General features: G+C 63.5%; 51 protein-coding genes and 3 pseudogenes (1 of these 54 cut by a window edge). 27 read left to right on the top strand and 27 right to left on the bottom strand.

Features of this window, described 5'->3' with window-relative positions; translation table 11 throughout:
- From MKK51_RS01935 to MKK51_RS01910, 6 genes are all read left to right on the top strand, one after another.
- On the top strand, positions 1 to 1,109 hold the 3' portion of the coding sequence (locus tag MKK51_RS01935) for an MFS transporter (protein WP_243974647.1). The gene continues 187 nt to the left of window position 1, outside the view; the window shows 1,109 of its 1,296 coding nt (coding positions 188-1,296); the start codon falls outside the window, past its left edge; the stop codon is at positions 1,107 to 1,109.
- A gap of 104 nt (positions 1,110 to 1,213) precedes the next feature.
- Positions 1,214 to 2,437, top strand: coding sequence for a CaiB/BaiF CoA transferase family protein (locus MKK51_RS01930; RefSeq protein ID WP_243974646.1), 1,224 nt, complete (start codon positions 1,214 to 1,216; stop codon positions 2,435 to 2,437).
- Between the two features lie 139 nt (positions 2,438 to 2,576).
- Positions 2,577 to 3,329: a type I methionyl aminopeptidase gene (gene map / locus MKK51_RS01925; RefSeq protein WP_243974645.1), complete on the top strand. Its 753-nt coding sequence runs from the start codon at positions 2,577 to 2,579 to the stop codon at positions 3,327 to 3,329.
- A gap of 331 nt (positions 3,330 to 3,660) precedes the next feature.
- Positions 3,661 to 4,899 carry an MFS transporter gene (locus MKK51_RS01920; protein WP_243974644.1) on the top strand — a complete coding sequence of 413 codons (1,239 nt, stop codon included), beginning with the start codon at positions 3,661 to 3,663 and terminating at the stop codon, positions 4,897 to 4,899.
- The gene (fhuF, locus tag MKK51_RS01915; protein ID WP_243974642.1) at positions 4,896 to 5,621 is read left to right on the top strand and encodes a siderophore-iron reductase FhuF; all 726 of its coding nucleotides are present in this window, start codon (positions 4,896 to 4,898) and stop codon (positions 5,619 to 5,621) included. The genes MKK51_RS01920 and fhuF overlap by 4 nt, the downstream gene beginning before the upstream one ends.
- Complete coding sequence (locus MKK51_RS01910; RefSeq protein WP_243974641.1) at positions 5,615 to 7,396, top strand: ABC transporter ATP-binding protein; 1,782 nt, start codon at positions 5,615 to 5,617, stop codon at positions 7,394 to 7,396. The genes fhuF and MKK51_RS01910 overlap by 7 nt, the downstream gene beginning before the upstream one ends.
- Before the next feature lie 206 nt (positions 7,397 to 7,602).
- Here MKK51_RS01910 and mscL read toward each other — a convergent pair whose 3' ends face one another.
- The 3 genes from mscL to MKK51_RS01895 all read right to left on the bottom strand — a co-directional run bounded on the left by mscL (position 7,603) and on the right by MKK51_RS01895 (position 9,727).
- On the bottom strand, positions 7,603 to 8,025 hold the full coding sequence (mscL, locus tag MKK51_RS01905; protein WP_243974640.1) for a large conductance mechanosensitive channel protein MscL: 423 nt from the start codon (positions 8,023 to 8,025) through the stop codon (positions 7,603 to 7,605).
- 57 nt (positions 8,026 to 8,082) lie between these two features.
- Complete coding sequence (locus tag MKK51_RS01900; protein ID WP_243974639.1) at positions 8,083 to 8,928, bottom strand: CDP-alcohol phosphatidyltransferase family protein; 846 nt, start codon at positions 8,926 to 8,928, stop codon at positions 8,083 to 8,085.
- A gap of 88 nt (positions 8,929 to 9,016) precedes the next feature.
- Positions 9,017 to 9,727 carry a phosphatidylserine decarboxylase gene (locus tag MKK51_RS01895; protein WP_243974638.1) on the bottom strand — a complete coding sequence of 237 codons (711 nt, stop codon included), beginning with the start codon at positions 9,725 to 9,727 and terminating at the stop codon, positions 9,017 to 9,019.
- A gap of 213 nt (positions 9,728 to 9,940) precedes the next feature.
- Between MKK51_RS01895 and MKK51_RS01890 the strand changes: the two genes are divergently transcribed.
- On the top strand, positions 9,941 to 10,105 hold the full coding sequence (locus tag MKK51_RS01890; RefSeq protein ID WP_243974637.1) for a hypothetical protein: 165 nt from the start codon (positions 9,941 to 9,943) through the stop codon (positions 10,103 to 10,105).
- A 32-nt stretch (positions 10,106 to 10,137) separates the two neighbouring features.
- Here MKK51_RS01890 and MKK51_RS01885 read toward each other — a convergent pair whose 3' ends face one another.
- Positions 10,138 to 11,040 carry a pyridoxamine 5'-phosphate oxidase family protein gene (locus tag MKK51_RS01885; RefSeq protein WP_243974636.1) on the bottom strand — a complete coding sequence of 301 codons (903 nt, stop codon included), beginning with the start codon at positions 11,038 to 11,040 and terminating at the stop codon, positions 10,138 to 10,140.
- A gap of 110 nt (positions 11,041 to 11,150) precedes the next feature.
- Complete coding sequence (locus MKK51_RS01880) at positions 11,151 to 11,765, bottom strand: glutathione S-transferase family protein (RefSeq protein ID WP_243974635.1); 615 nt, start codon at positions 11,763 to 11,765, stop codon at positions 11,151 to 11,153.
- A 140-nt stretch (positions 11,766 to 11,905) separates the two neighbouring features.
- On the opposite strand from MKK51_RS01880, the gene MKK51_RS01875 reads away from it, so the two are divergent.
- On the top strand, positions 11,906 to 12,814 hold the full coding sequence (locus tag MKK51_RS01875) for a LysR family transcriptional regulator (RefSeq protein WP_243974634.1): 909 nt from the start codon (positions 11,906 to 11,908) through the stop codon (positions 12,812 to 12,814).
- A gap of 54 nt (positions 12,815 to 12,868) precedes the next feature.
- Here the strand turns inward: MKK51_RS01875 and MKK51_RS01870 are convergent, their stop codons facing one another.
- A complete protein-coding gene (locus tag MKK51_RS01870; RefSeq protein WP_243974633.1) occupies positions 12,869 to 13,690 on the bottom strand; it encodes an oxidoreductase in 822 nt (273 codons plus the stop codon).
- Between the two features lie 406 nt (positions 13,691 to 14,096).
- Positions 14,097 to 15,007, bottom strand: a pseudogene (locus MKK51_RS01865) (LysR family transcriptional regulator).
- A 125-nt stretch (positions 15,008 to 15,132) separates the two neighbouring features.
- On the opposite strand from MKK51_RS01865, the gene MKK51_RS01860 reads away from it, so the two are divergent.
- Positions 15,133 to 15,996 (top strand): NAD(P)H-binding protein, encoded by an 864-nt coding sequence (locus MKK51_RS01860; protein ID WP_243974631.1) that lies wholly within the window; start codon positions 15,133 to 15,135, stop codon positions 15,994 to 15,996.
- Between the two features lie 161 nt (positions 15,997 to 16,157).
- Positions 16,158 to 16,931, top strand: a complete 774-nt coding sequence (locus tag MKK51_RS01855; protein WP_243974629.1) for an SDR family NAD(P)-dependent oxidoreductase — start codon at positions 16,158 to 16,160, stop codon at positions 16,929 to 16,931.
- Positions 16,932 to 17,233: 302 nt separating this feature from the next.
- Here the strand turns inward: MKK51_RS01855 and MKK51_RS01850 are convergent, their stop codons facing one another.
- Both MKK51_RS01850 and MKK51_RS01845 read right to left on the bottom strand, forming a co-directional pair.
- Positions 17,234 to 17,500, bottom strand: coding sequence for a DUF6894 family protein (locus tag MKK51_RS01850; RefSeq protein ID WP_243974627.1), 267 nt, complete (start codon positions 17,498 to 17,500; stop codon positions 17,234 to 17,236).
- The gene (locus tag MKK51_RS01845) at positions 17,500 to 18,213 is read right to left on the bottom strand and encodes a Crp/Fnr family transcriptional regulator (protein WP_243974625.1); all 714 of its coding nucleotides are present in this window, start codon (positions 18,211 to 18,213) and stop codon (positions 17,500 to 17,502) included. The genes MKK51_RS01850 and MKK51_RS01845 overlap by 1 nt, the downstream gene beginning before the upstream one ends.
- 309 nt (positions 18,214 to 18,522) lie before the next feature.
- Between MKK51_RS01845 and MKK51_RS01840 the strand changes: the two genes are divergently transcribed.
- Entirely contained in the window at positions 18,523 to 19,656 is a 1,134-nt protein-coding gene (locus tag MKK51_RS01840; protein WP_243974623.1) for a helix-turn-helix domain-containing protein, read from the top strand.
- Entirely contained in the window at positions 19,653 to 19,898 is a 246-nt protein-coding gene (locus MKK51_RS01835; RefSeq protein WP_243974622.1) for a hypothetical protein, read from the top strand. The genes MKK51_RS01840 and MKK51_RS01835 overlap by 4 nt, the downstream gene beginning before the upstream one ends.
- Before the next feature lie 101 nt (positions 19,899 to 19,999).
- On the opposite strand, the gene MKK51_RS01830 is transcribed toward MKK51_RS01835, so the two are convergent.
- The 4 genes from MKK51_RS01830 to MKK51_RS01815 all read right to left on the bottom strand — a co-directional run bounded on the left by MKK51_RS01830 (position 20,000) and on the right by MKK51_RS01815 (position 28,101).
- Positions 20,000 to 21,811 carry a reverse transcriptase family protein gene (locus MKK51_RS01830; protein ID WP_243974621.1) on the bottom strand — a complete coding sequence of 604 codons (1,812 nt, stop codon included), beginning with the start codon at positions 21,809 to 21,811 and terminating at the stop codon, positions 20,000 to 20,002.
- Between the two features lie 316 nt (positions 21,812 to 22,127).
- Positions 22,128 to 23,792: an SWIM zinc finger family protein gene (locus MKK51_RS01825; RefSeq protein ID WP_243974620.1), complete on the bottom strand. Its 1,665-nt coding sequence runs from the start codon at positions 23,790 to 23,792 to the stop codon at positions 22,128 to 22,130.
- Positions 23,789 to 26,932: a hypothetical protein gene (locus MKK51_RS01820; protein WP_243974619.1), complete on the bottom strand. Its 3,144-nt coding sequence runs from the start codon at positions 26,930 to 26,932 to the stop codon at positions 23,789 to 23,791. Before MKK51_RS01820 ends, MKK51_RS01825 begins: the two co-directional genes overlap by 4 nt.
- 203 nt (positions 26,933 to 27,135) lie before the next feature.
- A complete protein-coding gene (locus MKK51_RS01815; protein WP_243974618.1) occupies positions 27,136 to 28,101 on the bottom strand; it encodes a hypothetical protein in 966 nt (321 codons plus the stop codon).
- A gap of 552 nt (positions 28,102 to 28,653) precedes the next feature.
- Between MKK51_RS01815 and MKK51_RS27485 the strand changes: the two genes are divergently transcribed.
- Both MKK51_RS27485 and MKK51_RS01810 read left to right on the top strand, forming a co-directional pair.
- A complete protein-coding gene (locus MKK51_RS27485; RefSeq protein WP_409565593.1) occupies positions 28,654 to 29,949 on the top strand; it encodes a tyrosine-type recombinase/integrase in 1,296 nt (431 codons plus the stop codon).
- A gap of 114 nt (positions 29,950 to 30,063) precedes the next feature.
- Entirely contained in the window at positions 30,064 to 30,444 is a 381-nt protein-coding gene (locus MKK51_RS01810; RefSeq protein ID WP_243974617.1) for a hypothetical protein, read from the top strand.
- Positions 30,445 to 30,448: 4 nt separating this feature from the next.
- Here the strand turns inward: MKK51_RS01810 and MKK51_RS27480 are convergent, their stop codons facing one another.
- Entirely contained in the window at positions 30,449 to 30,997 is a 549-nt protein-coding gene (locus tag MKK51_RS27480; RefSeq protein ID WP_409565592.1) for a DUF4145 domain-containing protein, read from the bottom strand.
- Positions 30,998 to 31,314: 317 nt separating this feature from the next.
- Between MKK51_RS27480 and MKK51_RS01805 the strand changes: the two genes are divergently transcribed.
- From MKK51_RS01805 to MKK51_RS01795, 3 genes are all read left to right on the top strand, one after another.
- Positions 31,315 to 31,893 (top strand): HNH endonuclease, encoded by a 579-nt coding sequence (locus MKK51_RS01805; protein WP_243974616.1) that lies wholly within the window; start codon positions 31,315 to 31,317, stop codon positions 31,891 to 31,893.
- A gap of 128 nt (positions 31,894 to 32,021) precedes the next feature.
- Complete coding sequence (locus MKK51_RS01800; protein ID WP_243974615.1) at positions 32,022 to 32,651, top strand: recombinase family protein; 630 nt, start codon at positions 32,022 to 32,024, stop codon at positions 32,649 to 32,651.
- A gap of 14 nt (positions 32,652 to 32,665) precedes the next feature.
- On the top strand, positions 32,666 to 33,082 hold the full coding sequence (locus MKK51_RS01795; RefSeq protein WP_243974613.1) for a hypothetical protein: 417 nt from the start codon (positions 32,666 to 32,668) through the stop codon (positions 33,080 to 33,082).
- A gap of 11 nt (positions 33,083 to 33,093) precedes the next feature.
- Here MKK51_RS01795 and MKK51_RS01790 read toward each other — a convergent pair whose 3' ends face one another.
- The gene (locus tag MKK51_RS01790) at positions 33,094 to 33,273 is read right to left on the bottom strand and encodes a ribosome modulation factor (protein ID WP_243974612.1); all 180 of its coding nucleotides are present in this window, start codon (positions 33,271 to 33,273) and stop codon (positions 33,094 to 33,096) included.
- A 171-nt stretch (positions 33,274 to 33,444) separates the two neighbouring features.
- On the opposite strand from MKK51_RS01790, the gene MKK51_RS01785 reads away from it, so the two are divergent.
- Positions 33,445 to 33,687, top strand: a complete 243-nt coding sequence (locus MKK51_RS01785; protein ID WP_243974611.1) for a DUF6894 family protein — start codon at positions 33,445 to 33,447, stop codon at positions 33,685 to 33,687.
- A gap of 13 nt (positions 33,688 to 33,700) precedes the next feature.
- Positions 33,701 to 34,015, top strand: a pseudogene (locus MKK51_RS01780) (metallophosphoesterase); the annotation flags it as partial.
- Here MKK51_RS01780 and MKK51_RS01775 read toward each other — a convergent pair.
- On the bottom strand, positions 33,920 to 34,147 hold the full coding sequence (locus tag MKK51_RS01775; protein ID WP_243974728.1) for a hypothetical protein: 228 nt from the start codon (positions 34,145 to 34,147) through the stop codon (positions 33,920 to 33,922). The pseudogene MKK51_RS01780 and the gene MKK51_RS01775 sit on opposite strands and share 96 nt — an antisense overlap.
- A gap of 186 nt (positions 34,148 to 34,333) precedes the next feature.
- Here MKK51_RS01775 and MKK51_RS01770 point away from each other — a divergent pair, with 186 nt between their 5' ends.
- From MKK51_RS01770 to MKK51_RS01745, 6 genes are all read left to right on the top strand, one after another.
- Positions 34,334 to 35,200 carry an SMODS domain-containing nucleotidyltransferase gene (locus MKK51_RS01770; protein ID WP_243974610.1) on the top strand — a complete coding sequence of 289 codons (867 nt, stop codon included), beginning with the start codon at positions 34,334 to 34,336 and terminating at the stop codon, positions 35,198 to 35,200.
- 10 nt (positions 35,201 to 35,210) lie between these two features.
- Positions 35,211 to 36,077 (top strand): hypothetical protein, encoded by an 867-nt coding sequence (locus MKK51_RS01765; RefSeq protein WP_243974609.1) that lies wholly within the window; start codon positions 35,211 to 35,213, stop codon positions 36,075 to 36,077.
- A 45-nt stretch (positions 36,078 to 36,122) separates the two neighbouring features.
- Positions 36,123 to 36,479, top strand: a complete 357-nt coding sequence (locus tag MKK51_RS01760) for a hypothetical protein (RefSeq protein ID WP_243974608.1) — start codon at positions 36,123 to 36,125, stop codon at positions 36,477 to 36,479.
- A 960-nt stretch (positions 36,480 to 37,439) separates the two neighbouring features.
- The gene (locus MKK51_RS01755; protein ID WP_243974607.1) at positions 37,440 to 37,985 is read left to right on the top strand and encodes a recombinase family protein; all 546 of its coding nucleotides are present in this window, start codon (positions 37,440 to 37,442) and stop codon (positions 37,983 to 37,985) included.
- Between the two features lie 382 nt (positions 37,986 to 38,367).
- Positions 38,368 to 40,059 carry a methyl-accepting chemotaxis protein gene (locus MKK51_RS01750; protein ID WP_243974606.1) on the top strand — a complete coding sequence of 564 codons (1,692 nt, stop codon included), beginning with the start codon at positions 38,368 to 38,370 and terminating at the stop codon, positions 40,057 to 40,059.
- A gap of 384 nt (positions 40,060 to 40,443) precedes the next feature.
- Positions 40,444 to 43,308 (top strand): hybrid sensor histidine kinase/response regulator, encoded by a 2,865-nt coding sequence (locus MKK51_RS01745; protein ID WP_243974604.1) that lies wholly within the window; start codon positions 40,444 to 40,446, stop codon positions 43,306 to 43,308.
- A gap of 189 nt (positions 43,309 to 43,497) precedes the next feature.
- Here MKK51_RS01745 and MKK51_RS01740 read toward each other — a convergent pair whose 3' ends face one another.
- The 3 genes from MKK51_RS01740 to MKK51_RS01730 form a co-directional block, all read right to left on the bottom strand.
- A complete protein-coding gene (locus MKK51_RS01740) occupies positions 43,498 to 43,929 on the bottom strand; it encodes a superinfection immunity protein (protein ID WP_243974602.1) in 432 nt (143 codons plus the stop codon).
- Positions 43,926 to 44,450, bottom strand: coding sequence for a DUF805 domain-containing protein (locus tag MKK51_RS01735; RefSeq protein WP_243974600.1), 525 nt, complete (start codon positions 44,448 to 44,450; stop codon positions 43,926 to 43,928). The genes MKK51_RS01740 and MKK51_RS01735 overlap by 4 nt, the downstream gene beginning before the upstream one ends.
- A gap of 210 nt (positions 44,451 to 44,660) precedes the next feature.
- Positions 44,661 to 45,020, bottom strand: a complete 360-nt coding sequence (locus tag MKK51_RS01730) for a hypothetical protein (protein WP_243974598.1) — start codon at positions 45,018 to 45,020, stop codon at positions 44,661 to 44,663.
- Positions 45,021 to 45,126: 106 nt separating this feature from the next.
- Here MKK51_RS01730 and MKK51_RS01725 point away from each other — a divergent pair, with 106 nt between their 5' ends.
- On the top strand, positions 45,127 to 45,420 hold the full coding sequence (locus MKK51_RS01725; protein WP_279600921.1) for a helix-turn-helix transcriptional regulator: 294 nt from the start codon (positions 45,127 to 45,129) through the stop codon (positions 45,418 to 45,420).
- An 11-nt stretch (positions 45,421 to 45,431) separates the two neighbouring features.
- Here the strand turns inward: MKK51_RS01725 and MKK51_RS01720 are convergent, their stop codons facing one another.
- The 8 genes from MKK51_RS01720 to MKK51_RS01685 form a co-directional block, all read right to left on the bottom strand.
- On the bottom strand, positions 45,432 to 45,815 hold the full coding sequence (locus MKK51_RS01720) for a DUF3768 domain-containing protein (protein ID WP_243974595.1): 384 nt from the start codon (positions 45,813 to 45,815) through the stop codon (positions 45,432 to 45,434).
- Positions 45,816 to 45,825: 10 nt separating this feature from the next.
- A complete protein-coding gene (locus tag MKK51_RS01715; RefSeq protein ID WP_243974594.1) occupies positions 45,826 to 46,452 on the bottom strand; it encodes a hypothetical protein in 627 nt (208 codons plus the stop codon).
- A 490-nt stretch (positions 46,453 to 46,942) separates the two neighbouring features.
- On the bottom strand, positions 46,943 to 49,990 hold the full coding sequence (locus MKK51_RS01710; RefSeq protein WP_243974593.1) for an autotransporter domain-containing protein: 3,048 nt from the start codon (positions 49,988 to 49,990) through the stop codon (positions 46,943 to 46,945).
- Positions 49,991 to 50,574: 584 nt separating this feature from the next.
- On the bottom strand, positions 50,575 to 51,465 hold the full coding sequence (locus MKK51_RS01705; RefSeq protein WP_243974592.1) for a hypothetical protein: 891 nt from the start codon (positions 51,463 to 51,465) through the stop codon (positions 50,575 to 50,577).
- A gap of 292 nt (positions 51,466 to 51,757) precedes the next feature.
- Positions 51,758 to 53,380 carry a DUF927 domain-containing protein gene (locus tag MKK51_RS01700; RefSeq protein ID WP_243974591.1) on the bottom strand — a complete coding sequence of 541 codons (1,623 nt, stop codon included), beginning with the start codon at positions 53,378 to 53,380 and terminating at the stop codon, positions 51,758 to 51,760.
- A gap of 241 nt (positions 53,381 to 53,621) precedes the next feature.
- Entirely contained in the window at positions 53,622 to 54,440 is an 819-nt protein-coding gene (locus MKK51_RS01695) for a hypothetical protein (RefSeq protein WP_243974590.1), read from the bottom strand.
- Between the two features lie 3 nt (positions 54,441 to 54,443).
- Positions 54,444 to 54,767 (bottom strand): helix-turn-helix transcriptional regulator, encoded by a 324-nt coding sequence (locus MKK51_RS01690; RefSeq protein WP_243974588.1) that lies wholly within the window; start codon positions 54,765 to 54,767, stop codon positions 54,444 to 54,446.
- A 104-nt stretch (positions 54,768 to 54,871) separates the two neighbouring features.
- Complete coding sequence (locus MKK51_RS01685) at positions 54,872 to 55,915, bottom strand: hypothetical protein (protein ID WP_243974587.1); 1,044 nt, start codon at positions 55,913 to 55,915, stop codon at positions 54,872 to 54,874.
- Positions 55,916 to 56,261: 346 nt separating this feature from the next.
- Between MKK51_RS01685 and MKK51_RS01680 the strand changes: the two are divergent.
- Positions 56,262 to 56,791: pseudogene (locus tag MKK51_RS01680) on the top strand (hypothetical protein); the annotation flags it as partial.

Below are 56,791 nucleotides of genomic sequence, written 5' to 3'. Positions count from 1 at the left end.
TCTTCCAGGTCATCGGCGGCTCGGTGGGCGACAAGTTTGGCGCAAGGCGGACCCTCCTCGTCTGCGGCCTGATCTGGGCCTCGGCGACGATCCTCACCGGGTTCGTGGGCGGGCTCATCAGCCTGTTCCTCGCCCGCGTCCTCCTCGGCTTCGGCGAGGGCGCCACCTTCCCCACCGCCACCCGCGCCATGCAGAACTGGACCGCGCCGGGCAAGCGCGGCTTCGCGCAGGGCATCACGCACGCTTTCGCCCGTCTCGGCAACGCGGTGGCGCCCCCCATCGTCGCCTTCCTGATCTACCAGTTCGGCTGGCGCATCGGCTTCGTGATCCTGGGTGTGGCGAGCTTCGTCTGGGTCGTGATCTGGTACCTCTACTTCCGGGACGACCCGAAGGATCACCCGGCGATCACGCCGGAGGAACTCGCGGTGCTGCCACCCCCGAGCCAAGTGGGCGCCAAGCAGAACGTGCCGTGGGGCCGCCTCACCCGGCGCATGCTGCCGGTAACGTTGACCTATTTCTGCTACGGCTGGACCCTGTGGCTGTTCCTTGGCTGGCTACCGAGCTTCTTCAAGCTCAATTACGGACTGGACCTGAAGAACTCGGCGCTGTTCGCCTCGGGCGTGTTCTTCGCAGGCGTCGTCGGCGACACCCTCGGCGGGGTCTTCAGCGACCGCATCCTGAAGCGTACCGGCGATCTCAAGCTCGCCCGGCTCAGCGTCATCGTGGTCGGCTTCCTCGGCGCGGCGGCGAGCCTCACCGGCGTGTTCTTCACCCGTGACCTGACCCTGGTGGCGCTGCTGCTCAGCTCGGGCTTCTTCTTCGCCGAATTGGTGATCGGTCCGATCTGGTCGGTGCCGATGGATATCGCACCGAAATATTCGGGCACGGCGGCGGGCCTGATGAACACCGGCTCGGCGGTGGCGGCGATCATCTCGCCGATCGTGTTCGGGATGATCGTGGACATGACGGGGAGCTGGACCCTGCCCTTCATCGGATCCATCGGCCTCTGCCTCCTGGGCGCGGGCCTCGCCTTCACCATGCACCCGGAGCGGCCGTTCGTGGCGGAGCCGGAGGCACCGCCCCTGGGACGTGCGGTTCCGGCGGAATGATCCATGCCTGACGGTGCCGGTTTCGAGCCGAGGACAGAGCGCATTCCCCTTTCCCCACTCGAGGGGAGAGGGGCACGCACGGCGCAGCAGAGGACGTTAGCACGATGAAAGACTCCGTGCACGAAGCCCCCCGCCCCCTTCCCCTCGCGGGCATCCGCGTCCTCGACGTGACGCAGGTGATGGCGGGGCCGTTCTGCAGCATGCTGCTGGCCGATCTCGGAGCGGACGTCATCAAGGTCGAGCCGCCGGGCACGGGCGACCAGACCCGCAGCGCCATGGGATTCAAGATGAAGGGGCCCGACAGCATGGGCTTCCTCAACATGAACCGGAACAAGCGTAGCGTCGCCCTCAACCTCAAATCGGATGCTGGGCGGGATCTCCTTCTCGATATGGCGGCCACCGCGGACGTGGTGGTGGAGAATTACCGGCCCGGCGTGATGGCTCGCCTGGGCCTTGGCTACGAGGCGATGCGGGTCCGCAATCCGGGGCTCATCTATGCCAGCATCTCGGGCTTCGGTCAGTCGGGCCCTTGGTCGAAGCGCCCCGGCTACGATCTGATGGCCCAGGCCATGTCGGGGGTGATGAGCGTCACCGGCCATCCGGGAGGTCCGCCGGTGAAGGCCGGCGTGCCCGTCGCCGATATCGGCTGCGCCCTGTTCACCGTCTACGCGATCCTGTCGGCCTATATCGGCCGGCAGGCGAGCGGCGAGGGCCAGTATATCGATGCCTCGCTCTTCGACGCGGCCCTGGCCTTCTCGATCTGGGACGTCTCGGAATACTGGGGCACGGGCCGGATCCCGCAGCCGCTCGGCACCTCCAACCGCATGAGCGCCCCCTATCAGGCGGTGCGCGCCTCGGACGGATATTTCGTCATGGGGGCCACGAACCAGAAGCTCTGGCGCCTGCTCTGCGACGTGCTCGATCGTGGCGAGTTGTTCGAGGATGCCCGCTTTGTCGACATCCCTTCACGGCTCGCCCACCGCGAGGAGCTGATCGAGGAGCTGGAGCGGAGCTTTGCCGCCAGGACCGCCGAGGAATGGGTGTCGCTGCTCCTCGATGCCGGGATTCCCGCCGGCCGCATGAACACCTATCCGGAAGCGTTCGAGAGCGAGCATGGCCGGCACCGGCAGATGCGCATCGAGGTTCCCCACCCGATCGAGGGCACGGTGCCGAATATCGGCTTTCCCGTGAAGCTCATGGGCACGCCGCAACGCGCCCGCAGGCATGCGCCGCTTCTCGGCGAGCATACCGAGGACGTGCTGGCCGAGTTCGGCCTCTCGGCGGACGAGATCGAGATCCTGCGCTCGCGTGGCGCCTTCGCCGCCTGAGGGGGTGCGGGCCCTCCGATATCCGTCGGACCCGGATGAGGGGATTTGCGCGCGGGGCGGCCCTGGCTTTGCCGGGCTCGCGGAGGATGGCAGAACCGCGTGAGCGAAGCCTCCTCCGGCTCCATGAAGGGATGACGACATGACGGTGTCGAACGACGACGAGCTTGCTGGATTGAAGCAGATCGGTCGCATCGTCGCCGACACCCTCGAGGCGATGGGCAAGGCCATCGAGCCCGGCATGACCACCCTCGAACTGGACGGGATCGGACGGCGGATCATGGAGACGGCCGGGGCTCGGCCGGCGCCGGAACTGGTCTACGCCTTTCCCGGAGCGACCTGCATCAGCGTCAACGAGGAGATCGCACACGGTATTCCCGGTGACCGCAGGATCAATCCGGGTGATCTCGTCAACATCGACGTGTCCGCCGAGAAGGACGGCTATTTCGCCGATACCGGCGCGTCCTTCGCCGTGCCGCCAGTGACGCGGGCGGTGGAGCGGCTGTGCAGGGACGGGCGCCGGGCGATGTGGACGGGCCTGCGCCAAGTCGGCACCGGCAAGCCCCTGGCCGATATCGGACGGGCCGTTGGGGCCTTCGCGCGGAAGAACGGCTACACCCTGGTCCGCAACCTCGCCAGCCACGGCGTGGGCCTATCGCTGCACGAGGAGCCGACCGAGATCGCCACCTGGCCCGACGCCTCGGAGCGACGGATCATCCAGGAGGGACTGGTCTTCACCGTGGAGCCGTTCCTGTCCCTCGGCGCCGAATTCGCCGAGGATGGCGACGACCCCTGGACCCTCTACAGCCGGCCGAAGGCCCTCACGGTGCAATACGAGCATACCGTCATCGCCTCGCGTAACGGTCCGCTGATCCTCACCATGCCGGGGCAATAGAGGTCACGCACGCAGCAAGTGGAGAAGGCTGACGGCACTGCGGCCAAACGGCCCTTGCTTGAAAGGCGTGCACGGCATATCGCCAAGAAAAGCCAATGAGTGCAATAGATTAGACCGTTTACAAACTACTTCTGCGGCGAGGATCACAAGAGCTCTAGATGTCCGAAGGGAGGCCCTGTCATGTCGCGCGCTCAATCGCGGATCGATTGCCGCGTCATCCGGACCCTTCGAATCGCCCGCCCGCAAGTGCGGACATGACCAGCGCGAGCGGATGCTCTCCAGGGACGACACCCGTTCGTGGCAGGCTGCTGGACCGGGCGGCCCAAACCGCATGAGCGGCATCCGGTTCGAGGGGCCATCCCGACTGTTGCACCGGGCGAAGCCCCTGCTGCCGTTCTTCAGCCTCTACATCACCTTCGGGACCACGCTCGGCTTCCTGTCCAGCGGCGCCCCGCTGATCCTGCGGGCACGCGGCGTCGAACTCGCCGAGATCGGCCTGCTGCAGCTTATCAACCTGCCGGTCGGTCTGACCTTTCTCTGGGCCGTCGCCATCGACAGGCTGCGCCTGCCCGGCCTCCCGCATCGCATCGGCTGGATCGCGCTGATGCAGGGCGCGACCATCGCCCTGCTTCTGCTCCTGAGCCGGGGGGAGACGTGGCCCCTCGGCCTGCTCCTCGGTCTCGCGGTGGCGACTTGTTTCTGCGTCGCCACCATGGACATCGCCCTCGAAGCCCTGGTGGTCGAGACGGTGCCCGCCGACCGGCGGCCCTTCGTGGCCTCAGCCAAACTTTCCGGCGCGTCGCTGGGCGGCATCGCCGGCGCGGGCCTGCTGATCGGATACTACGACACGATCGGCTGGCAGGCCGCCGTGCTGGGCATCGCTGGCCTCAACCTCCTCTGCCTGCTGCCGATGCTGCGCTACCCGGAGGTCCGGCTTCGCCGCGGCGCCGCTCCGGCGGAACGCGTGACGGCCCCCTTCGAACGCTTGCGCCGCCTGGCGCCGCGCATCCTGGTCCTAGGCCTTTATTTCGCGGCCATGTTCGCTCTCTCGGGCCTGAACAATCTTGCCCTGCTGGATCTTGGGATGCCGTTGCGGGAGGTCGGATTCGTCACTGGTTCTCTCTCGCCGGTCATCAACCTCGTCATGGCCCTGGTCTCGGGCATCCTCGAGCGACGGGTCGGGACCCTGCGACTCATCACGGTCTCTGCGCTGGGCGTGGTCGCCGGCGGCGGGTTGATGATCGCCGGCGCCGCCACCGGTTCGGCCCCTCTCGCGATCGCGGCGACGATCCTCGGCATCGTCAGCGGCGGAGGCCTCGGAGTGCCGGTGTTCAACATGATCTATCGCTGGGCGCAGGGGCCTCGTCCCGCCACCGATTACGCGCTCCTGTTCGGGGCGGCGTTCTTTGCCGCGATGCCGCTGCGGGTCGCCGCGCCGGCGCTCGCGGCGCATATCGGCTGGCCGGCCTACTTCACCGCCGCGATCCTGTTCTACGCCGTCGCCTTCGCTGCCCTGCGGTCGACGATCCGCCGGACCGTTGATGCCGATCGGGTCGCGGGGCGCGCATGATCGATCAACTCGCCGGGCTGGTTCCGCCGTCGCTGTCGGCCTTCGGCAGCCGGATCGCCACGGCTCCGTCCCGATCCGAGGCAAGGCCGCTCTCGATCCTCACCAGCAAGGCGAGGTTCGACGAGGTGGTGGACGGGTTCGGCAGGAGCCTCCACACGGCATCAGACAACGGCTTCGAGACCGCCGACCGTCGCGCCCTGGTCTCGCTCTGGACCCAGTACTACCTCCCCGCCCTGATCATCCCCTACTTCACCGCGCTCAGCCGCCTCGGCCGTGCCCTGCCGATCGGTTTCGACCGGATCGGCTTCGAACTCGACGAGAGCGGCATCGTCTCCCGCTTCATCGTGGCGGAGGAGGACGACCGGCACGGGGGCGCGGAGCCCGGCCTCGATCCCCTGATCGAGGGCCACCTGCGGCCGTTCTTCGACCTGTGCCAGACCCATTACGGTCTGTCCCGGCATGTTCTCTGGTGCAATGCCGGTGTCACCGCCGATTTCGCCTTGCGCGAGTTGAGCCGCGACGCGGTGCCTGCCTTCACGCGGGCCGAAGCGTGCCTCGGCCGTTGCGGAAGCGATGCGTTCGGCCGCTGCCCGCTGGCGCAGGCCTTCCGAGGCGGCGAGGAGCGGCGGCGACGGGTTTGCTGTATGCGCTACCGCATACCGGGCGTCCCCTCCTGCGGCGCCCTCTGCCCCGTCGATCACCTCGCGAAAGCACCATGCTGAAGGACTTCCTCGCCTATTATCGCCCGCACCGGACCCTGTTCCTCGTCGATTTCGGCTGCGCCGTCCTGTCGGGCCTGCTCGAACTCGGCTTCCCCATGGCCGTGAAGGCCTTCGTCGATGTGCTGCTGCCACGCCAGGACTGGCAGTTGATCGTGCTCGCCGCCCTCGGCCTCGGCATCGTCTATCTCGCCAATGCCGGTCTCATGGTGGTGGTGACCTATTGGGGGCACGTTCTCGGCATCAATATCGAGACCGAGATGCGCCGGCGTGCCTTCGACCATCTGCAGAAGCTGTCGTTCCGCTACTTCGACAACCAGAAGACCGGCCACCTCGTCGCCCGCGTCACCAAGGACCTGGAGGAGATCGGCGAAGTCGCCCATCACGGACCGGAGGACCTCTTCATCGCGGTGATGACGCTCATCGGCGCCTTCGCGCTGATGGTCTACGTCCACCCGCCCCTGGCCTTCCTGACCGCCGCCATTCTGCCGGTGATCGCCTTCGTCACCCTCCGCTACGGCGGCCGGATGACACGCAACTGGCAGACGCAATATGGCCGGGTCGCGGCCTTCAACGCGCGCATCGAGGAGAATGTCGGCGGCATCCGCGTGGTGCAGGCCTTCGCCAACGAGCCGCACGAGCGACGCCTGTTCGCCTCCGACAACCGGAAATACCGCGAGACCAAGCTCGAAGCCTACCGGATCATGGCAGCCAGCCTGTCGATCAACTATCTCGGCATGCGGCTCGTGCAGATCGTCGTGCTGCTGGGCGGCGCGGCCTTCGTCGTGCGCGGCGAGCTCTCGCCCGGCGGGTTCATCGGGTTCCTGCTGCTGGTGGGCGTCTTCTACAGGCCCCTCGAGAAGATCGGCGCCGTGGTCGAGACCTACCCGAAGGGAGTCGCGGGCTTCCGGCGCTACGCCGAGTTGCTCGCCACCGAACCCGACATCGTCGACCGCCCCGGTGCCGTCTCGGTGCCGGCGCTGAAGGGGGACATCCGCTTCGAAGACGTGAGCTTCGGCTACACCGCCGGCCGGCCCGTCCTGTCCGGGCTCGATCTCGCCATCGCCGCCGGGGAGACCGTCGCCTTCGTGGGCCCGTCCGGGGCCGGCAAGACGACGTTGTGCTCGCTCATTCCGCGCTTCTACGAGGTGGAGAGCGGGCGCATCACCATCGACGGCATCGACATTCGGGACCTGACCCTCGCCTCGCTGCGCCGGCAGATCGGGATCGTCCAGCAGGACGTCTTCCTGTTCGCGGGCACGATCCGCGAGAACATCGCCTATGGCCGCCTCGATGCCACCGAGGCGGAGATCGCGCAGGCCGCGGAGCGGGCCAAGCTCTCCGCGCTGATCGAGGGACTGCCGAACGGCCTCGACACCGTCGTCGGCGAACGCGGCGTCAAACTCTCGGGCGGCCAGAAGCAGCGCCTCGCCATCGCCCGTGTGTTTCTCAAGAACCCGCCGATCCTGATCCTCGACGAGGCCACCTCGGCCCTCGACAGCGAGACCGAACAAGCGATCCAGGGCTCCCTTGTGGAGCTTTCCGAGGGCCGCACCACCCTGGTCATCGCCCATCGCCTCGCCACCATCCGCCAGGCGGACCGCATCGTCGTTGTCGGCGCCGACGGCATCGTCGAGCAGGGACGCCACGAAGTGCTTCTCTCGGCGGACGGGGCTTACCGGCGCCTATACACCGCGCAGTTCGCCCAGACCGACAATGCGGAGGATCGCGTGCGGGTGGCCGCCCGGAACAGCGTCCTGGAGGGCGCTACGCCGTGATCCCAAAGGGCAGGCACGTCCTTCCGGATCGGCCTTGCCGTTCGCATGGCACCGCTCTCCCCGGTCATGGGCCTGAGAGGCCGGGATCGCTCACTCGCGATCCCGGCCGACCGTGGCGTCATCGAGTGGTACACAGACGTGTCTGAGCCATCACCCAGACGCGCACGCATCACGCCCCGCGTGAATCCTCAGTCCGCGTCGGTGCACTAAACCCTGGGTTTGGCCGCCAGGATATCGCGGATCTCCCCCAGCAGCTTCACGTCCGGCGGGGTTTCGGGAAGGGGCTTCGCCTCCTCCTGGGTCTGAAGCTTGTTCATGGCCCGGATGACGAGGAACAGCACGAAGGCGACGATCATGAAATTGAGCGCCACGGTGATGAACTGCCCGTAGCCGATCACCGCGCCCTGCTTCTTGGCATCGGCATAGGCCGCCCCCTTCTGCACGCTCGACGAGAGCGCGATGTAATAGTTCGAGAAGTCGAGGCCGCCCGTGATCGCGCCGATGATCGGCATGAACACGTCCTGGACGGCCGAGGTGACGATGGAGCCGAAGGCGGCGCCGATGATCACGCCCACCGCCAGATCGACGACGTTGCCGCGCAGCGCGAATTTCTTGAATTCTTCCAGCACCGTCGCCTCCCAAGCATGCGCCCATCGGGCCGCACGCAGTGAGGTTAGGCGAGGTGATCAGCTTTCGACAGGCGCCGGTTCGATCTGTCCACGGCCGGTTGCATCGAGACGCTCCTCGAGCTTCGCCCGGCGCCGGTACTGCGCCGCCCCGATGGGCAGGGTGACGAGGTAGCCGCCCGCCATCACCACCATGGCCTCGAACGGGTAGCTGATGAACAGGCCGAAGGCCGCGACCACCACGAGGAAGATCGGCAGGACCCATTCGCGGGGCACGCGCTTGCCCATGGTCTTACCGGAGAAGGTCGGCACGGTGGAGACCACGAGGAGGGCGATGCAGAGCGTATAGCCGAGCACCACCGGGGCGGCCCAGCGCTCGATCGGCAGGCCGAGGAAGTGGAGATAAAGCGGCAGCATCGCGGTCAAGGCGCCGGCCGGCGCCGGCATGCCGACGAAGAAGTCCTTCTTCCAGGCGGGCCGGTTGGGATCGTCGAGCATCGCGTTGAAGCGGGCGAGACGCAGGGCCATGGCGATGGCGAAGATGAGGGCGACGATCCAGCCCAGCGAGCGCAGCTCCTTCAGGGCGAAGCCGTAGAGGATGAGCGCCGGGGCGCAGCCGAAATTGACGAAATCGGCGAGGGAATCGAGCTCGGCCCCGAAACGCGACGTCCCCTTGAGCATCCGGGCGACACGCCCGTCGATCCCGTCGAGGAAGGCGGCCGCGACGATGGCGATCACGGCGGGCTCGAACTTGCCCTCGAATGCGAGACGGATCGCGGTCAGCCCGAGGCAGACCGCCATCAGGGTGATCATATTGGGCGCGATCATCCGGAACGGCACCGCCTTGAAGCGGCGCGGCTTCGGCTCGTTGGCATCCGGCTCGAAGGGCGGAAAGAGATCGTCCATGACGCGCCTTTTCAGAAAGACGGGCGAACGGGCCTGAGGGGCACCGACCGCGAAGGATCGCGGCCCCGCCGGGCGGGGCCGAGCGAGGTCAGATGCGGCGGAAGCTGCGCTCGGGCCCGCCGCCGAGATCGGCGAGCACGGTCTCGCCCGCCACCGCCTTCTGGCCGAGGCCGACCAGCACGCGGGTGCCCACCGGCAGGTAGACGTCGACGCGCGAGCCGAAGCGGATCAGGCCGAAGCGCTCGCCCACATTCAGGGTATCGTTCGCCCGGACCCAGCCGACGATGCGGCGGGCCACCAATCCGGCGATCTGCACGACGCCGACGCGCAGGGGGGTGCCGCGATGGGTGGTCTCGATGACGAGGCCGTTGCGCTCGTTGTCGTCGCTGGCCTTGTCGAGTTCCGCATTGAGGAACAGGCCGGGCGTGTAGACGATCTGGCCGATCTTGCCGGTCACGGGGACGCGGTTCACGTGGCAGTCGAACACGTTCATGAAGACCGAGATCCGCGTCATCGGCTCCTGCGGCAGGTCGAGCTCGGGCGGCGGCAGCACGGTGGAGATCAGGTTCACCCGGCCGTCGGCCGGCGAGACCACGAGACCATCCGCCACCGGGGTGACCCGCTCGGGATCGCGGAAGAAGTAGCAGACCCACAGGGTGAGGATCAGGAAGATCCAGCCGGCGAACTGCGCGAAATAGCCGAACAGCACGGTCAGCACGATGCCGATCAGGATGAAGGGGTAGCCCTCCTTGTGGATCGGCACGAGGGTTCTGCGGATCGTCTCAAGCAGATCGGACATGAAGATTCGGTACTCCTGCGGACCGAGGGATCGGCCGCGCCCGCAATGCGGCCGGGTTGGCAGTCCCGACGGCCGGCGTCAACTCTCGCAGCGGATCGGCGGCCCCCGCCCGGCCTCCCCGGCGCCGGGCGGGCCTTTACGCATCCGGCTTGAAGATGCCTTAAGCACCGCGTCGCTAGACTGGGAGAAGAAAGAGCGGAAAGCGGGGATCGGATGCTGGATCGGGCGCTGATGCATGTGCGAGCGGCGATCGCCCTGCGGGACTGTGCCGCGAGCGCGCCTTCGGATGTCGTACGCCACCTCCTGATGAAGGTGGCGGCGATCCACGAGGCCCGGGCCCGCAAGGTGCTCCGCGCGAGCCAGGCCCGTCGTCGCTGAAGCGAGCCCGGCGCCGGCGCCGGGGCTCCTCGTCACCGGGGCGGCACGGCGCCTGCGCGTCGGACGAAGGTCCGGGGTGCGAAACGCCAGAGCCGCTCGGCGCCCGGGACGTGCGCGATTTCGGGGGAATCGAGGAGCAGTTCCGCCCGGCCGGTCATCTGCAGCAGATCACCGGTAGTAAAATCGATGACGAGGAGCCCGGCGCGGGGATTTACGCGGATGTTCCCCAGTGTATTGAAGAAGCGATTTCCGGAATAATCCGGGATCGTGAGCACGTCGTCCTCGCCGATCCGCACGAAGCCTTGCGCGCCGCCGCGATGCGAGACGTCGACCTGCCGGTCCCCCTCCTCCCCGTCGGCGTAGGTGGCGACGAAGACCGTATCGGCGTCCGTGATGAGCGCGCGGGCGCGCTCGTCGAGGCGATGGCCGGTCTCGCGGGCCGCCGCGACGGGACCCAGTAAACGCTCCGCCCCCTGCCGGACGCGGATGTATTGCGGGCAATTGCCGAAGCTTTGCTGGACCCGGACAGAGAAACCGTCGCCCCCCTCACGCCGGATGGTGCCGTTCAGGCGATTGCGCCGCCGGGTCGCCGGATCGATCCCGAGCAGGCCCACAGCCGATCCCTCCGTGAGGCCCGCCTCGGCGGGATCGCCGGGGTCGGCGGCCGCCCGAACGCGCAGGCGGAAGGGGTCCGGCGCCTCAAGGAATCCCGGCTCGCCGACACGGAGCGTCGCCCAGACGTCGCCCTCCGGGTCCACCGCCCCGAGCACCACGAAGGGCAGATGCCGGAAGAAGTCGCGATGCTGCTCGATCATCCGATCGCGGATGATCCGGGGGCCGATCTCGGCCATGCGCGCGGCGACGCCGGCATGCTCCTGGATCGCGATCTCGCCCCGGTGCCAGGGCGAGGCGGGGTGCGGGTCGGATGACGACATGGGGGATCTCCGGTGACAGGTTTTCGTCTCAGGGTGCCTCCCGAGACTCCCGGTCCCGGTCGTTTCTCACTCGGAGCACGACAGGGCGGCGGGAATTTTGTGAGAGACACTCAGGCCGCGCGCAGGCCGGCCGCCGTCGTGGGTAGGGCCACGAAGCCGGGCAGCGCCTCGATCCGGCCGAGCCAAGCCCGGATCGCGGCATAGGGGGCGAGGTCGACATTCCCCTCCGGTGCCGCTGCGACGTAGCTGTAGAGGGCCACGTCCGCGATGGTCGGGTGGTCGGCGGCGATCCAGGCGCGGCCGCCGAGTTCCGCCTCGATGCGGCCGAGGATCTGATGCGCCCGGGCGATCACCTCGCCGGCGTCGAAGGGAGCGCCGAAGACGGTGACCAGACGGGCGGCAGCGGGGCCGAAGGCGATCGGCCCGGCCGCCACCGAGAGCCAGCGCTGCACCCGCGCCGCGCCGCAAGCCTCCTCGGGCAGCCAATCCGTGCGTCCGAGCGTCTTGGCCACATAGACCAGGATGGCGTTCGAATCCGGAACCACCACGTCGCCGTCCACGAGCACCGGCACCTGTCCGAAGGGGTTCAGGGCGAGGAAGTCCGGCGTCCTGTGCGCGCCGGCGGCGAGATCGACCTCCACGATTTCGTAACGCGCCCCGACCAGGGACAGGAACAGGCGGGCCCGGTGCGCATGCCCGGACAGGGCCGTGTGGAACAGCTTCATGACGTGTCTCCCCGACGGCCGGACGAGGTGCGCCGGCCACGGACACATCAGAGACCCTTGCCCGGAATGCGTGAACCGGCATTCTTCGCAAGCGACTGTTCCGATTCTCGGAATAATCAGCGGGTATGGTGGAGGCCGGCATGGATCGGTGGCAGGCGATGCGGGTCTTCGTGCGGGTGGCGGAAAGCGGGGGATTCGCCGCCGCGGCGCGCCAGTTGCACATGAGCCCGCCCGCCGTGACCCGTGCGGTGGCCGCCCTGGAGAACCGGATCGGAACCCGGCTGCTGACGCGGACCACGCGCTCGCTGATGCTCACCGAGGCGGGCGGACGCTACCTGGAGGATTGCCGCCGCATCCTCGCGGACATGGAAGAGGCGGAAGCACTCGCCGCCGGCGCCTACGCGACACCTTCCGGAACCTTGACGATCACCGCCCCGGTCCAGTTCGGCCGGCTTTACGTCTTGCCTGCCATCACGGATTTTCTTGCGCTCTACCCGGCCGTCAGCGTGCGCGCGCTGTTCCTCGACCGGGTGGTCAACCTGATCGAGGAGGGCGCCGATGTGGGAATCCGCATCGGGCACCTGGCCGATTCCGGGCTCGTCGCGGTCCGGGTCGGCACCGTCCGCAGGGTTCTGTGCGCCGCGCCGGACTATCTCGACCGGCACGGGACACCGGACTCCATGGGGGATTTGCACCGCCATGCGACCATCGGTTCGACCGCCACGGGACCGCCCTTCGACCGCCATTCCCCGGCCGATGGGCCGACGCGTGGCGCCACGCCATCACGGTTGGTCTGCAACACCATCGACGGGGTCCTGGCGGCCGCCCTCGCCGGCCAGGGGATCGCGCGTCTGCTGTCCTATCAGGTGGCGCCCTCGGTGGCCGAGGGCCGGCTCAGGCTGGTCCTCGACGATCCGGACGCGGTGCCCGTCCCGGTCCACATCGTGAGCCTGGAGGGCCGGCGCGCGCCGGCGAAGGTCCGCGCCTTCATCGATCTGGCGGCCGCGAGGCTCCAGGCCGACCCGATGGTCAATCCCGGTCGGTCCTGAGAACCGGGCGGGACGCCCCCCCTCGCTCTGCCTCAGCGTCCGGTGCGCGGAGGGTCAGGAGACCGGGGGAAGACGCATCTGCTTGCGGTAGCTCTTGTCGAACTGCTTGGCCGGCACGAAACGGCGCAGGAGGCTGGCCTGCCGCGCCATCGATCCGGCGGTGTAGCGCAGATGGGGCGCCGCCGCTGTGGCGGCTTTCACGACCACCTTGGCGACGATCTCGGGCGCGTCGGCCGTGGCCATGACCTCACGCGTGAAGCGCTCCCGGCCCGCGCGATCGGAATCATAGAGGCTCAACGGCGCATCGGGGGAGACCAGGTTCGCATCGAAGGCCGTGCGCGTATAGGCGGGCTCCACCAGGACGACGCGGATCCCCTGGCCGCGGACCTCGTGGTCCAGGGATTCCGAATAGCCCTCCACCGCGTGCTTGCTCGCCGAATAGACGGCCATGTAGGGCGCCGGGACGAGCCCCAGGATGGAACTGATGTTGACGATGCGGCCGCCCGACTGCGCCCGCATCAGCGGGAGAACCGCCCGGGTCGTGCGGATGATTCCGAACAGGTTGACGTCGAAGAGGGCCTGCGCCTGTTCGACGGTGGATTCCTCCGCCGCGCCGCTGATGCCGAAGCCGGCATTGTTGACGAGAAGATCGATCCGCCCGGTCTCGCCGTGGACCGTCTTCACCAGGGCCTCGACGGAGGCGTCGTCGGTCACGTCGCAGGCCAGCATCGTGACGTCCCCGTCCCGCCCCCGAACGGGCCTGCGGCTCGTGCCGTAGACCCGGTAGCCCGCTGCCGTCAGGGCTTTCGCCGTCGCCAATCCGATGCCGGACGCCGCTCCGGTGACGATGGCCGTCTTGATGTCCGTCTTGCCCACGACGCTCTCCCACGATGCGCCCCCTCGGGGGTCCGCTTCGCCTTATAAATTATATATATCATTTATAATTGCAAGAGGTATGGGAGATCCTCCCTGTCGGCAGTGGCGTGAGCCGTCTTCGAAGGGCCTCCGCCGAAGACGCCGGCAGGCGAGTGGTCGCCATCCGACGGCCGGTATCGTCCGCTCACGACCGAGGCCGTGTAAAAAAACGCGCCGCCGGCCGCTGCGAGCAGACGGATCGCCTACGAGAGGCCTTTCAGGTCGCGGCCAATGCCGTCAGACGTGCGATTTTCGCGACTCCATAGAACATTGAACTCCGGAGTCGCGGCGTTCCGGCGTTTTCACACAGCCTGGCCCCTTCTCGGACGGTCCCGATATTGGCTTCCGGAATAGGCGGCATAGCGCTTCAACATGCGTAGGGCCGCGCGATCGCCTCACAGAAGTCGAGGAAGGCCTCGACCTTGGCCGGCGACAGGCGCCGCGACGGCCGCACGGCGTGGAGCGGGAAGGTCTCGCCCGGCCAATCGGGGAACAGCTCGACCAATGCCCCGCTCGTGAGCAGACCTTCGACACCGAGGGCGAGGACCTGGGCGACGCCCGCGCCCGCCGCGCACGCGGCGACCATCGTATCGACGTCGGCGAACGTGAGCGGTCCCTGGGTCGTCACCGGCAACGTCTCCTCGGCGCGCAGGAACTCCCAGGCGAACGGGCGTCGCCGCTGAGGGTCGAGGAACTGGATGCAGTCGTGTCCGGAGAGATCGGCCGGGGTCGAGGGCCGCCCGCGCCGTTCGAGGTAGGTCGGCGCCGCCACGGTGAGGACGCGCGTGCGGAGCAGCAGCCGTGACGACAGCCCGGACGGCGGCTGCGGCCCGAAGCGGATCGCGACGTCCATACCCTCGGCGACGAGGTCGCCCGCGTCGGGCTGCTGGACGATGACAGTCGTCAGGTCGGGGAAGCGCGCGACGAACTCGGGCAGCCTCGGTGCCAGCACATGGCGGGAGAAGATCGGATTGACGCTCGCCCGCAGCGTGCCGCGGACGCTGCCGGCCGTTCCCGATGCAAGGTTCGCCGCCGCCTCGATCCCTCCAGGTGTGGGGCGGCGAGTTCGTAGAGCCGTGTGCCCTCGCTCGTGAGACTGAGGGAACGCGTCGTCCGGTCGAGCAGCCGCACTCCGATCCGGCTCTCCAACCGCGCGACGGCACGGCTGACACCGGACGCCGAGAGGCCCAGCGCCTCCGCAGCACGGGTGAAGCTGCCGCCCTCGACCACAGCCGCCAGCACGCTGATGCCGGCAAGGAGCCGTCCGTCGAAGGCCATGACGTGAATTCCGTGACTTCAGGCACAGATGAAGTGCGCCGCATGCCACTAACGCACGGATGGGCTTCAGGCCACCTTGGTATCGTGGCGGTCGAGCACCGGTCGCCCGAAGGGTGAGGTGAAGCATGTTCGTCGTTACGGGGAGCACCGGAAAGGTTGGCGGGATCGTCGCCGGGACGCTGTTGGAGGCCGGGTTGCCGGTGCGGGCCATCGTGCGCGACGCGGACAAGGGCGCGGCCTGGAAGGCGCGCGGATGCGCGGTCGCAGTCGTGCCCGACGCCACGGACGCCGAGGCGCTCGCGGCCGCCTTCGCGGGCGCGGCGGGCGTCTTCCTGATGAGCCCGCCGAACTACGATCAGGCGCCGGACCTCAAGGAGAGCCGCCGCGCCGCCGCGGCGGCCGCGCAGGCGATCGGCAAGGCGGCTCCGGGGCGCGTGGTGCTCCTCTCGACGGTCGGCGCTCAGGCCACCGCGTTCAACCTGCTGAACTGGGCGGGGTTCTACGAGACGGCGCTCGCCGACACCGGCCTCCCCGTCGCGATGCTGCGGGCCGCCTGGTTCATGGAGAACGCCGCCTGGGACCTACCCGCTGCGCGTGGAGGTCGCATCGGCAGCTACCTTCAGCCCGTCGACCGCGCCATCGAGATGGTGAGCACGCACGACGTCGGACGGACCGCCGCCGATCTCCTACGCGAGGACTGGACCGGGACCCGCAACATCGAGCTGTCGGGCCCCCGCACGTACAGCCCGAACGATGAGGCCGCGGGTTTCGCCGCGGCACTCGGACGGTTTGTCGAGGCGGTCGCGATCCCGCGCGGGACCTGGGAGGCACGCTTCCGCGCCGAGGGCATGCGCCATCCGGAAGCGCGCATCGCCATGCTCGATGGCTTCAACGAGGGCTGGATCGACTTCGCGTGCGAGGGCGCCGAGCATCGCACCGGCACCGTCACCTTCGAGGCGGTGCTGCGCCACATCGTCGAACGCGGTTGAACCGTCCGGTCTGATGGTCATGGCTTCGAGATCGACCTTCCCGACGCGGCGCGCGCCGATCGTGTCGGGTGCCGCCGCGACGGCGCCGTCCGCCACGGCGGCCGCCGCCCCGTCCTTAACCCGGGCCGACGGGACGGCCCGATGCCATCCGGGAAACGCCGATGTCGCGCATCTTCATCACCGGTTCGTCCGAGGGGCTCGGGCTCATGGCCGGTCGGCTCCTCGCCGAACAGGGGCACGAGGTCGTGCTCCACGCCCGCAACGCGACGCGCGCAGAGGATGCGCGCCGCGAATGGCCCGAGGCGAAAGCGGTCGTCGAGGGTGACGTCGCGACGCTCGCCGGCATGCGCGCGGTCGCCGACGGGGCCAACCGGCTCGGCGGCTTCGACGCCGTCATCCACAACATCGGCATCGGCTATCGCGAGGGTGAGCGCATCGAGACGGCGGACGGTCTTCCGCACGTCTTCGCGATCAACGTCATGGCGCCCTACGTGCTTACCGCGCTGATCGAGCGGCCGCGGCGGCTCGTCTATCTCTCGTCCGGTATGCACCAAGGCGTGCGCCCGGCTCTGGACGATCTGACCTGGACCAAGCGGCCCTGGGCCGGCGCGCAGGCCTACGCCGAGAGCAAGCTCTACGATACGGTGCTCGCCTTCGCGGTGGCGCGGCGCTGGCCGGGCGTTCTCGCGAACGCGCTCGAACCGGGCTGGGTGCCGACGCGGATGGGCGGTCCCGGCGCGCCCGACGATATGGACCAGGCCCACCGCACGCAGGTGTGGCTCGCGGCGAGCGACGACGCGGCGGCACGGGTCACCGGAGGCTACTTCCACCACCTTCGCCCGCGCGATCCGAACCCGGCCTCTCGCGACGAGGCCGTGCAGGAGGCGCTGCTCGAAGCCTGCGAGGCACTATCGGGCATCGCCCTGCCGGCCTGAGTGCGGACCAGGGCTCCGCCGATCCGGCCTCGGCACCGAGGCTCGCAACCCGCAATCGAAGGTCCGGTCTCGGGTCACAAAGTGACGTCCGCTCCCCACGCCGAGCAGCCCCTCCGGAAGCGACTCTTTGCGGAAGGCGGGAGCATCCGCTTGCGGGCGGCACGTCGGGGCGGAGATCGACGTCCCGGATGGGTGGCGGCGCGACTTTCCGTTCGCACGTAAAAAATCGAACGATCACATCCTCAGCGAAGACAATAGCCTTCCTCAGGAACGGCTGAAACGCTCTTCCCTGTCGAGCACGGCTAAAACGTGCCGTCGTCTCCATCGTCCGGAACCGTATCGGTGAAGGGAACCGTGAGCAATTGCCGGCAGTCTTCGTCCTCGATCTCATACGAACACACGAACCAGTCGCGAACGGCGTCCGTGCGCGATCGTGCGATCAGATCCCGCGCGGAATGCAAGGCATGCATGCGGACGGCATTGAGATCGGGAAGCTCGTCCCCTTCCGGATCGACCGACAGCTTGTCGGGACCGTGGCCATAGCGGAGGTTGAAGAAGTAGCGGGGCATCAGGCTCCCTCGATCAAACGGGCATATTCCGCCTCTGCGGCCCCGTAGCTGTCGCCGGCCAGCTGCTCCAGAAGTTCGCGGTTCGTCACCGTGATGCGCCCGCGTCGGCCGCGGATGCGGCCCGCCCCCTCCAGCACCTGAAGGGCGAGCGTGACCCCGGTGCGCTGCACGCCCAGCATCACGGCCAGGAACTCATGCTTGACCGGCAGATCGTCCCCGTCCACCCGGTCGTGGCACATGAGCAGCCATCGCGCCAGGCGCAGCTCCGTCGTGTAGGTGGCATTGACGTAGGCGGTTTGCCGGGCCTGGACGAACTCGGTCTGAACGTAGCGCAGGAGCAACGTGCGCAACGACGGGCTTTCTTCGACCGCCGCACACAAGGCCTCGGTCCCGATACGAAGCCCGTGACCGGCCACCTGCATGAAGTTGTCGTGCGGAATCCGGTCGTTGCCGAGAAGCACCGGTACGGCTCCCGACAACCCCTCCCAGCCCGCTAGACCGACTTCGACATGCCCCTCCGCGCCCTTCATCGTCGCAGAGGAGATCCCGCTTTCCAGGAAATAGAGATGCGGGACCGGAATATCAGGTTCGATCAGAGCGTACTTTATGGGAAGATCGACAAGTTGAAGATGCGGCTGTACAAGCGCAAAGTCGTCGGATGTCATTGCCTTTAACAAGCGATTGCGGACATCGGATTGTTGAACGCGAGCCATGGCTCTTGTCTCCCCAAAAGAGCAAGAGCGTAAATCGTCTCTTAGTCGCAGGCGCTCGGTAATCGTGCTGCAATAAGTATCTATAGGCCGAAATCAACGTCAGCACAAACTATTGTTTGCTAAATTTATTTATGTTCGATTTCGCACATTCCAATTGAGTCCGATTTCACACCGGACAACTTCGAAAGCAGGATAAGTATTTACTCTAACCGATAATCTGCGCCATTGGACTTGGCTGGTGCCGTTTTACGCTCAGCGAAGACCCTCCAGAAGGCGCTGGTATCGATGGGGCATAGCCCACTTACGATCATGCTCGTCGAAGACGACGCGCTGATTGCCCTTGATCTCGTCGATGCGCTCGAGGCCGCAGGTTACGAGGTGCTCGGTCCTTTCACGAAGACCTCCGAGGCCTTGCGTCTGCTTCAACAGAGGCCGCCCAGCCTCGCGATCCTGGATCCCCTCTTGCGGGAAGGATTCTGCGTGGACCTGGCTGGCGAGCTACGCCGACGCGGGGTGCCGTTCCTGGTCCACTCGAGCCTTCAGCAGGACGAGCCCCTTGCGAATGGTTTTCGCGGAGTGCCCTGGCTGATGAAGCCGGTCCTGCCCTCCGCCCTGATTCACGTCGTCAGGGAATTGGCTCGCTCGGTTGCGGCCTATGCGCGGGATCCGAGGGAGACCGATCTTATTCCGGCCCCGTGGGAGAGCATCCCGACGAGTGCTTCGAGCAACCCGTTCATACGCAAGCTGGAAGGGTTCGCAAGTTTGTCCGATGCGGATCGAGCCATGCTCGAACGGATCAGCGCCCATCCACGCACCGTCGCGCCGGCGACGACCCTCATCGAAGAGGGCGACGAACCGCGCGGCGTGTATCTCGTCATGAGCGGCATTGCGTGCCGTTACAAGCAGCGCGCCGACGGCACCCGTCAAATCACCGCCCTGCTCCTGCCCGGGGATACCTGCGACCTCGATGTCGCGCTCCTCGATGAATTGGATCACGCGATCACCACGCTGTCGACCTGCAGCGTGGTCCGCATCCCCTTTGCCGACATGCGAGATCTCGTCGGTCGCCATCCCACCATCGCGAAGGCTCTGCACATCAGCACCCTCGCGGACGAGGCGACGTTGCGGGAGTGGCTGGTGAATCTCGGATGTCGCTCCGCCATCGAGCGGATCGCCCATCTCTTCTGCGAGGTGCTCGTGAGACTACACGCGGTCGGCCTGGCAACGGAAGACACGTGTGAACTGCCGCTTACCCAGTCGCACATCGCCGACACGACGGGGGTGACGGCGGTCCATGTCAATCGCTCGCTCAAAGAACTGCGCCGGCGGGGCCTGATCGAGCTCCATGGCAGGACCCTGAAAATCCTCGACGGATCCGGTCTCAAGGCCCTCGGAGAGTTCAAGGCCAACTATCTGCACTTGAAAAACAGAGCCGTCGCATGACCCTGCGTCTTCAGCCTGTTCGGGTCGCTACCGACAGCGAAGACGCAGAAGGCCTGCTCGTGTTCGCTCGGGACAATCTCGTCGCCGTGCTCGTGCGCCTGTCGGACGACCAGAGCGACGATACCGGCAAGTGGTTTCTGGAGGCGGGGTTCGGACGGATCTACCGGTCGCGACCTCCCATTTTCTCCAGCTTGGATCGAGCACAGGAGTGGATTGCCGCTTCGCTTGCCGCCGAGAACTGAGGACGAGATATCCCGGGACGCCTCATCGCCCCGACCCAGGGATCGGGGTCACCGAGACCCGGTTCGAGGGGCGGTCGAAGGCCGGACCGCTGCCGAAATCCCTACCTCCGGCGTCGGCGGCGGAACCAGCGCCGGATCCCGATCACGAGGGCCGTGGCGAGCACGAGCAATCCGAGGACCGGATGCACGATGGCGCCGGCCTGGAACAGGACGAAGACGCCGAGCACCACCATCCAGGGCTTCAGCGGTGTCTCCTCCCCGACCTCACCGTCGGGCCGTGATCCGGTGCGCCGCATGTCGGCCACCGGCTCGGGGCGACGGCCGATGGAGGGCGGGCCGCTTCGGCCGGTCACGCGTCCGGCGGGCCGCTCCGCCTCCACCAGGATGGGATCGGGCTGCGGCAGCGGGCGTTCGGCCGGGCTCCACCAGCCCTCGCGCGGCGGCACGCCCCGCGCGGAGCGCTCGCGGAAGGCGGTGATCCGGGGCTGGGCCGGCTGCTGCGGCGCCCGGTGCGTCTCGGCCAGCCGCCGCGCCAGGGCGACGAGGGGAGACCCGGCCTCGGGCGTGACCATCCGGACGAAGCGGGCAAAGCCCAGGGCCGCGCCGAGCACCGCCTGCCCCTCGCTCCGGCCCCAGCGGCGGCCGGCGGGTCCATGCCGTTCGATGCCGTGCAACAGGGCGCGGAACCGGCGCAGGGTCTCGCGCGGCACCGCGACCCGCTCGTTCACCGTGAGCCCGGTGACTTCCTGGTGCCGGCCCCGCCGCATCACCCGCGTCTTGTCGGGATGGACGGTGAAGCCTTCCCCGGCGACGATCTCGTGCACGTATTTGAGGAGCGCGCCGACCTTGCCCGCCGCCTCGCCCGAGGCGGAGAAGGTCATGTCGTCGGCATAGCGCGTGTAGGTGAAGCCCAGCGACGCGGCGAGGCCGGTGAGGCGCGCGTCGAGGCGGGTGCAGACGAGGTTGGTGAGGGCCGGGCTCGTGGGCGCTCCCTGCGGCAGGCGGCGCGGCCCGCGCGCCGCGTAGAGGCGCTGCCCGTCGATCTCGACCTCGTCCACGTCCGGCTCGGTGCAGAGCAGGGCGAGCACGGTGGCCACCGGCTCGGCATAGCCGAGGCCCCGGAACTTGCCCTTGATCCGGCGGTAGTCGAGGGTCGGGAAGAAGTCCTTGAGATCGAGGTTGACCACCACGTCCCGCCCCACATGCAGGGCGGCGTTCGTCAGGATCGAGCGGCCGGGGACGAAGCCGTGGGCCGCGTCGTGGATGCCGGCATGAACCAGCACGGCATCGAGGATCCAGTATTGCGCCCGCTTGAGGCGGGGCATCGGCGCCGAGATGGCACGCAGGCCGCCTGCCTTCTTCGGGATGGTGAACCGCTGGTAATGGCTCACCGTGGCGAGCGCCCGGTCGTAGGCGAGGAAGCGGAGCTCGCCGAGGCCGATCCCCATGGCTTGCGCCACCGCAGCGGGACTCGCCAAGTCCGGCAGGCCGCCCGAGGGAGAGGGATGAGCGTCCCCCTGCGCCGACAATCCCGCCGAGACGCCCTCGCCGAGATACAGGATCTCCCGGTTCCGGCGCCCGTGCCAGGCGAGCGCGCGCTCGTGCCGGCCGCGCGCGCCGTTGAGCTTGGTCTCGCGCCGCCGGTCCAGGGCCGCCTTCTTCCGGCGCTTGTGCATCGCCTTGAGGGCGGCGTCCGGATTTTTCCAGAGCGCCGCGCTCCGGTGCAGGTCGTTCAATTCGCGGGCGAGCTCGCCCCGGCGGCGGATGACGTCCTCGGGCAGGTTCGGCTGATCCGTCCCGGCCGGCCAGTAGCCGAGCCGGATCATCTCTTCGAGGACGACCTCGTCCTTCGAGCTCTCGCGGATGCGGTCGTAGAGCTGCTGCCGGGTGAGCGAGCCGGGCTGGACGCTCATGGGCGGCTCGCCCGGACGGGAGGATGACTGAGGGACGCCGGCCGGAAAGCCTTCGTCAAGTCTCGGGACTGGTCCGGTCCACTCGATGCCGGCACGACCCCTACCGCGCGTTTGGGTTCAAGGAACCCGAACAGAAAGCGCGCGGTAGGGGTCTGTGCCGGCCCAGTGAAGAGCGGGCCAGTGACGCTTTGCCGGGCAGGGTGCAGGGACGGCGAAACGCCGCCCAGGTTGCAAGGTCCGCTCCGCCCGACGTCCCTCAGGTCCGAAGACTTAAGCCATGCGGCGGACGGCATCAATCGGTTCCGGACGCGGTTCCTCACGCCTGACTCCTCATCGGCTTGCCTTCGACCTGCGCGTGGACGATGCGGCGCAGGGCCAGCATGTGCTCGCAGGGGCCGCGCATCAGTCTGTTGCGGATGTAGAAACCGCAGGTGCAGTGACCGCCGACCATGCGGTCGTCCGCGTCGATCTCCACGGCGGTCGCCATGGCCCGGCCGTCGTCCAGCACCGAACCGGTGAGGCTGCGCCGGCCCTCGGCGCGGGTGATGGGGCCGAGGGTCACGAGCCCGGCGGCGACGAAACGGTCGGCCTTGGCCTCCTGCTCCGAGGCGAAGCGCAGGGCGCCCGCATCGAGCGGCTCCCGGGTGAGCTCGCGCAGGCGGAACACCCGCTTATCGAGGTCGAACATGACGCGGCCGGCCTGGACGTAGCCGCCGAGCGCGGCCTCCACCGTCGCCCGGTCGAGGCCGGTCTCGGCGGCCAGGGTCCCGGCATCGGCGAAGAGATGGCGGCCCAGCGCCGAAAAGACCCGCGCGGCGGTGCCCGCATCCACATCCGTGCGCGGGGCGAGGAGGTCGAACTGGCCGGCGCGGGACCAGTCGTTGGCGGTCCAGCCGGACAGGCCGAGGGTGAAGCGCAGACCCCCGTAATCCACCACCGCGAAGGAGGGCAGACCGGTGCCGAGGAGATGGAGGCGCACGGACCTGGCAAGCGGCAGGGCGCGGGCGAGGATTGCCAGCCGGCGCCGGCCCCAGACCCGGATCTCGGCGGCCGCCGATCCCCGGTAGATCGAGCGCCGGAAGGTCAGCCGCTCGTTCCAGGGTTCGATCAGCACGCTCACCGGCCGGTCCGGTTCGAGGAGGAAGCGCAGGGAGCGCGGGCCGTGCCGCTCCCGGCGGGCGGCGAGCCGGGTCAGGATCGCGTGCATGTCGACGGGGTGCAGATCGACCACGCAGGCGGGCTGCGCCATGGCGCTGGACACCTGGAGGAAGCCCCGCATCCAGGAATCCGGCAGCTCGATCTTGTCCTCGCGGTACTCCTCCGACCCGGTGGTCCGCACCGAGAAGCCGGTGGGGTCGATGGCGAGCTCGGTGTTCCGGTCGCTGCGGATCTTCTGGAACTCGTCGTAGAGGGCGTGGCTGTAATCGATGTTGGTGGTGCCGAAGGCCATCTCGCCCATGCGTTCGAACACGTCATGGTCGCAGGACAGGCGCCCGTAGGTGGATTCGTCGAGACTGAAACACTCGAAGAAGATCTCGTCGGGATGCACGGTGATGACCGGATCGAGGACGATCCAGGCGTCGAAATCCTCCTTGTAGAGGCGGTCGAAATAGCGCTGCCGCGCCTTGAAGAACGGCCGCATCACCGCCATCGACTCAACGTTGATCTCCGTGAGTTCGCGGCGCAGGGACTCGATCTCGGCCTCCAGCCCCTCCCGCCCGGCCAGCGCCTCGGCGAGAAGCTGCTGCTCGTTGGCCTTGAGCCAGGCGAAATAGGCGCTGCAGTCCTTCGGCTTGAAGCGCAGATCCGACACCACGACGTGGTGCAGGGCCGACATCGCCTCGCGGAACGGCAGGTGGCGGGCGACCCGGCCGTTGAAGAAGGTCGGATCGCGCAAGGTATCGGGCGCGAAGCCGAGCCGCGTGGTGCCCCCCTCCGTGACGGCGCGGCTCTCGCCGAGATAGCGGTGGACGACGTTCATCGGGCTCGCTCCGACAGGGATCCGGCGACGGGCCGCGCCGCGGAGGGCCGCCGGACGAGGGGCGTCCCGAGATCCGGATGGGCGTCGGCGATGTCGCGCAGGGCCAGGATCGCGGCGCTGCGGTCGCGGGCCGTGCCGCTCAGGGACAGGTCGGCGAAGAAGGGCAGCAAACGGTGCGCCCGCTCCCGGCTGCGCAGGGCCTCCCCCTTCAGGAAGGCGGCCATCCTGTCCTTGGCGGTCCGGCCCGTCAGCACCTGCAGCATGACGATGCGGGCGAGGGGCACCAGCCGCGCGAAGGCGTCCTCGCCGGCCACGGCCTCCGCCGTCAGTAGCTCGGTCACCAGGAGGTGCATCGAGGGCGAGGGATGTTCGAGGAGGCGCAGGATCTGGGCATCCGCCTCCCCCGGCCGCAGACGGCTGCGCAGGAGCCGGCGGGCGAAGGCCAGGACCTCCGGCTTGACGCTGTCGGTGACGACGGAAAGCGCCTCCGGCGTCCAGGCCTCCTCCGGCCAGGTCGCGAAATGGATCTCCGCGAAGGCGAGCGTCTCCGGCCAGTCGCTCTCGACGAGGAGGACGGCCTCGGCCGCCTCGGCCTGGAAGCGGGCCGGCTCGGCGAGATAGGCGGCCATCGCCCATTGCCGCACAGCGAGGTGCGAATGCCCGCCGAGCCGCGCGATCTGGCGCACGCTGAAGATGCCCGGCTCCCGCTCGGCCAGCACGATCGCCCCGAGGCGCTGCGCGCCCTTGGCCTGCGCCTGGAGGAGGCGCCACAGGGTGCCGGGATCCAGGGCGGCGAGTTCCCCGGGCATCGCCTCGCTCAGGAGCGCCACCGTGTCGGCGACGAACCGGTCGTCGGGCGCTGTGCGGAACAGGCTCGCAATGAAGGATTGCGCCAGGGGGCCGGCGCCGTCCGGATCGGCCTCGACGAGGCGCTTGACCAGGGGCCGCGCGGCCTTCCGCAGGACGGGCGAAGGCCCGCAGGCGAAGGCGCGGATGAGGTCCGCGTATCGGCCGAGGCGCGCGTCGTCGAGGCGTGCCAGGAGGCCGAGGGCGGCGTCCCGCACGTCCACGGAGTCCGATCCGATCAGGGCGTAGAACCGCTCGGCGGGCAGCCCGTCGGCATCGGTGCCGGACAGGGCCAGCAGCGCGACGCCCGCGGCCATCATCTCCGGTGCCGGATGCGCCATCAGCGCGGCGACGTCGTGCCCGGCCACCGGCATGTCGTGGGCCGGCCAGAGCAGCGGCAGGCCGGACCGCATGGCCCGGATCGACGCCACCGCATCCGCGTCGAGGACGGGCGGCATCGCCCGCAGCCACGCCACCAGCCGGTCCGCCAGAGGCCCGGCGACCTCGGCCGGGAGGCTGCGCCCGCGGGCGAGGGGGAGGAGCGCGGCCTCGACCTCCGGCGCGGGACTCGTGAGCAGCGCGAAGGCCAAGGCCGGGCTCGACCAGGGCAGCGCCGCCTCGGCCTCGATCCGCTGCAGGGCGAGCCTCCGCGCCTCTGGGAACCGGGCCTGGACGAGGACGGCGAGGAGGTCAGGATCGGCCCCGCCCCGGGCGAGCCGTTCCCGCGCGATTGCCAGGCCGAGGGCCGCGACGGCGGGGAGGGATGCGCCGAGCAGGCGACCGATCGCGGCGGCATCCAGACCGGCGCAGGCGGCGGTGTCCGCCCTCAGGACCCGAAGTCCCAGCATCGCCACGGGGTCGATCCGCCCCTCCGTGGCGAGACGCAGGGCGAGGTCGGGCCGCGCGCTCCAGAGGTCGGGGAAGGCCTCGTCCGGCGAGTCGAGGTCGGTGTCGGCACCGAGGAAGAACGTGGCCGAGCCCGAGCGCGGCCGTGCCTGCGGGGCATGACGGAACAGGAGATGGCTCGCCGCCCATTGGGTCGCGAGCGGTCCGCGCAGGCGAGGCTCGCGGCCCCAGGCGCCGTTCTCTTGACGCCGCCACAGGGTCGAGAGCGTGCGCGGACCGAGATCCTCCGGCCGAAGTCTCAGCAGCAGGCCGGCGGCCATCTCGGCGAAGGCCGGATCGCCGACCTCGCCGCGCTTGCGCAGGGCCCGCCAGATCCGGCGCTTGAGGTAGAGGGAGGTGGCCGAGGACAGGCCGATCCGCGCCTGCGGGCCGCTGCGCGCATCCCGCACCACGACGACCTGCCGCAGCTCGGACGAGTAGAAGGTCCTGTCGCCGGATTTGTACATCGCCTTCGCGGTCTCGAGCCGGAGGGCGGTGGCGCCGAAGAGGGCGGCATCGTCGGCCATCTCCGCATGTTTGAAGAGGCGGCGCAGGCCGATCAGGTAGGGCGGCCGGGCGGGCAAGAGCGGGAGCGCGGCGCAGAGGCCCGCATGCAGCGCGGCGTGGTCCTGCGCGCGGCGGCCCAGCGCCACCAGCGCCGGCCCGACGGCGAGGGGCTTGCCCCTGGCGAGGGCGGTCAGCGCCGCGACGAGGCCGGCCGCGTCGCCGGCGTCGGCCGGCCAGGCGATGGTGTCGGGCAGGTCCGCCTCCTCGCCCGAGGGGCGCCTCTGCGCGCCCATCAGCGGCGAGACCAGGGCGAAGCGGACGAGATCGCGGATCACGACGCTGCCCGTCTCGGCCGCCACGGCCTCGAGGATCGGTGCCGCCTTGCCCCCCACGGCGCGGGCGAGGGCCCAGACCAGGGCGTAGCTCGCCCCCGCCGGTCCCAATTCCCGCGCCAGGGCGACGAGGTCCGGCTCCGCTTGCGCGATCCGGAGCTGGCCGATGCGCCAGAGCAGGCGTTCCCGATCCTTCTCCGGCCACGGCGCGCGACGGGAGGAGGCCAGCCGCGCGAGAAGGACACCCTCGCGCCCCCCAACCGGGGGGCCGGCCTCGCGCGATCCCGCCTCGACCGCCGGTCCGGGGACGGCGGCCGGGTCGCTCCGGCGGTAGCCGCCGTTGACCTTCGCGACGACCACGCTGTCGAACACCTTCGCGGCGGCATCGGCGGTGATCGGCCGGCCCGTCTTCGATCCTTCGCGCAGGATCGCGCCACGCCGTCCGTAGCGGATATTGACGAGGAAGCGCTCGGGCGCGGCGACCGCGTCGTTCTCCACGAGGTCGACCTCGTAGACCTTGTCGGAGGCGCCGTCCTTCAAGTGGAGGCGCGCCGTGCGGACGACCCTCATGCACCCGCCCCGCGCCGGGCGTCGCTGCGATCCGCTGGTCTCTGCATCGTGGCTCCTCGCGAGACGGGGAAGAGGCGGCGACCGGCCCGGCGACGTGCGGCGTTCCGGTCGCAGGGATGTCTAGCCGCCGCGGGATCGCGGGGGCAACCCTCGCGGGCCCTGTGCGACCGATGCCCGGTCACCCTCCGCTTCGCCCCGGAGGCTCAGCGCGGAATCACCGAGGCGGCGACCCGCTCCACCCGCGCGAGGGCGTCCGGCCGGTCCGCGCCGGCGAGACCGATAACCCGCAGGTAGGTCTTGCCCTCGAAACGGATCGTCTGGCTCACCCCGGCCTTTCGGCCGGACCGCACGTCCTTGCCGGTGGCGCGCAGGCGGATGAGGACCGCGCCGCCGTCGGTGGTGCGGCTCTCGTCCGTGACCGCGATGTCCCGCACCTCGCGGAGGGTGCTCAGCGCCTTGCGGGCGAAGGCGCTCTGCTGGCCGGCGGCCACCGGGGCCTTGCCGAGGGAGGGCGCCACGATGACGAGGGTCTGGGTACCCTCGGGATCGACGTCCTTGGGACCGTCGGTGAGCAGGAGGGTGTTCCCCATCAGCGTGCGGACCGGGCGGAACCCGGCGAGATCCCCCACCGCATAGGGCATGGCCGCGATCTGGTCGGCGACGCTGCCGGGGGAGCGGAAGGCGATCGTGCCCAGCGCCGCCTCCACCGCCTGGTTCGGCACCTGCCCGCGGGCCGCCTCGGGAACCTGCACGGTGACGAGTCCGGTGCCGTCCCCGCCGCGCACCACCGCGACCCACTTGGTATAGGCGATCCCCCTGGCCGACTGGCTGCCGCGCAGGACACGGCCCTCGCCGCCGGCGACCGGCAGCGCCTCGGCCGCGCCCACGGCGGCAAAGCCGGTCGCGCGCAGGGAATCGGGGGTGAATTTGTCGGTGAGCTGACCGTAGGCCTCGGCCGGCATCGCCACGATGACGATGGAGGCGCCGGAGGGATGCTCGAAGCCGGCGAAGCTCTTGGCGGGCGTCATGCCCGCGGGCGGCACGAGGCCGATCGCACCGGCGGGCGGGAAGACCGCCTCGGCGGCGCGGGCCGGCAGAAGGGGGACGGAGAGGAGCCCGAGGAGGGCGAGCAGCCGGCCGGTGGCCCGGCGGAAGCGGGGAAGAACCATTCTGGACGCGTCTCTCGAGAAGGGGAACGTCAGCGGCGGCGGGGCCTGCCCGGTATCGGGTGCGCGGCCCGTGCCCTGTCTCGGGCGGCGGCAGCTTGGCCGGCGAGGGCGCGGGGCGTCAAGCCGCGGCGAGGGCTGCGTTGCGGGCGCATCGCAGGGCCTTATCGGCTCGCAGCGAGGTCGTGAGCGTTCGACCAGGCGATGGACGACGCCCGTCCGAGGGGATGCGCGGCACGACCTGCCGGACGGAGGAATCGGAGCGCCTCACCGGGCATACGAGCCGAACGCGTACACCGTCGCCTCGTTTCAACACGCTGGAAGCACTCAGGTTTCTGACGCCAAAGGCAAGGTCAGAAAAATGGTGCCCAGGGACGGAGTCGAACCGCCGACACTGCGATTTTCAGTCATGTAACCATGGACTGCACTGGACGTTCTGGGACCTGAGGGATCCTGCTAAGTCGCTGTCATTGTTGTAATATCAGTCTAGCGGTGTCCAAGGAGGTGCGCTACCATCAGCAACCTTTTGTGCCCCCCTTGTGCCCCCGGTTGAAAATGCAAAAGCCCCTTACTGACGTACTGGTTCGTGGTTTCTCCCCTCCACCATCCGGGCGTACCGAGCTGGGCGACACTCGGTGCAAAGGACTGGAGCTTCGTGTCACGTCAGGTGGCGCTAGATCGTGGTCTTTTCGCTTCCGTGACCCTCGGTCTGGCCGGGTCACTCGAGCCACGATAGGGTCGTACCCTGAAGTAAGCCTCGCAGACGCGCGGGAACGCGCCAACGGCCTGAGGCGCTCAGTTTCCGCAGGCGTCAACCCTGTGGTAGAAAAACGGCGTGAGCGAGAGGCATCTAAATCCAACACGTTTAGGGCACTAAGCGACCGCTATCTCAATGAGCACGCCCGACGCTTCAAGCGGTCAGCCCCGGCCGACCAGCGAAATCTCCGACTACATGTCCTGCCCAAATGGGCTGACCGACGATACGATGAGATCCAACGTCGCGATGTTATCGACCTTTGCGAAGGGATGGTGGCGGCGGGAACCGCAACTAACGCAAATCGTATCCAGGCGCTTATTAGTTCTGTTTATAGCTTCGCTGTTGATGCGGACCTGGTTGCTGCAAACCCGTGCGTGCGGCTTCGAAAGCGGGGGGCGGAGAACATCGGCCGGAGGGTACTTACAGACGAAGAGGTGGTGCTGTTTTGGCATGGAATCGTAAACCCACCGGTTTCTCGTCGTGTAGGGCTGGCTCTTCGGATCGCACTTCTCACGGGCGCTCGCGTGAGTGAGATCGCGCAGGCGGAGCGCGGAGAATTCTCCCACATCGACGATCCAGAACGAGCTGGATGGGTTCTGCCAACTGCGAGGTCTAAGAATGGTTGTGCGCACTTCACGCCACTTTCCGGGCTCGCCCGCGAAACCATCTCTGAGGCCATAAACTTAGCTGATAGCACTAGCCGTTTTCTGTTTCCCTCTCCGTCGGCGCGCAGTAAGCCGATATCGGGACACGTTCTCAGCGTCGCGATGCAACGTTTCGGTAGCAGCGTAGGGGCCGCATCGAAAGCTTCCCAAAGCTGGGCATCCGGACCGCCATCCCCCCATGATTTGCGTCGAACAGTGGCCACTCGTCTCGCAGCCCTTGGCTGTCCAAGTGAGGATGTGAGTGCAGTTCTAAACCACAAGCGACGCGATGTTACAGGCCGCCACTATGATCTTTATGATCGCGCGAAGGAAAAGCGGCGAGCGCTCAATTCGTGGTCCGACGCGCTCACGGAACTCGTCCACACAACTGATTCTCCATTATCAACAAGCGTCGGCAGCGGAGAGGACTACATCCTTACCGCCACTTGAGGATGCTAGTTGGCTGAGTTTTGAAGCTAACTCCAAATGGTTTCGGCAGCTAGCCCATGTTTCACCCACATTTCGAAATGAGTTGTAGTGGCTCGTATCGGACATTGATGGACGATGCAGCTACGCGTGCGCAAGGGTGTGGTCTTGCACACGCATCTCATTGGGCAGGGCTTCGGGCGGTTCGCGGCGAAGGCGAAGGACGACTACCTGTTCCTACGGCCGGGGCCGGACGGTGAGGTGCTGGGACCGCTTCAGGGCTTGAAGAACCGCTTGGCGGAGTTTGCGCGGGCTGTCGTGCCCGACCCGAGGGTTGCCCCGAACCATGCTTGGCGTCACCACTTCAAGACGATTGGCGGTGAAGCCGGAATGGGCGACCGGGTACTTGATGCGATCCAGGGGCACGCGCCGAGGACGGCCGGCGATGCCTACGGCGAGGTGACAGTGAAGGCGATGGCGGATGCGGTAGGCAGGTTGCCTCGCATTGAGATCGCGTAGGCCCTTACGCTGACTTTGCAGCTTCTGCCTGGGCAAGCGCCCTGTCGATCTGTGCCTTAAGGACAAAGAGGAACTGCCCAAGAGCTTCAGCAAATTCGACGGAACGCTTGGCCTCCGCAGGCGAGACGTGAGGCTGCTCCGCATCGGCATGCCGAGGACGATTTGATCCGAGCCGGACGGAGTGCGCCCACTCACCCATATTCTGTGTCAATACGTTATCGCCTACCGCTTTCTCAATACGACTATAAACTGAGCCGCCATCGTATCCTAACGACTTAAGCATTGAATCGACAGCACTGCCGGCCATCACTGCGGCAGCGTCCGGGGCATGAAGTGTCTCGATTGCTTGCTGCAAGAAACGTCGCGCAGTATCGGGAATATCTGAATGGGCCGCCTTAGGCTCAGGGTAGATGTTAGAGATTGCTCTTGATCCATCCCCGGCACTCTTTGACCGAGTACTCGTTACTCCTCCGCATGACGTGCATACAAAGCAGGTCCAAACTTCCTGTTGCCACCCATCAGATCGCGCAGTTTGCTCGGGAGCCCAGAGCATAGGCAAGTGCGGGTTAGCAATTTGGCAATGCGGGCACCTTGTAAGCCTGAGGCTGCTGCTTAATCGCTGACCAGTCACAAAAGCTTCCCTGCCACCCTGCAATAGGTTCTTAAGTACGGGCGTGCTGAATGCTAAGCCACCTTGGAGGGATTTTGCAAACAATCCAAGGGGTCACACATTTAAGACGCCATACTCGCACCGGCGGATCAGCATGTCCCCCCTATGCCCGCCGCCGGGTTTCCCTCAGGCCGAACCTGATGGCCCCTCCCTGATCGCTTGTGCACACTGAGGGAACGACGGCAAATCGGAAGGGCACCATGCGCATCGAAGGCATCAAGAAACATCTCAAAGGCCAGACGATCATGGGAAGGAAAAGCACCTTCTCAGCGGCCTTCGCCTCCGCGCTTGCGCCGTTCGATACGTATGTCAGAGAGGAGGTTGCCGCAGGGCTACGGGACCTCGGGCAAGACCCCGATGGCGAGCTTGAATGCGTCTACTGCGGAGGTGCCGCAGCCACCTGGGACCACGTATTCAGTCGCGTGGTGAAGGGGGAGTTCTCTGGGTACGGGCATCAGGTACGAAACCTTGTTCCGTGCTGTCGGACTTGCAACGAAAAGAAGGGCAAGCGTCCCTGGCGAGATTTGCTGCAAGCGGTCGCATCAGATGAGGCCCCCGTTAGAGCCGAGCGGATCGAGCTGTTTCTCAAAAACAGCCTCTCAGTACCCCTCACGCAGGAGGCAATGCAGGCCATCGCGCCGGAAGACTTTGCCCGCTTCATCAAAATCCGAACCGAGATATTTGACTTAATGCTGGAAGCTGATGGCCTGGCTGTATCGATCCGAAAGAAACTTGTCGCGTCGGCATCGGGTGAGGAAGCCCAGGCCACCTTCGAGTAAGGATCGTCCGATAGGGTATACCGCAGCGTACAGCTCGGCGCCTGTCCGAAAAGGCCGTCCGTAAGGGATGACATCGCCATACGGGCAGATGATCTTGCGGACACCCCCTTTCGGACAGAGCAGCTGCCATGCAGACGATCCTTTATGCCCGTGTCTCGACCACGGACCAGACTATCGCCCATCAGCGCACACAGGCGGAAGCGGCGGGCTTCAAGGTAGACGAGGTGGTGTCGGACGAGGGAGTGTCTGGCTTCACCACCACGCTCAAGGACCGCCCTCAAGGCCGCCGGCTGTTCGACATGCTTAGGCGTGGCGATACCCTGGTGGTCCGCTGGGTAGACCGCCTGGGCCGCAACTACGCGGACGTGTGCGACACCATCCGGGAGATGATGCGGTGGGGGGTAATCGTCCGCACCGTCATCAACAACCTCACCTTCGACGGGGTCACCAAGGACCCGATGCAGCAAGCCGTCAGGGATGCCCTCATTGGCTTCATGGCAGCCACGGCGCAGGCCCAGGCGGAAGCCACCAAGGAAGCGCAGAGGGGCGGCATAGACCACGCCAGGGGCCGCGAGGAGGCCTATCGAGGCCGCAAGCCTAGCTTCAGGCGGGACCAGTTCGATGACGTACGGGGGGCGCTAGGCCAGGGGACGGGGGTCTCGGAGGTTGCCACCGCTACGGGGCTGAGCCGCCAGACCATTTATCGCATCCGAGATAACCCGGCGGAGGCTGAAGCCGCCTTGGCGCGGTGGGCTTGAGGGAAGCGTGAACCATGGCCCATCACCTCACCGGCAATGCGGGTCTCTATCATGTCGCCAGAGAGCTTTCCCGCCTCGGATGGCACGTCATGCCGACGACACGGAATGCACGAGGTGCCGACCTATACGCGGCAAGCGTCGATGAGCGGGTAGTGCTCCCTATCCAGTCCAAGGCCCTCTCGAAGAGGGTCCCCGTGCCGCTCGGTGGGAGGCTGGATACACTCCGCTCGCAATGGTGGGTCGTTACCGTCAACGCGAACACCTCAGTGCCCGTCTGCTACGTCATGACATTGGACGAGGTGAAGAGCGGTGCCCACCGAGGCGTCAACGAGGCTGGAAAGGTTTCCTTCTGGCTACAGCCGAAGGCCTACGCCCTGCCAGAGTACCTTGAGGCATGGCACCGGCTAGGGGACCCGGCGGCGCAATCCTGAGAATACCTATCCTACTCCGCTTCGCCCTGCCCGCCCTCTCGCTCATTCACCGCCTCATCATACCCGGCGATCCATTGAGCGTGCGCCTCCATGCCTTCCGCATAGGGGCAGTCCTGGCGCCTCAGCCCCTTGCCCGGAGCGTAGTAGCCGAGTGCGCGGTGGTCGAGGTTGTCGTCTGGCGGCTGAGTCATCGCTGCAACGTAGGGCGCCCAGAAGCCCGTCCAAGAGGCCCTTGGGCCGGGGCAGCGGCTCGATAGCATCATCGAAGGGCATCTCGTGCCATGCGGCTACAGGGATCGTGCGAAGGCAGCCACCGAGGGAGTACAAGCTGCCCCGGGGAGCCCATTCAAAGGCCACGGGCAATGCCACGGTACTTCATCGACATTCACGACGGGGCCACGCACGTCAAAGATACGGTTGGTTTCGATCTCCCGGACCCCGACGCCGCGCGGGAAAAGCTCTTGCAAATCATGCGCAGGGTGGCCGAAGGGTTCGATCCTGCCAACGACCGCCACAACTACCTCGCGGTGGTGCGAGACGATGCGCGTAGGGTTGTCTACCGGGCCAACCTCTCGCTCGACATCGAGGCCGTTGGCACACCTTGAAACCCCAAGGCCGAAAGCGGTTATTCGAGGTAATCATGATGCCAATCGCGTCCTCGAATTGCCGTGGCGAAAGCTGCCGCAGGAGAGTGCGCGGATCACTGGGAGCGATGCCGCCGGTGCGGAATGGCGGCTGTTTCTCGCTCACTACGCGCATCGAGCCTGGCCCGGCCTGAGGCGCGGGACGCGGCACCTTTATAGCCACACGCATGGATTACTGCCCGACACCCACTTCTCATGCGATGTTGACGTTGATGCCTGGGGCTACCGACCCGTAGGTGTTGCCGAACTCATACACAGACTCGAGAAACCGAACCAAGCCAAACGCTAGTGGTTGCTGGCGGGCGATGTAGGTTGCGAGATGGTGCGCGATGACCGATTGCGCGATCTCCAGCGAGGCATCGAACAAATCGAGTTGGTAGCCAACCTCTGTACTCGCCTTCTTCGACCTCGCAACAGTCATAACCCTCGTCAGACGGATGGCCCAAGCATTATGAAACACGCTCTAACGGGCTGGATCGGGATGGATACTGGAAAAAGAATTTTTATCCCAACGGCATGCAACAAGATGAAGCGAATTGGTAAGCGTTTGACAAACCTGTCATATTGAGGGTTGATATCAAAAAATAGGCTCATAGGAAGGGGAAAGATGGCGAAGACGGTTGATGGCGCCTTTGAGGTTTTTGCCAGTTGGCTGAAAGCGACAACTACTGAAACCGCGAAAGCTGCAACTCACAGAAGAAGTATTCAAGGCAGACTCACAACTGATTTCGATTTGAAGAATATGTTTAGATCTGGCTCGTTTGGGCACGATACTGGCGTGAGCGGGTACAGCGATATCGATTATTTTGCAGTAATACCAGAAAATAAACTAAAGCAAAAATCTGGGATTACCTTGCGAGAGGTAAAAGAGTCGCTACAAAAAAGGTTTCCTTTTACTGAAATAGTTGTACGAAGTCCGGCGGTTATTATTCCGTTCGGAAATTCCCCCAGCGAAAAGCATGAGATTGTCCCAGCGGATTACGTCAAAGTTCAGGATGGCCATAGAATTTATGACATTCCAGATAGGTATGATGGTTGGATGAGATCAAGCCCAGCCGCCCACAACAAGTGGGTTACAGATCATCACCAACGGTTGAACAATAAGCTCAAGCCTTTGATCCGCATGATCAAATCATGGAACTACTATAAAGATGGCGGCATAAGATCTTTTTATCTTGAACTAAGAACAACAGAGTACGCGAAGGGCGAAAGCACCATTGTTTATAAGTTCGACGTTATGCGTACTCTCCGGCACCTGCACAAAAAAGAGCTTGCCGCTATGCAGGACCCCAAGGGTATATCAGGATATATACACCCGTGTACAGCTGCGGTAAAACCAGCGGCTCTGTCGAAAGTGGAAACGGCACTCACTCGTGCTGAAAAAGCCATGGAAGCTGAAAATAAGGGGAACATCTCAGACGCTTTCTACTGGTGGAACATGGTTTTTTCAGGAAAATTCCCATCGTATTACTGAAGGATAAGGCATGGCCCTGACAGCACAAAATCTCGTTGGCTACCTACGAGCGGAATTTGATAAAGCAGCAAAACGCCGTGTCTGGCTATTTTTTATTCAACTTACTATTGCCTTACCTGCCGCAATATCCGTTGTTGTTACAGACGCTATATGGACCTATGCGCTAGCAATATTTGGCGCTGCGATACTTATTATTTGGTGGGCATTAAACGCATCATATATGGCAGCACGGAATGCGGCTCATTCTGCACGACGGGCAGCACTTTTAGCCGGTGGATTAGAAAATGCTTATTCACCCAACGAGATTTTGAGCTTGAAAAGTCGCCTTACAGTATCAGAAGTAACCGCGAGTAAATTTGAAAAAAGCGACTATTACGCGACAAAACAAGACGCTGGACCAAAAAAACTTGGTGAGATGTTAGAGGAGTCTGCCTTTTATAGCGCTGATCTACAACGTGCCAGCGCGACGGCGATGCTTGTGATAGTTGGAATGTTCACCGCGATAGCAGCAATCACAGCTTTAGCTGCTCTTCCATTTGCAGACAACAATAATTTGCTGCTCATTGTTCGCATCGGATTGGCGGTCTTAGTTTTTGTGATGTCGTCAGACGTTTTGGGGGCATATATAGCGCACAAGGGTGCGGCGCGTGCTATTGAAGAGGTTAAAGCGCGTTTGGTGGCTGCAGATCGTAGCGGATACCCGTTATCGGATGTCCTGCTCGCTATGGTCGATTATAACGCTGCTGTTGAAAGTGCCCCGGAAAGTGTTCCGTTTGCCTATAGATTTAGTGAGAAAGATCTCAATCAACGGTGGGCAGAGTATCAACGTGATCGCGAAACGGCCCGCGCTGGTGTTAAAACTAAACTCTTAGGATAATGCAGTCAAAAATTCTGTATACCGTCTTCACTAGCGAGCAAGATCATGACGCCGATTGAATTTAGAAAAAGTGTGCATGAAGTTTATAAAAAGGCCCTGGCCGCGCAGAGCACATGGGTAAGTTTTTCAGATAGCGCAAATCGGATTTTTCAGGAAACATCAGTATTTGGATCAGATGGAGGGCGTGATTTTATCGAAACAAACATCAACGAGATATATAAAACCATAACAAGGGCGGCTCAGTCAAAGCAGCAGAATATTACAATAAGCCCGCATAATTTTGGAACTAAAGCATTAGAAGGCGCAGCTAGCGCTTTAAAAGAACTGACGGATATGCAAGTCGAATTAAATGATAAAACTATCAATATAATCTGGGCAAAGAATGTTATTGATTTGTTATAGTATAAATTGATAAAGGGCCAACTAAAAGGTTGGTTCTCACGCACGATTTGTGAACGTGAGCGGTCAAGTGGCATGCGTTCGACCATCTCATAAATGGAATATTCATGCTAAGCTTTATAGCAATGTGGCGTCAACGTTAGGCATTACGTTTTCGCTCGGTATCAAGAGCGGAGGCTAACTCTCGCGCACGAGCAATTTGCGATTTCAGACGATCAAGGATCATGCATGTAGGAATCCCTTCAAACTCCAACTCCTCGATTTGAGCCGCTAGTGAGAGCTGTAATCTCTTCAATCCGACGAGTTCACGCCGTGCCTCGGCATTTCCTACATCTAGTTTGTGCTTTCTATCTAGATCGGCTTGCATTGCCGCGCCCGACCGACCCTTGGCAGGGCGGTAAGCCCGAAATGGCTGCATTCCGTTTCCAGCGGAGCGCCCCATGACGACCTCTCCAACTGCTTTGTGCAGATGGGTCTTTGATCGCAAAAATCACCCCTGGTGGGCGTTTTTACGGCTCCCAGGTGTCCGTTAGGTGCCGATAACGTCTCGAAGGACCACGCCGCATTCCGCCAGCGCTGCCACATGAATCATGATTGTTCAGAGAATCGACGCTGACGCTGTCGAACGTTGTTCCGGCGCAAGGCGGATGGTCACCAATTTTCAAGGCTGTATCCCCACTTATGGCCCAGAGCCGAAGTTGCCGGATAACTGACGAATGGCTAAGTACGGGTAGCGCGCATAGCGATTCAGGCGACTAGGTTTAGTCGGAAGCGGAACGTTCGGTTCCGGAAATGCTGCCAACTTCCGCTCATGGCACGAAGCTGATGCCAGCACAGATAAGTAACATTCGGGTATACCCTGGTGTGACGTAACATGGCCGCCATCGGTCATCGTAACATCTGGGTTGACACTGGCTATTTGTGACAAGGTAGCCTTGGGCCTAAAGCTTGAGGTTACAAACTATGGCCCGCATCGGTTACGCTCGCGTCAGCACCCTCGATCAGGACCTCGATGGACAGGTCGCTCGGCTGAAGGCAGAAGGCTGCGGGGTCATTCGTTCGGAGAAGGTCTCAGGTGGAAGCCGTGACGGCCGAGCCGAGTTGGCGACCGTGTTGGAGTTCCTAAGGCCCGGCGATGAACTCGTGGTCACGCGCCTTGACCGCCTCGGCCGCGATACCCGAGACGTCCTCAATCTTATCCATGAGGCCGAGCAGCGCGGGGCCTATGTTACCGTACTCGACCCCCACGTCTCAACGCGGGGCGAAATGGGCCATGTCGTTTTGACGGTACTCGGCATGGTAGCGCAGATGGAGCGTCGATTCATTAAGGAGCGCCAGCGCGAGGGCATCGAACGCGCGAAGGGCAGCGGTGCTTATGCCGGCGGCAAGCGCCGCCTCGACCGCGACCGGATCATGACGTTGTCGAAGGCCGGCAATGGGGCCGCTGCGATTGCGACGGCCTTGGGCTGCTCCCGCATGCAGGTTTATCGGGTGCTTCGCGAATCCTGATGGGCGGGATGTATCGGGCCATCGCTATGTCGCTCATGGGTGGGGAGAAGACCCTGAACCTTCTCCCTGAAGCGGACACTCCGCCTCAGACCCAAACGTCATACCTAATATTGCGCGGCGCTCTCATAAGCAAACGCAAGGTCAACGCGTTCCCATTCAAGAATTATTGCTCAATAATACTGTGCGTGGAATTATCCCGTCTCTAAGGTATGTAAAGTATATTCTTTGGTGTGGTTACAGACTATTAAAATCAAACTTTATTATACCGGTGCGACAAATTGGTTGCGGCACGATGATGAGCAGCAAAAAATCTTATTTTATCGGCGTTGATTAACATATTTCCATCATCAAACCGCCATCACGCGTTGGAAGCGGGGGTAAAATGGTTAGTTTCAGGTTAGGTACAAAGGTCGCGATTGGCTACGCTGTCCTGCTTGCGATGATGGCTATACTGACAATCTACGGCATATCAGAAGTGAAGGGCATAGACAATAAGCTGACAGAAATCAACGACATGAATTCCGTCAAACAACGCTACGCCATTAATTTTCGGGGTAGTGTACATGACCGGGCGATCAGTCTTCGTGACATCACGCTTGTCTCGGACCAGTCAAGCCGTGACGCGGTGCTCGCCGATATTGCGCGATTGACCGACGCCTACGCGCGGTCGGCGGCCCACATGGACCGGATGTTCGCAGAGCGTGCCGATACCTCTGCCGAAGAGCGCGCGATCCTTGGGGATATCAAGCAGACCGAAGCGAGGACCCTGCCGTTGATGAAGGTCGTGATCGACAGCCAGCAGTCTGGGGACGTTGGCAAAGCCCGAGCGACCCTCATGCAGGACGCGCGGCCGGCCTTTGTCGAGTGGCTTGCACGCATCAATCGATTTATCGATCTTCAGGAAGCTCGCAATCAGGCCACCGGAGCCGATGTCCGCGCAGTCTCCCATGACTTTACCGTTCTTATGCTGACGCTTTGCGCGATGGCGTCCCTCGTGGGCTGCGGCTTTGCAGTCTGGGCTTATCGGGCCATCCGCTCGCTTCGCCCGCTGACCGCCGTGATGTTGAAACTCGCCAGGGGCGAACTTGATGCTGCCGTGCCGGAAACGCGGCAACGGGACGAAGTCGGTGACATTACGCAAGCGGTGCGCACGTTCAAAGACAACGCCTTAGCCGCACGGGGTCTGACCGAGGAGCGGGCAGCCGAGCAAGCGCAGAAACTGCGTCAAGCCGAGCAGATCGATGCCACGACCCGAGCGTTCGAGGCGGCAGTGAACGGCATCGTGGGTCGGGTTGACGCCGCCGCTGCCGAGATGCGAGCGACGGCACAGGCAATGGTAGGCACTGCTGCACAGACTGCCTCGCAGTCAAATTCAGTGGCGGCAGCGGCCGAGGAAGCGGCCTCGAATGTCAACACAGTGGCGGCGGCGGCCGAAGAACTAGGTTCGTCGGTGCAGGAGATCGGCCGGCAGGTCAACGGTTCGGCCGACCTTGCCACCCGCGCGGTTACGGAGGCCAGCGAGACGGCCGTTCTGGTGCGGGATTTGAGCGACGCAGCCACCCGTATCGGTGACGTGGTGGCGATGATCTCTGGCATCGCAGGTCAAACCAACCTCCTGGCGCTCAACGCCACCATCGAAGCAGCCCGCGCAGGCGAGGCCGGACGAGGCTTCGCCGTGGTCGCAGCCGAGGTTAAGGAACTCGCTAACCAGACTGCTAAGGCAACAGAGGAGATCGTCGGCCAGATCGGCCGCATACAGGCTTCGACGGGTCAGGCGGTCACGGCCATCGACGGCATCGCCGGGCGTATCCGCGAGATCAGTAGTGTGGCAACCTCAATCGCGGCGGCCGTGGAGGAGCAGGGTGCAGCGACCCAGGAGATAGCTCGCAACGTTTCCAGGGCGGCGATAGGCACAAGCGCGGTTACGAGCAACAGTTTGGGTGTCGCCGGCGCGGCCGAAGAAACGGGTGCGGCGGCAAGCCAAGTGCTTGAGGCGGCCTCCGAACTGTCACGCCAATCCGAACACCTCGCCGCTGAGGTCGGACGGTTCCTAACGACGGTACGAGCGGCCTGACCTTCGTTAGGCGGCGTGCCCGTAGGGAGCACGCCGCCGGTTAAGCGGCCGATCCATCAACATTTCGGTCGAAGTCGGACGATCTTAAACTCAACCGCTCCAGTCGTAGGTTTTCGTCTACCAAGCTGCGGGCAACCGAACCTTCCCAGGGTCCGCGATGGGTGGAATTCGGCCGGTCCGCTTCTCGGCGGGTAATGCGGGAAAGCGGATGCCGCCGCCGTGCCCGCTCTCGACCCTTCTGCCACATTGCACGAACTGTGGCGCGACGTCCGAAAATGATAGAAAGCGGACTCACTACGGACTAGGACGAGCCCTCCAAATAGGGCTGGTCAAGTGGCTGAACGGGATTTGTCGACCCTCTCGCGAGAGGAGCTTGAGGCTGAGGTGCGACGCCTGGAGGTGTCACGCGAGGAGAATGAAGGCACGGCTTTCGGTCGTCCGATGCGTTCGTCCCCCATAGGGCACGACGAATTGTTCTCGGTGATCGAGAAGACCCGCATGCCGATGATCCTGACCAACCCCCGGCTGCCGGATGATCCCATTGTCTTCGCAAACCGAGCATTCCAACAGCTTTCGGGATATAGCGCCGACGAGCTGCTCGGGCGCAACTGCCGGTTCCTCCAGGGTCCCGATACCAATCCTCTAGATGTCGAGAGCATTCGCGCGGCTCTGCTTACCACGCGAGACATCACCGTCGATCTGTTGAACTATCGCAAGGACGGCACGTCATTCGTCAACGAGCTGTACATCAGTCCAATTCTTGATGCCGAAGGACACGTTCTCTATCATCTCGGCGCTCAGGTAGATGTCACCGGCTACCGCTGGGATCGTAGGGCCTTGGAAGCCAGCGAACACCGCTACCGGTCGGTATTCGACAGTGCACTGGATTTCGCCATCGTCGTCACTGATCGAGACGGCATCGTCACGGATTGGAACAAGGGTGCCGAGCACGTCACGGGTTGGACCGCTGACGAGATAGTCGGCCAGGATGCCAATCGCATCGCTACGCCGGAGGACCGCGCCTGCGGGCGGATCGAATTCGAGATGCAAGTCGCCCTGCGAGACGGTCGTGCCGCCGACGAGCGCTGGCACGTGAAAAAGGGCGAGAAACGCTTCTGGGCTTCCGGCGAAATGATGGTCCTGCGCAACGCCGACGGAACCCACGCCGGCTTCGTCAAGATCATGCGCGACCGCACCGAGGAGCATCTGGCGGGCGAGGCGCTTAAGGCGGCTGAGGAACGCTTCCGTACGATCCTGGAAACCGTGGAAGCCGCGTTCGCCATCGTCGAGGTCAAGTACGACGCAGACGACCAACCAGTGGACTACCGCTTCGTTGAGGCCAACCCTGCCTTTGAGAAGCAGGCAGGCGTGAACCTGCGTGGTAAGTGGGTCACCGAGTTTGCCCCGAACCTGGAAAAGTTCTGGTTCGAGACCTACGGCCGAGTGGCCAAGAGCCGTGAACCGGCGACGTTTGAGAGCTACGCCGAGGCGTTCCAGCGCTGGTTCGACGTTCGCGCCGTCCCGGTCGGCGATCCTGCAGATCGACAACTCGCGATCATTTTCAGCGACACCACCGAGCGGCGGAACGCGGAGGAGCGCCTGCGCACCAGCGAGATGGTCGCGCGGGACAACGTCGAGCGCGTAAAAAACGCGCTGGCGGCCGGTGCGATCATCGGCACTTGGCTTTGGGATCTGCCGACCGACCGGTTCACGGTCGATGAGGCGTTCGCGCAGGCTTTCGGTCTCGACCCAGCCCTTGGACGGGAAGGCATTCCGCTCGCTCAAATCGTTGCAACCGTCCATCCGGACGACCAAGCCGGTTTGGCAGGCGCCATCAACGAAGCCATCGCGCGGGGCGGTCACTACGCGCACCAGTACCGCACGCGCCGCGCGGATGGGAAATTTTACTGGCTCGAAGCCAACGGTCATGTGACCCACGGAGCGGACGGCACGCCGCTGACCTTCCCCGGCGTGCTGCTCGACTTGAACGAGCGTCGCAAGATCGAAGCTGAGCGCGACCGCGCGACCGCCGCCCTGCGCGCTCTCAACGACACGCTCGAACAGCGCATTGCCGAGCGCACTGAGGAGTTACTGCGATCCGAGGAGCAACTTCGTCAGTCGCAGAAGATGGAGGCAGTGGGTCAGCTCACGGGGGGCGTCGCCCACGACTTCAACAACCTGCTGACGATTATCCGTTCGTCGGTCGATTTCTTACGCCGTCCTGATCTCCCGGAGGATCGCCGCAAGCGATACATGGATGCGGTTTCGGACACGGTCGACCGCGCCGCGAGGTTGACCGGGCAGCTACTGGCCTTCGCCCGTAGGCAGGCTCTCAAGCCTGAGGTCTTGAACGTGGGTGAACGCCTCCGTGCCGTGGCGGACATGCTCGACACGGTGACGGGCGCGCGTGTCCAAGTTGTTGCTGAGCGGACCGATGCAAACTGCTTCATCAAGGTGGACCAGAGCCAGTTCGAGACCGCGCTGGTCAACATCGCAGTCAACGCCCGCGACGCCATGAACGGCGAGGGAACGCTGACGATGCGGCTGCGCTGCAGCGCGCCAATACCGCCAATCCGTGGACACGCTGGCGGCCCTGGCCCATTCGCGGTGGTGGAATTGACCGACACCGGTACCGGCATCGCTGAAGAAGACTTAACGCGCATCTTCGAGCCGTTCTTCACGACGAAAGAGGTTGGGAAAGGTACTGGCCTCGGCCTCTCCCAAGTGTTTGGCTTTGCCAAACAGTCCGGCGGAGATGTGGACGTTCACAGCGTGCTCGGCCAAGGCACGACATTCTCGCTGTACCTGCCCGAGGTTGAGGCTGTGTTAGACGCGGTCGCGGACGAGGAGGGGATCGGGCCCGGGCCGGATGGCAAGGGCCTCAAGGTTCTGGTTGTTGAGGACAACATCGAGGTCGGCAAGTTCGCGACGCAGATCCTCGAAGACCTCGGTTACCGCACGGAATGGGTTGCCAACGCGGAGCACGCGCTGGATCGCCTTGGGCCTGACGGCGACGGGTTCGATGCGGTGTTCTCGGATGTGGTGATGCCAGGCATGGGTGGGATTGCCTTGGCGGAGGAACTACGGCGCCATCTACCGAGAATGCCGGTCGTGCTGGCCTCGGGCTACAGCCATGTGCTGGCGCAGAATGACGACCACGGGTTCGAGTTGCTGCATAAACCATATTCGGCGGATCAGCTCTCTCACGTGCTGCGGCGGATAACGTACGGGAGCCGTCGCCGTCGCTAGGAGATGGGTAGACTGTAGAAATCAAAATGACCGCCGGCTGTCGGATTTGACCAGACCTTGGATGTCCAACCGGTCAAGGGCTTCTGTCCACTCCGAGGCAAAGTTCTTGGACGTCTGACGAATGACCGCTTTCGAGCAGCGCTGACGATGGCCAGTACGACTGAGTTGGGTCGATAGGAGCCATCCGCCCTACATCTTTCGAAGGATCAAGGCTTTGAGCATTCGGTGTTCGCCTTCGTCGATGTAGCCGGCGGTACGAAGATCCGCGAGGCGTTCGAACTCCCGCACCGCATCGCCGGGTGACAGGGCTGGCTGCACGTTTCCGACCCCATGCCCGTGAGGGGCCGCCACGAGGGCACCCCTCTGAATGTCGTTGACGAACAGGTTCAGCCCCGACTCACCGCCCTGCGAGGCGCCGGGCTGATCTGACCGATGCACTGCATGAAGCGCCCAGACCAACGCCACGACCCACCCAACGAGCGTTCCGCCGAACAGGCCGTTGACCGCCAGGATGATCCAGCGGTTGGGGTGATGGCGATGGAAGGCAATGATCGAGGGCAGGCCGTAGATCGCGACGCAAACGGTGACCGCGACCAGCACCCAGGCGGTGTCGTCGTTCACGCGCCACGCGCCTGCGACAGGGCCTGCGCTTTCATCACTTCGAACTCGGCCTCTGACAGGCTGCCGCCGGCGCGAAGCTTCGCAAGCCGCTCGATCTCGGCGATCACGTCACGTTGCGGCTGCCCAACGGGGTGAGCCGGCACAGGGCCTGCGGGGGCGACGCCAATTGACGGGGGCACGGCACCGGCCACCGGGGGCGGCCCGAACCGGTTCGGGCCCGGCGTCCCGGCAAAGCAGGCGAAGACCAGCGCGACGGGGCTGAGCAACAGCCACCAGCCCGAATGGTCGGTGTCGTGCATGCGGCGAACGCCAGCGGCGATCTGCGGTATCAGGTGGCCGAGGTGCACCAGGCCAATGAACAGGCCGCCGTCCTTATTGCCTGTACCAAGCGCTGCATCGACCACCAAGGCGATGAGTGCGATGCCGACGTATACGAGAACGAAGCGCCAGTAGTCGCCGCGTGAGGTTCGCCCTTGCAACACTGCATAGTTGCGCATAGCATTGGTGTAGGAATTTATCATTTTTGCCCCCGTGTATTTTAGTGGGTTACAAGATTCGCTGCAAAACCTTTTGTTCTCATGCAACCAGCAGCTAAGCGGTTGTCGGGGTTAATATTTTTGTATTCCGTATGTATTATGAAGGTAATTGTGCTAAATCATGCTCAGATAAGCGTTGCTAAATCTGTTTAAAAATTTATAAGTTCCGACCGAGCCGCGAAAGCCTCGTTTTGCTCACTGACTTATTGTGACGATGATATCACCTCGCTCGGTACGCTCGGCGACAAAGGTCGCCACAACGCTCTCATTTTGCTGTGTTCCGAGGTAATCAACCGTAATGTTCATCGCGGCACGGCAGGTAGCTGACTGAGAATTTTGCTGAACGACAATGATATCCGCGACCTTGACCTGAACATCAGCAAGCTGTCGTGACTGCGCGTAAAGCTTGTCGAGTGCACGCTGTAGAGCGGTCTGCACAGGCTGGCTAGCGCAGCTTACGATGCCCGAGCAGGCCGAGACGCCAGCAAAGGTGACCGAGACCACAAACGACGCAATGGCAGCCCTCCGCCATAACCGTGTCGCACGATCCCCCATGTTTTTTCCTCCTTGGCCGCGAACATGAACTGTGAGCCGCCTCTCACGCCTAATTCATATCATATACGTCATGGATTAAGCGAGGGTATGCACGTGCCTGGGGTGCATGGATGCGCGGGCTCGCTTGGCTTGGAATGTCAGACATTTGCGTTCTACGCGGGGGCTGTCTCAGGAGACGCTCGCTGTGGATTCCCGCGTGGCTGCGCCATATCTGAGCGGCATCGAGCGAGGTGTCGTAAATCCCACAATCGACGTGCTGGATCGTTTGGCCGCCGTGCTGGGAGTTGAGGTCGATACGCTGTTGCGTTCGTATGATGAGAGCAGCGAAGCGCCGCGACCTCTGCGGGCCGGTCGAAAGCCAAAGGGCGGTCGCAGTCAAAGTATTTTGAAAATTGGCTGAGGCCGGCATGGTCAGTACTCGTCTGCAAGCATGACCGTGAGTACCCTGGCCGTTATCGAAGGGTCGGCTGCATCGGGGGAGTGACCCAGCATCGAGAGGTCGTAGGTATCGATCTTCCAATAGCAACGATGCTGACCGACCTCGACGACGCCGAAGTCATGTTCGTCATAGGGGGCATTGCCGGGTTTGAACCCCGTGAACCGCTGTACTGCCAGCAGCACGGCGATGCGATCAGCGTCCCTCAGGTTGACGATACCGAGCGTTTCCAGCACGGCGCCGCCCCTGAAGGTGCGGCGAAATGCATCATTGAGGCTGCGAATAGCAGCGGTGGCACGAGCCGCCGCTGGCTCATTCGGCAGGCCGCCGGGTTCAGCGACGGATGACATCGTGGTCATGCCGATGGTCCTACGCCTCGGGACCGAGTGGGCTGAGCAGCGCCAGCGCGTCACGATGCCGAACGAAGTGCGCCTCCTCAGGCCAGTCGCGCCAGCGCAACTCGAACAGGCTGTCGGCCTTTGTGTAGACTACAACCGATTCGAACCACCCTTCCTGTTGGCCCGTTGACGCGAGCACCAGGCTGCCGACCTTGACCTCGGCCCAGCTGGCTGGGCGCGTAGAATCACCTGCTGGCGCAGGCATATCGTTTGAGGGCGGCGAATTTGGCATGGCCGCTACCGAGCGCGGTGGTGCTTCGCCGGGGCCAGCCAAGTTCAGCAAGCGCTCGTACAGGGCCTTCTTTACGAACGGTACGAACCCACGACCGCTTTGTGCGAAGATTCGGCCTGCGGGCAACTGAGCGGCGACAGTTCGGTGTTCGTCGGTCGTGATGTGCAGCACGCGAAGGCCCATCAACCCGGCTGCCCGCTCGGCGAGTTCGACCTCGGCTTGGCTAAACGTCGAGGCGTGTGGCTTGCCGCCCTCATCGGTGCCGAACAAAATTACGGCAGGGTTGGCGGTGTCTGCGGTATTCGCTGCCGCGTCGTTGTTGGTGTGGTTGGTGGCTTCGCCGGTGTCACTCGTTGTCGTGTTCATCACAGGGCTCCTGAAACGAAGAAGGCGGCCCGAAGGCCGCCTTGCTAATGGGTAGATTTGCAGGTCGAAGCCTGCGTGTTTGAGCATGCTCGCCAGCACTGGCTCAAGCGCAGTACAAGGCCCCCCATCGGTACTCGAAGGGCCGCAAACGCAGCGACCGGCAACGTAAATATAGGACTAAAATCCTTTTGTCAACATCATGCCTGGGGGTGGTGACACGCACCTGCCGATGGCAGTTTGAATTGAGAGAAAAAATCGCAGCCCGCTTGCAACAACGCAGCAGCATACCAGTATCGCAGAAAATGCCGCCAAGCTCGATTATCCTGCTATCCGAACTATGAATGTTGTTCTACCGGTCCTATTGTACTCGATAAAGCGAACCATTAGTACATTGTCGATTGGCACCGAAGGCATTGCGCAGTTCGTTCAAACAATGAGGGCGGCAGAGCCAGCGCTCAACCGCCCTGGTAGCCTCATATGCAACAGCGATTTAGAAGGCGTAACTGAAGCGACCTTTGACACTGTGATCGGCTGCGCGAGCACCAATCTGGCCGCCATAGGCGAAGCCGAGACTTGTTGCTGGCGTCAGTGCCCAATCGATCCCAGCCTGACCTACGAAGGCGTCTCGGTCCACGGGAACGCCTGCCGTCAGGAAAGACTCACCTGAGCCGAATGCCAGAAACGCACCGGGTGCGAGATCGCCGTAAGCACGCCGCCAACCAGCCAGCAGGCGAAGTCTTGCTGGTATGCCGGGCAGGAGGTCAGAGCCGAGTTGTGCCTCGGCCCGCAAACCGACTGTGCTTGTCGCCAACTCGTTGCTATGCCCCAGCAGCGTCAGCGCGGCACTGCCGCCATTCTCTCGCGCACCGTCCTGTTCTATCCGGATCGCGGCGCCTCCAAGGAACGGCTCGATCAGACCGAAGCCCGTGGCGATCTGATAGCCGACCTCGCCGAAACCCTGGAAGGTACGGCCATTGTAGCGAGCCGTACCGTTATCCTGCAGGCCAAGGAACCCGATGGAGCGTTGAGTGGATAGGTTGTTGCCACTGCCAATGAAGCCAAGGCGCATCGCGACCGGCCCGACAACACCGGATCCATAGAGGGCGCCGAAGCCGCTCTCTACGCTGCCCGAAGAAAGGCGGCCGGTGACGTCGAAAGAGGTAACGGTGTAGCCGCTAGCGACGCCCACGCGCCACAAATCACCAAGGCGGATGTCGCCGCCGAGGACAAATCCGCCCGTCTCGCGTGTAAGGCGGGCTGCGTTGTCATTGCCTGCAGTCGCACCGAAACTACCGAAACCCTGCCCCCAAGAGGTGAAGGGTGATGGGGTGCGCGCCGGTAATGTCACCTGAGAGATGATAGGCGCCCGTCCACTCGGGTCGGCAGCGAAAGCAGCCGGTACGGTGGCGCCGGGGGCGAAGCGCTGACCGATGCCATCGCCAGAACGCAGGCCGACTTCGCCCCAGCGCATACGGTCGAGCACGGCCTCACGCACGACGGCGCCGGTCTCGAACTGAGCTGTCACAGCACTGGCGTGGACCTCACCTGACAGGGTCTGAAATGCCCCCGGAGCAGTATTGCGGTCGAGGCTTGTCAAAGCTGTCAGAAGCGCTCCGGAGCTTAGGCGGTCAGCGGCCTGTGCAACAGCGCTCTGGTTCCGGGTCTGAGCGACCTCGGCGAACAAAACGTCGCTGCGCGACAGGGTTAGACCGACCGAACGTAAGCCGTAATCAAGACGGGGTGCCAGAAAGGGAAAGGCCGCTTCCAAGGTTCCGAAATGGGGTGCCGACACGCGGCTGAACCGACCGGCGACACCACCCTCGGCCCTCAAAATCTCGAGCCTTTCGCCGAGGCGGGACGAAAGCCCCGCATAGGAACGCACCTCGAGGTTGCCCCCGAGCTGAGCCCGGCCCTCGACGTGGATATGGTCCGCTGCGCCGGGATTGAGTTCGGCGACATGGGTCGAGCCGGGTGTCAGGGCGAGGTTCCCGAGGACGTGGATTGCACCGATGGAGTGCCCGGGGGAAAGCGTACCACCAGTTCCGACAATCAGCTCTCCAACCGTACCGTTGCCAGTGTGGATGCCGCCTTGAGTCACGGTCAGGGTACCGTTGATGGTCCCGTCGTTCGCAAGGCTGCCGGAATTCGTGACGGAGCCGTTGATCGTGGCGCCGACGAGATTGTTGAATGTGCCCGCATTGTCAATCGCGCCGCCATTAGCGTTGAGCGTGCCCGCGTTCACGAAGCCAGCACCTGCCTGAACAGTGACACTTCCCGTGAGGGTGCCAAGCGATGCGAGTACGCCGCCTGCCACGGTCGTGCCGCCTGAGTAGGAGTTGGCTCCGGTCAAGGCGAGGGTCCCGGTGCCGGCTTTCGTCAAGCTTCCCACGCCGGTGATATCGTTGTCCCATGTATCGAGGGCATTAAAGCCGCCCTGCGTAGCGTTCATGATTATGGTTGTCGGCTTGGTCAGGGCTCCGTAGCCGCCAGCGGCGTCGAATAGATTGATGCGATCCCAGTTCGAACTACTGCTCAGCGCCGCGCCAGACGGCAATGAGGTAGTCTTCAACACATCATTTTTTTGTTTCTTCGATAAATACGGGAATCTCGTATCCAACAGATGATGCGCCTCTTTGGGCACGCTCATTGGTTCGTCCGTCGGCCCTACGGATGGCAGATTATAGGTTAGCAGATAACGGTAACGTGCCCGCTGTGCCGCCAAATTGGCAGAGTTGTTAAGCAAGCCGGCTGAAACGCAAGCCGATACGCTTGCCACTCCACTTCCACAAACGGGGCTAGTTGCCGGAAAGAAATTGGAAAATGCGGATGCTGCATTGTTTAGGGCTTGTTGTGAACTTGCACCCGTAGTGCTCTTTTTATCCAGTTCATGCGCGATGGTATAAGTAGCAATGATTCTGCCAGCAATCGAGTCGAGCGGGTAGTGAACACCAAGAACGTTTCGGCTGTAGGCGAACTCGACGCCGGAGCTTAGAAAAGCGCGAAAGTGCTGCGGATCCATCATGGCAAAACTTATACCGAGCGTATTGCCGAAAGTACTATGCCCGCTCGGAAAAGATTCGCCTTTAGCAAGATCTTTCCATGCATTTGCCTGTTGGCTAGCCATGTCCGGACTAATGCCCGGCCCAGCCATCCAGGGATTATTGCGGATGGAACTGGTTGTCTGAAAAGGACGAGGATTCCCTCCTGAAGCAACACTCAGGGCATCGTAAGCTTGCCCATACGTATCTATTGCCCCAAAGGTGGATTTAACAGCATCGGCGTGCTTCCCGGAATTGTCCACAACAGACTGCAAGTAAGTATATACCGGTGATAAGTATGACGTAGTTGCGCCGGAGCTATTGGTGGCGCTGTTATTATTGTTGACGTAATTATTGTAATCGTTTGCAATCATCTGCGTGCGAGCGGGGCCGAGTACGCGCCCATAAATATTAGAAGCAAAAAAAAGATCTCCCACCTGAATGTTGTTTGCTATTGCTCGTATTTTATCACTCGAAGAAGAGTTGGCGTAAATTTGCACGACGGTAAATTGATTGGCCTGTAATGCATTCTGACCTTGAGTACTATTTAGAAGACTGTTGAAGCCCGATAGGACTCCAGCAATGCCTTTCGTGTTGCATCCTGTCCCTGCGCAAGTTGCATCTTGCGCCCGAGCGCCCCCGATAAACACGATGCTAATGTAAATCGATGACAGTATTAGCCTAATCGCCGACGACGACATGAGCCTCGTATTGAGTGTCTTTTGGCTGGTAGGCATCTCCGTGCCGCACAGGATTGTTCTCATAACAGATTCTCAAATATTTAAGTTAACTCATCAGCTATCGTAGCATGCTGCCAGGAAAAAGCTGCTAGCTACGGGCAAAGGAATTCCCTTTAAGCTATAATGTCGCATTTATACAACAGTTATGCAAGCAATGTGATTCGAAATGAGAGATGGTTAAAATTATATTAATTGCTCATTGGCATTGCGTTCGGCTTGCCAACTATGGCTGACCTTATCTCAAGTTCCAAGAAGCGTTGTATCTTGACAGTTTCAGTAGAAGCGCAGGGTACAGCAGGGCGTGCCCCGGCTGACCGAACAAGCACGAAACTCGCTTGCTCCCGTCAGGTCGAGCCATAGAGTGGAAGCCGATCACACAATCCGTAGGCGGGACAGTAAACCTGACGACATCGGTCGGCATGGTTGATCTTGCGGCCGTTACACAGGTTCACGCCCCACTCGGCACACCACAGCCAGATTGCGAGCTGAACGAATCGTGGGAAGGTTGCAGGGAAGGAAGGGTTGAACTCTCGGGCATCGATACACTCGGTCAAGCCCTCAATGATATTTGCACACCCACCCGCTGCGTAGCAGGCGGGCCCGTAGTCGTGTAAGGCACCGAATCGTTGAAGCGCGCCGCTGCGATGTAGGAAGTTGTGCACCAAGCTGTCGATGGCGATCATGCTGGCGCCGGTGGTCACCCAACGCTCACGGTTCGGGTCGGCCGCAAGCAGCAGCTCCGCGAGCATCATGGACCAAAGCTTGTCCGATATGCCCACAATCGACGTGAGGGGCGCTAGAACGGCCGCGCGCATCATTTGGCTTCGGTTGGGGCTGCCGATGCCCGGATCTCCCTGAGCAAGCCGTCTGTCGATCCAGCCAATGAAGTCACCGCCACACACATCACGTATGAAAAGGGCGAGGCTGTAGGCTGCTTGGTTCAGCCCGCCCTTCCGCAGCGGCAGGGTCGGTAGCGGGCAAGCCGGGCGATGCCGAGCTTCAGCGCATGTGGCGGCGGCCTTTCGATACCTGCAGTCCGCAAAAGCCCAGTAGCTGGCAAGGCGGGGGCATGACGGCGATGCGTTCAACGATGCGCATACGGCGACCCACGTCGCTCTCCCGTGCCGTTCAGCATAACCGAAGGCGATTGCATCGGAGATCCCCTGCAGGGGTACAAGGCTCATCAGCCAGTTGTACACTGGCCCGGTATCCCCACGAGCGACGGCATCGATCACGCCAGCCTCGGCAAGGCGGCCAGCGATGTCCTCAAGCAGCGTTGACGGGGCAAGTAAGAGAGCGGGCCGAGTCACCTCGAGTAAGTGGGCGAAGGGATCAACATGCTGAAGGTTTGTAGCTGGCGAGTTTGGCGACGTTGGCATGCCAAACGCCCTAGCAGGCCGTGAATGAGCCCAGTCAACCCTGCGGCAATCTCGCTGGACTTTTACAGCTGGGTGACAGCGCGTATCCTCGCGCCATCAGGGCGTTGGGTGGTAGGGGCAAGCTAAACGAAGCCCGCCCCCATAGACGTCAGCGGTCGAGATCGGAAAGGCCACCGGGCAGATAGAGGCTGATCGACCGTACCCGGGTGTCGTCTGGCCAAGTTACCTGTTTCTGCGCCCATTCGTTCGAGCGCTTAGTGGTCCGATCACGGCCGTGATCGAGCAAGCCCTCGTCATCCAGCCATTCCAACAAGCGACGCACCCGCACTGGTGTGCCGAACCAAGCAGAAAACTCCTGCGCTCTTACGACGTATTCCTCGCCCCCGCTTTCCCGACGTGGCCTGTGAAAGCCATCAGCATCGCGCATCAGCCGCTGCTCCTTACGACTGCAAGCTTCGAGGTCGATGATAGTGCGTCCAGCCAGGTGCTCCTTTAGCGCCGTGCGGTCGGCGCGCAATTCGTTCTGTGGGTCAGGCAATTCTGCAAGCGCTGCCCGACAGGCCTGAATGATCACCGGACCTATCGCCCTTCTACCCAACGGTAGAATGCCCGCGTCTACCGCAAGTATGCCCGCTGCCCATAGAATGCCGAACTTTGCCACGATGTCTCGCCCAACGGCTGTCATGCTGGCGTCAGCGAAATGTGCCTCAAATGATGCGACACGGCTACGGGTGAGAGCGACGTTCTTTTCAACGTCTATCACCAGCCAATCGATAAATTCGCGGAAGGCGATGCCACGGTTCTCTGGAAGCGATTGGCGCAAACGCTGGAACTGACCCTTCTCCCACTCGGAGAGCCCCTCAGCAGTTAGTTCGGTGGGCGGCCGGTCAAAGATTGTTTGACTCCCCGCATTCAGCACCGGCACCCCGATCAGGCGTGCCATCTCCCCGTCATCGCGCGTTTCGCCATTGCGTGCTGCCCAGGCGTCAGGCGAAATTTCTGAAGATAACAAGCAGATAACACGAAACGTGCTCGGCGCCTCACCGTCGCCAGTCCAGGACGGGTGACGTATCGTGTCCTGGCCGTTCATAAGCGAGTAAGTTGAGTCTCGCAGCGTCACGTAGACCTCGCTCTTTGGCCCTCGTGCTGTACCGATCTCGTTGATAGGCAACATGTGATCATTGAACCCAAGTCCGGCCGCCAAGAGCCCAGCTGGTGTGGCATTAAGACTCGGTAAATCCTCCTCACGGCCGAAACCAAGTGCTGATCCAGCGACAAGCTGAGCAAATGATTTCCCGATCCTGCTTGGACCAAAAAATACGAGGGCAAAACTCGGTCTTCGAAGCAAGGCTAGCAACGGTGCGGCAAATACGGCGCACAGTGCCACGACCAAAGTTGTCGAGTACTGTGATACTGCAACCAGCCCTTGCCAGATCTCAAGGGTTCCGCGGATCTGCAGCTGTCCAGCGGCTCCAACCATAGGGCATTCCGGCGGAATGATTGACACGTCCATTTCCGCAGGAGAGACGAAACGGTGCGAAACGAACGTATCATCATCATCACGCCAACCCATGTGCGCTGCACGACGCAGAACGGGAGCCTCGGCGGCAATGGCTGCGGCAAGCGCTTGGGGATCCTCCACCGATGCCAGCTGTGCACCTTTACGCAGGAGGTGGCGGCGCACTGCATTCGGACTCTGGTCCTCGCGAGGCACTTCAGCTTGGATGGGTTTCTCCTCAATGCCGGGTGCTTCGTAGATATCGACCCACACCCGCGCCCTTTCGTCGTATAGCTGCTGTATCTTGCGAACGCCGCTAGTAGTCATAATTATGGTGTCCTGTCGCTTATCGTTGATAGGTTTAGTATTGCGTCTGGCAGCCCACGCACGGGGTGCACGGGGTGCACGGGCTTTCGGCAAAGGCGGTAGGGTGCTGCACTACGAGCGATGTAGGCGCAGCACGGGTACGGCACGCGAGGCGGGGGTGCAGTTACCCACACCCCCATTTACCCCGCTAGAAGCCGCCCCAAGGCCAATCGAGGCCCCTTAGCCCCTCGCCAAAGGCCTTTTCATCGATCCCGTGGATCCGCAGCCGCCGTTCGAAACCAAGTTCATGTTCGACAATGGCCAAGCTTACTGCTTGCCAGGGTCGCAGTGCTCGCTGCTTGGTGTCGCGATAGGGTCGCCGGCCAGGATTGTCCGTGATGAGCTGCGTCACCCGTCGGAACCGCTCAGGCTTGAAGGGGTACCGGCGCCCCTCGATTCGGTCGTCGAGTAGGTCAATGTGCACTGGGTACTTTATCCACGGAGAGGCGAGGAACGCCGCCCTGATGCCGTTTTCCTGTTTGGTTGTTGGCCAATCCACACTGTTGGTGTGCCCGTGGATGCACCAGTGCGGCTCGACTTTGCCGGTGGCGTCCTCGTTGAAAGATGCTTCGAGGCCAATAAGCGTCGGCGGATAGTCGAGCCGAATTAGTGCTGTCGTGATCTCGTCACCTACCTTCACAAAGGCTTCGACTGATAGGTCTTCTGGTTTGACGCACCCCGTGCTCGGTACAATGGTCACTGCGTGTGCCCGATTGCGGGCCGAGCGGGCTGGGATGCGAATGAACTGGCCGTTGATGGCGACCATCACGTCTTGGAACTCGGCACCACACATTGGGCAGGCGGCGCTCCGACAAGGCCTTAGCGTGGTGCAGACATCGAGGCTGTCAGCAAGCTGTGCCGCCGCCCCGATTTCGCTTCGGCGCAACTGGCCAATCAGGCGTTGGCTTGCCAGCGATGCCTTGGCGTCGGCATGATTCGGCATAAGGCCGATGAGCTTCGTCGCCATAGCTCAGACCTCCCCGCCGTGGGCCGAAGCCTCATTGCTGCTGGGAATGGCGTTATGATCGTTGCTAGTCGTGGTAAGGACGCGGGAATTAGCGCGATGGCCCGTGTTGTCAGTGGGCTCCTTACCAGCTGAAATACCCTGCTGAAGCAAAGCTTCAATGTCGCTCAACCGCCATGCCGTAATACGCGGGCCAAGCTTGATAGGCTGAGGATAGATTCCCTTCTTGACTCCAGACCACCAGGAACTGGCGCTGATTGGGATCGGACCCGTTGGTTTGATGATTTGACGTAGACGCAGAGCGCCAGCCGGTTGCGAATGTTTGTTCATGATGCTTCTCCGTTCAAAATCGAACGAGAATGCATTTACGTGCACAACGCAGGCAGCATAAGAATGTTTGAAAACACAACCTAGGTTCGGCTGGCCAACCTATGTCACCTGTTGCGACCACCCATGCCGGAGAGCTTCGAAGTGGCTGACCCGCCGGCATTTTGGGGATTGGTGTGTGCAGTCTTGAATGCCTTTTCCACGTTGACCGATGCTGTGCCGTAATCAGGCGGATTGATGTCTACGGTGGTGTTGCTGGATAAATATTCAATTTGTACTAAATTGCCAGGATTAGTATACATCAGTTCAATCACTTTGCTTGCAACGTAGGCCGCTCGCCCGACCCATTCGGCGAGAAGGTGGCCATCTTCAGCAAAGTTTGCCGCACCAGAGCATATCAGTGAAAGTAATGTATCGCCATCGTATTTTATTGAGTGCGCTGCATAAATCATTGCCGCGGACCACTTGAACCTATCAGACTTCTTTTTGCAGTTCAGAGCGTCTACCGTTCGATTTTTTTTCAGAATGACCGCCAAAAGAGGGTTAACAACTCCGCCTATAGACTTCTCTGTAACCAATAAGTCAGACAAGGCTTGCCCGCCTGAGGCGTAACTTGCCAGACGATAGCGCTTTCGGTCTTGCAAATGGATGGCGTGGTAGTGGCACACCCGCATCATTTCCACCGCGAAACCGATCTCGCGAGAAGCAGCCTGAAGTGAGCGCTGCATCAACTTCGGCGAGCGCGTTTTGATGATGCACTGCAAGCCGCCTACCGGATAGTAAAAATCTTGGTAGAAATCGATGCCGGGTTTGCTGACGCGGGTGATGATATCAGCCAGCATCGGAGCTTCTGGCAGCTGACCCTGAATTTCTTTCTCGACGGCGGCCAAACGGGCGGCTCCTGCCAGCACCATCGCCTCCTCGATCAAGAATTGATGCTTGGGGGCAACCGTCCAGGCACACAGGCCTGCGAACAGGATATCCTTGTGTGCAAAATAGCTCGGCCTCGGATCAAGCAGGCGTTCGAGCACGAGTTTGGGATTGAACTTGCCGAAGGCGTAGGCGGTCAGGGGCAGGGCATCGCTGGCGAGGATCGAGCTAGCTGCGATCTGTGCGAACACATCGCGCCAGACTGCTTTCAATTCATCCATCGCAGAGGCGCCGTTTCACACCACCCAACCTCATGGCCCACTGCAGCGCTATCGCCCCTGCCTTAAGCGTTGGGCTTTAAACTAGCCTCGTGCGAAGGAATCTTTTGCATGAGATTGTGCAGGGTTGTCCAGCTCGATTCAATCTGTTCGGTCGGACACGAACGGAACACCGAGCCAGCCCAGTCAGCCTAAGTGCTTGATTTGTTTGCGCACCCTGCGGAGGTCGAGCCTGTGTTTCGGCGTGCAACTTTGACCCCGTGAGGCGGGGGATCGGCGTCCAATTCTGACCCCCTAACCTCGTTCTCGCAGACTGCCCTCCGGTACGACCGGAGGGTGGTGTAGGGGGATGAAGGGCGTGGACAAGATTGGGCGCATCGCGCGCGAGTTCTTTAACCGCGACCGCGCGATCAAGGACATCGTCCGCGACCTGCACGTCTCCCGCAACACGGTCCGGAAGGTCGTCCGGTCGGGAGCCACCGCCTTCACCTACGGGCGTGAGGTGCAGCCGCTGCCCAAGCTCGGGCCGTGGCGCGACGATCTCGATCGGATGCTGACCACCAACGCCGGCAGGTCCGCCCGCGGGCGGCTGACGCTGATCCGGATCTACGAGGCGCTGCGCGGGCTCGGCTACGAGGGCGGCTACGATGCCGTTCGGCGCTATGCCAAAACCTGGAAGCGCGAGCGCGCCTCGGTCACGGCCCAGGCGTTCGCGGGCGGACCTGCCGGCGTTGGTGGTCAGCATCCGATCGAGATCGTCGCGCCACGGCCCGAGCTTGGGCAGCGGCTGCACCTCACGCTCGTAGGCGAAGGCGTTGGCTCCCGACCGGACGACCTTCCGGACCGTGTTGCGGGAGCAGTGCAGGTCGCGGACGATGG

This window comes from Methylobacterium sp. E-045, assembly GCF_022829685.1.
Lineage (GTDB): Bacteria > Pseudomonadota > Alphaproteobacteria > Rhizobiales > Beijerinckiaceae > Methylobacterium.
This window is presented reverse-complemented; position numbering and strand designations above follow the sequence as displayed.

Bases quoted from the DNA above. Each gene is read 5' to 3' on its own strand.
- MKK51_RS01825 (WP_243974620.1), bottom strand. From the start codon at position 23,792: ATGAACGTCGTCCACCGCTATCTCGGCGAGAGCCGCGCCGTCACGGAG.
- fhuF (WP_243974642.1), top strand. From the start codon at position 4,896: ATGATCGATCAACTCGCCGGGCTGGTTCCGCCGTCGCTGTCGGCCTTC.
- MKK51_RS01775 (WP_243974728.1), bottom strand. From the start codon at position 34,147: ATGACTGTTGCGAGGTCGAAGAAGGCGAGTACAGAGGTTGGCTACCAA.
- MKK51_RS01760 (WP_243974608.1), top strand. From the start codon at position 36,123: ATGACGCCGATTGAATTTAGAAAAAGTGTGCATGAAGTTTATAAAAAG.
- MKK51_RS01875 (WP_243974634.1), top strand. From the start codon at position 11,906: ATGGATCGGTGGCAGGCGATGCGGGTCTTCGTGCGGGTGGCGGAAAGC.
- MKK51_RS01930 (WP_243974646.1), top strand. From the start codon at position 1,214: ATGAAAGACTCCGTGCACGAAGCCCCCCGCCCCCTTCCCCTCGCGGGC.
- MKK51_RS01890 (WP_243974637.1), top strand. From the start codon at position 9,941: ATGCTGGATCGGGCGCTGATGCATGTGCGAGCGGCGATCGCCCTGCGG.
- MKK51_RS01805 (WP_243974616.1), top strand. From the start codon at position 31,315: ATGCGCATCGAAGGCATCAAGAAACATCTCAAAGGCCAGACGATCATG.
- MKK51_RS01725 (WP_279600921.1), top strand. From the start codon at position 45,127: ATGGATGCGCGGGCTCGCTTGGCTTGGAATGTCAGACATTTGCGTTCT.
- map (WP_243974645.1), top strand. From the start codon at position 2,577: ATGACGGTGTCGAACGACGACGAGCTTGCTGGATTGAAGCAGATCGGT.
- MKK51_RS01695 (WP_243974590.1), bottom strand. From the start codon at position 54,440: ATGGCGACGAAGCTCATCGGCCTTATGCCGAATCATGCCGACGCCAAG.
- MKK51_RS01840 (WP_243974623.1), top strand. From the start codon at position 18,523: ATGCTCGTCGAAGACGACGCGCTGATTGCCCTTGATCTCGTCGATGCG.
- MKK51_RS27485 (WP_409565593.1), top strand. From the start codon at position 28,654: ATGCAAAAGCCCCTTACTGACGTACTGGTTCGTGGTTTCTCCCCTCCA.
- MKK51_RS01800 (WP_243974615.1), top strand. From the start codon at position 32,022: ATGCAGACGATCCTTTATGCCCGTGTCTCGACCACGGACCAGACTATC.
- MKK51_RS01770 (WP_243974610.1), top strand. From the start codon at position 34,334: ATGGCGAAGACGGTTGATGGCGCCTTTGAGGTTTTTGCCAGTTGGCTG.
- MKK51_RS01755 (WP_243974607.1), top strand. From the start codon at position 37,440: ATGGCCCGCATCGGTTACGCTCGCGTCAGCACCCTCGATCAGGACCTC.
- MKK51_RS01815 (WP_243974618.1), bottom strand. From the start codon at position 28,101: ATGGTTCTTCCCCGCTTCCGCCGGGCCACCGGCCGGCTGCTCGCCCTC.
- MKK51_RS01835 (WP_243974622.1), top strand. From the start codon at position 19,653: ATGACCCTGCGTCTTCAGCCTGTTCGGGTCGCTACCGACAGCGAAGAC.
- MKK51_RS01785 (WP_243974611.1), top strand. From the start codon at position 33,445: ATGCCACGGTACTTCATCGACATTCACGACGGGGCCACGCACGTCAAA.
- MKK51_RS01900 (WP_243974639.1), bottom strand. From the start codon at position 8,928: ATGGACGATCTCTTTCCGCCCTTCGAGCCGGATGCCAACGAGCCGAAG.
- MKK51_RS01750 (WP_243974606.1), top strand. From the start codon at position 38,368: ATGGTTAGTTTCAGGTTAGGTACAAAGGTCGCGATTGGCTACGCTGTC.
- MKK51_RS27480 (WP_409565592.1), bottom strand. From the start codon at position 30,997: ATGCTCTGGGCTCCCGAGCAAACTGCGCGATCTGATGGGTGGCAACAG.
- MKK51_RS01795 (WP_243974613.1), top strand. From the start codon at position 32,666: ATGGCCCATCACCTCACCGGCAATGCGGGTCTCTATCATGTCGCCAGA.
- MKK51_RS01765 (WP_243974609.1), top strand. From the start codon at position 35,211: ATGGCCCTGACAGCACAAAATCTCGTTGGCTACCTACGAGCGGAATTT.
- MKK51_RS01910 (WP_243974641.1), top strand. From the start codon at position 5,615: ATGCTGAAGGACTTCCTCGCCTATTATCGCCCGCACCGGACCCTGTTC.
- MKK51_RS01810 (WP_243974617.1), top strand. From the start codon at position 30,064: ATGCAGCTACGCGTGCGCAAGGGTGTGGTCTTGCACACGCATCTCATT.
- MKK51_RS01860 (WP_243974631.1), top strand. From the start codon at position 15,133: ATGTTCGTCGTTACGGGGAGCACCGGAAAGGTTGGCGGGATCGTCGCC.
- MKK51_RS01880 (WP_243974635.1), bottom strand. From the start codon at position 11,765: ATGAAGCTGTTCCACACGGCCCTGTCCGGGCATGCGCACCGGGCCCGC.
- MKK51_RS01920 (WP_243974644.1), top strand. From the start codon at position 3,661: ATGAGCGGCATCCGGTTCGAGGGGCCATCCCGACTGTTGCACCGGGCG.
- MKK51_RS01730 (WP_243974598.1), bottom strand. From the start codon at position 45,020: ATGGGGGATCGTGCGACACGGTTATGGCGGAGGGCTGCCATTGCGTCG.
- MKK51_RS01845 (WP_243974625.1), bottom strand. From the start codon at position 18,213: ATGGCTCGCGTTCAACAATCCGATGTCCGCAATCGCTTGTTAAAGGCA.
- MKK51_RS01820 (WP_243974619.1), bottom strand. From the start codon at position 26,932: ATGAGGGTCGTCCGCACGGCGCGCCTCCACTTGAAGGACGGCGCCTCC.
- MKK51_RS01735 (WP_243974600.1), bottom strand. From the start codon at position 44,450: ATGATAAATTCCTACACCAATGCTATGCGCAACTATGCAGTGTTGCAA.
- MKK51_RS01895 (WP_243974638.1), bottom strand. From the start codon at position 9,727: ATGTCCGATCTGCTTGAGACGATCCGCAGAACCCTCGTGCCGATCCAC.
- MKK51_RS01715 (WP_243974594.1), bottom strand. From the start codon at position 46,452: ATGAACACGACAACGAGTGACACCGGCGAAGCCACCAACCACACCAAC.
- MKK51_RS01850 (WP_243974627.1), bottom strand. From the start codon at position 17,500: ATGCCCCGCTACTTCTTCAACCTCCGCTATGGCCACGGTCCCGACAAG.
- MKK51_RS01830 (WP_243974621.1), bottom strand. From the start codon at position 21,811: ATGAGCGTCCAGCCCGGCTCGCTCACCCGGCAGCAGCTCTACGACCGC.
- MKK51_RS01790 (WP_243974612.1), bottom strand. From the start codon at position 33,273: ATGACTCAGCCGCCAGACGACAACCTCGACCACCGCGCACTCGGCTAC.
- MKK51_RS01855 (WP_243974629.1), top strand. From the start codon at position 16,158: ATGTCGCGCATCTTCATCACCGGTTCGTCCGAGGGGCTCGGGCTCATG.
- MKK51_RS01690 (WP_243974588.1), bottom strand. From the start codon at position 54,767: ATGAACAAACATTCGCAACCGGCTGGCGCTCTGCGTCTACGTCAAATC.
- MKK51_RS01885 (WP_243974636.1), bottom strand. From the start codon at position 11,040: ATGTCGTCATCCGACCCGCACCCCGCCTCGCCCTGGCACCGGGGCGAG.
- MKK51_RS01720 (WP_243974595.1), bottom strand. From the start codon at position 45,815: ATGACCACGATGTCATCCGTCGCTGAACCCGGCGGCCTGCCGAATGAG.
- MKK51_RS01685 (WP_243974587.1), bottom strand. From the start codon at position 55,915: ATGGATGAATTGAAAGCAGTCTGGCGCGATGTGTTCGCACAGATCGCA.